Origin of the sequence: Halomonas sp. 141 (assembly GCF_002810305.1) — a bacterium.
Taxonomy (GTDB): domain Bacteria; phylum Pseudomonadota; class Gammaproteobacteria; order Pseudomonadales; family Halomonadaceae; genus Vreelandella; species Vreelandella stevensii.
Map to the genome: position 1 here is coordinate 1 of NZ_PINZ01000023.1, position 47,641 is coordinate 47,641.

At 59.9% G+C, this 47,641-nt stretch carries 47 protein-coding genes and 1 rRNA gene; 24 read left to right on the forward strand and 24 right to left on the reverse strand.

Annotated features, from left to right (window positions below; translation table 11 throughout):
• Both rrf and rlmM read left to right on the forward strand, forming a co-directional pair.
• Positions 1-71: ribosomal RNA gene (rrf, locus tag CWI66_RS18695) — 5S ribosomal RNA — on the forward strand; the annotation flags it as partial.
• A 199-nt stretch (positions 72-270) separates the two neighbouring features.
• A complete protein-coding gene (gene rlmM / locus CWI66_RS11165; protein ID WP_100731692.1) occupies positions 271-1,338 on the forward strand; it encodes a 23S rRNA (cytidine(2498)-2'-O)-methyltransferase RlmM in 1,068 nt (355 codons plus the stop codon).
• Positions 1,339-1,368: 30 nt separating this feature from the next.
• Here the strand turns inward: rlmM and CWI66_RS11170 are convergent, their stop codons facing one another.
• Positions 1,369-1,656 (reverse strand): antibiotic biosynthesis monooxygenase family protein, encoded by a 288-nt coding sequence (locus CWI66_RS11170; protein ID WP_016914310.1) that lies wholly within the window; start codon positions 1,654-1,656, stop codon positions 1,369-1,371.
• Positions 1,657-1,684: 28 nt separating this feature from the next.
• Here CWI66_RS11170 and tusA point away from each other — a divergent pair, with 28 nt between their 5' ends.
• Positions 1,685-1,936 carry a sulfurtransferase TusA gene (gene tusA, locus CWI66_RS11175; RefSeq protein ID WP_039179343.1) on the forward strand — a complete coding sequence of 84 codons (252 nt, stop codon included), beginning with the start codon at positions 1,685-1,687 and terminating at the stop codon, positions 1,934-1,936.
• Positions 1,937-1,996: 60 nt separating this feature from the next.
• Here tusA and CWI66_RS11180 read toward each other — a convergent pair whose 3' ends face one another.
• From CWI66_RS11180 to CWI66_RS11190, 3 genes are all read right to left on the reverse strand, one after another.
• Positions 1,997-2,704, reverse strand: coding sequence for a hypothetical protein (locus CWI66_RS11180; RefSeq protein WP_100731693.1), 708 nt, complete (start codon positions 2,702-2,704; stop codon positions 1,997-1,999).
• 112 nt (positions 2,705-2,816) lie between these two features.
• Complete coding sequence (locus tag CWI66_RS11185) at positions 2,817-3,830, reverse strand: DUF3080 family protein (RefSeq protein WP_100731694.1); 1,014 nt, start codon at positions 3,828-3,830, stop codon at positions 2,817-2,819.
• 4 nt (positions 3,831-3,834) lie between these two features.
• Entirely contained in the window at positions 3,835-5,253 is a 1,419-nt protein-coding gene (locus CWI66_RS11190; RefSeq protein ID WP_100731695.1) for an MATE family efflux transporter, read from the reverse strand.
• Positions 5,254-5,390: 137 nt separating this feature from the next.
• Here CWI66_RS11190 and CWI66_RS11195 point away from each other — a divergent pair, with 137 nt between their 5' ends.
• Positions 5,391-5,972 (forward strand): elongation factor P hydroxylase, encoded by a 582-nt coding sequence (locus CWI66_RS11195; protein WP_100731696.1) that lies wholly within the window; start codon positions 5,391-5,393, stop codon positions 5,970-5,972.
• Here the strand turns inward: CWI66_RS11195 and CWI66_RS11200 are convergent.
• Both CWI66_RS11200 and CWI66_RS11205 read right to left on the reverse strand, forming a co-directional pair.
• Entirely contained in the window at positions 5,969-6,448 is a 480-nt protein-coding gene (locus tag CWI66_RS11200) for a hypothetical protein (RefSeq protein WP_081136460.1), read from the reverse strand. The two genes, CWI66_RS11195 and CWI66_RS11200, sit on opposite strands and share 4 nt — an antisense overlap.
• 14 nt (positions 6,449-6,462) lie before the next feature.
• Positions 6,463-7,323, reverse strand: coding sequence for a TatD family hydrolase (locus tag CWI66_RS11205; protein WP_100731697.1), 861 nt, complete (start codon positions 7,321-7,323; stop codon positions 6,463-6,465).
• Positions 7,324-7,578: 255 nt separating this feature from the next.
• Here CWI66_RS11205 and CWI66_RS11210 point away from each other — a divergent pair, with 255 nt between their 5' ends.
• The 5 genes from CWI66_RS11210 to CWI66_RS11230 are packed head-to-tail and all read left to right on the forward strand — an operon-like array spanning position 7,579 to position 14,444.
• Positions 7,579-8,808 carry an ABC transporter substrate-binding protein gene (locus tag CWI66_RS11210; RefSeq protein ID WP_100731698.1) on the forward strand — a complete coding sequence of 410 codons (1,230 nt, stop codon included), beginning with the start codon at positions 7,579-7,581 and terminating at the stop codon, positions 8,806-8,808.
• A gap of 6 nt (positions 8,809-8,814) precedes the next feature.
• Complete coding sequence (locus CWI66_RS11215; protein ID WP_100731699.1) at positions 8,815-10,389, forward strand: fatty acyl-CoA synthetase; 1,575 nt, start codon at positions 8,815-8,817, stop codon at positions 10,387-10,389.
• The gene (locus CWI66_RS11220) at positions 10,389-11,531 is read left to right on the forward strand and encodes an acyl-CoA dehydrogenase family protein (protein WP_100731700.1); all 1,143 of its coding nucleotides are present in this window, start codon (positions 10,389-10,391) and stop codon (positions 11,529-11,531) included. Before CWI66_RS11215 ends, CWI66_RS11220 begins: the two co-directional genes overlap by 1 nt.
• Positions 11,532-11,567: 36 nt before the next feature.
• Positions 11,568-12,752, forward strand: a complete 1,185-nt coding sequence (bktB, locus tag CWI66_RS11225; RefSeq protein WP_100731701.1) for a beta-ketothiolase BktB — start codon at positions 11,568-11,570, stop codon at positions 12,750-12,752.
• Between the two features lie 39 nt (positions 12,753-12,791).
• Complete coding sequence (locus CWI66_RS11230) at positions 12,792-14,444, forward strand: fatty acid--CoA ligase (RefSeq protein ID WP_100731702.1); 1,653 nt, start codon at positions 12,792-12,794, stop codon at positions 14,442-14,444.
• 4 nt (positions 14,445-14,448) lie between these two features.
• Here the strand turns inward: CWI66_RS11230 and CWI66_RS11235 are convergent, their stop codons facing one another.
• Positions 14,449-15,462 carry an AraC family transcriptional regulator gene (locus CWI66_RS11235; RefSeq protein ID WP_100731703.1) on the reverse strand — a complete coding sequence of 338 codons (1,014 nt, stop codon included), beginning with the start codon at positions 15,460-15,462 and terminating at the stop codon, positions 14,449-14,451.
• Between the two features lie 153 nt (positions 15,463-15,615).
• Here CWI66_RS11235 and CWI66_RS11240 point away from each other — a divergent pair, with 153 nt between their 5' ends.
• Positions 15,616-17,535 (forward strand): ATP-binding cassette domain-containing protein, encoded by a 1,920-nt coding sequence (locus tag CWI66_RS11240; protein WP_081191921.1) that lies wholly within the window; start codon positions 15,616-15,618, stop codon positions 17,533-17,535.
• Between the two features lie 64 nt (positions 17,536-17,599).
• Here the strand turns inward: CWI66_RS11240 and CWI66_RS11245 are convergent, their stop codons facing one another.
• On the reverse strand, positions 17,600-18,052 hold the full coding sequence (locus CWI66_RS11245; RefSeq protein ID WP_016914281.1) for a universal stress protein: 453 nt from the start codon (positions 18,050-18,052) through the stop codon (positions 17,600-17,602).
• 141 nt (positions 18,053-18,193) lie between these two features.
• Between CWI66_RS11245 and CWI66_RS11250 the strand changes: the two genes are divergently transcribed.
• On the forward strand, positions 18,194-18,727 hold the full coding sequence (locus CWI66_RS11250) for a preprotein translocase subunit YajC (protein WP_081135137.1): 534 nt from the start codon (positions 18,194-18,196) through the stop codon (positions 18,725-18,727).
• A gap of 46 nt (positions 18,728-18,773) precedes the next feature.
• Here CWI66_RS11250 and slyA read toward each other — a convergent pair whose 3' ends face one another.
• Both slyA and CWI66_RS11260 read right to left on the reverse strand, forming a co-directional pair.
• On the reverse strand, positions 18,774-19,226 hold the full coding sequence (gene slyA / locus CWI66_RS11255) for a transcriptional regulator SlyA (protein WP_081191923.1): 453 nt from the start codon (positions 19,224-19,226) through the stop codon (positions 18,774-18,776).
• A gap of 71 nt (positions 19,227-19,297) precedes the next feature.
• Positions 19,298-20,455 (reverse strand): DUF5924 family protein, encoded by a 1,158-nt coding sequence (locus CWI66_RS11260; RefSeq protein ID WP_081191925.1) that lies wholly within the window; start codon positions 20,453-20,455, stop codon positions 19,298-19,300.
• A 292-nt stretch (positions 20,456-20,747) separates the two neighbouring features.
• Between CWI66_RS11260 and fadB the strand changes: the two genes are divergently transcribed.
• Both fadB and fadA read left to right on the forward strand, forming a co-directional pair.
• Positions 20,748-22,934, forward strand: coding sequence for a fatty acid oxidation complex subunit alpha FadB (fadB, locus tag CWI66_RS11265; protein ID WP_016914277.1), 2,187 nt, complete (start codon positions 20,748-20,750; stop codon positions 22,932-22,934).
• A 24-nt stretch (positions 22,935-22,958) separates the two neighbouring features.
• Positions 22,959-24,137 carry an acetyl-CoA C-acyltransferase FadA gene (gene fadA / locus CWI66_RS11270; protein ID WP_052196417.1) on the forward strand — a complete coding sequence of 393 codons (1,179 nt, stop codon included), beginning with the start codon at positions 22,959-22,961 and terminating at the stop codon, positions 24,135-24,137.
• Between the two features lie 78 nt (positions 24,138-24,215).
• Here the strand turns inward: fadA and CWI66_RS11275 are convergent, their stop codons facing one another.
• From CWI66_RS11275 to CWI66_RS11285, 3 genes are all read right to left on the reverse strand, one after another.
• Positions 24,216-24,677, reverse strand: coding sequence for a flavodoxin family protein (locus tag CWI66_RS11275; RefSeq protein WP_016914275.1), 462 nt, complete (start codon positions 24,675-24,677; stop codon positions 24,216-24,218).
• Positions 24,678-24,770: 93 nt separating this feature from the next.
• The gene (locus CWI66_RS11280; RefSeq protein WP_232710865.1) at positions 24,771-25,691 is read right to left on the reverse strand and encodes a nucleotidyl transferase AbiEii/AbiGii toxin family protein; all 921 of its coding nucleotides are present in this window, start codon (positions 25,689-25,691) and stop codon (positions 24,771-24,773) included.
• Positions 25,678-26,499, reverse strand: a complete 822-nt coding sequence (locus CWI66_RS11285; protein WP_016914273.1) for a type IV toxin-antitoxin system AbiEi family antitoxin — start codon at positions 26,497-26,499, stop codon at positions 25,678-25,680. Before CWI66_RS11285 ends, CWI66_RS11280 begins: the two co-directional genes overlap by 14 nt.
• A 463-nt stretch (positions 26,500-26,962) precedes the next feature.
• On the opposite strand from CWI66_RS11285, the gene CWI66_RS11290 reads away from it, so the two are divergent.
• From CWI66_RS11290 to CWI66_RS11335, 10 genes are all read left to right on the forward strand, one after another.
• The gene (locus CWI66_RS11290) at positions 26,963-27,559 is read left to right on the forward strand and encodes a hypothetical protein (RefSeq protein WP_229800786.1); all 597 of its coding nucleotides are present in this window, start codon (positions 26,963-26,965) and stop codon (positions 27,557-27,559) included.
• Between the two features lie 53 nt (positions 27,560-27,612).
• Positions 27,613-28,089, forward strand: a complete 477-nt coding sequence (locus CWI66_RS11295; protein WP_026001743.1) for a YbhB/YbcL family Raf kinase inhibitor-like protein — start codon at positions 27,613-27,615, stop codon at positions 28,087-28,089.
• A 94-nt stretch (positions 28,090-28,183) separates the two neighbouring features.
• Positions 28,184-28,525 (forward strand): zinc ribbon domain-containing protein YjdM, encoded by a 342-nt coding sequence (locus CWI66_RS11300; protein WP_100731704.1) that lies wholly within the window; start codon positions 28,184-28,186, stop codon positions 28,523-28,525.
• Between the two features lie 233 nt (positions 28,526-28,758).
• Complete coding sequence (locus CWI66_RS11305; protein WP_016914269.1) at positions 28,759-29,223, forward strand: SUF system Fe-S cluster assembly regulator; 465 nt, start codon at positions 28,759-28,761, stop codon at positions 29,221-29,223.
• Positions 29,224-29,292: 69 nt separating this feature from the next.
• Positions 29,293-30,735, forward strand: coding sequence for a Fe-S cluster assembly protein SufB (gene sufB / locus CWI66_RS11310; protein ID WP_016914268.1), 1,443 nt, complete (start codon positions 29,293-29,295; stop codon positions 30,733-30,735).
• A 39-nt stretch (positions 30,736-30,774) separates the two neighbouring features.
• Positions 30,775-31,524, forward strand: a complete 750-nt coding sequence (sufC, locus tag CWI66_RS11315) for a Fe-S cluster assembly ATPase SufC (protein ID WP_016914267.1) — start codon at positions 30,775-30,777, stop codon at positions 31,522-31,524.
• A complete protein-coding gene (gene sufD, locus CWI66_RS11320) occupies positions 31,521-32,861 on the forward strand; it encodes a Fe-S cluster assembly protein SufD (RefSeq protein WP_016914266.1) in 1,341 nt (446 codons plus the stop codon). The genes sufC and sufD overlap by 4 nt, the downstream gene beginning before the upstream one ends.
• A 14-nt stretch (positions 32,862-32,875) precedes the next feature.
• Positions 32,876-34,141 carry an aminotransferase class V-fold PLP-dependent enzyme gene (locus CWI66_RS11325; RefSeq protein WP_081191931.1) on the forward strand — a complete coding sequence of 422 codons (1,266 nt, stop codon included), beginning with the start codon at positions 32,876-32,878 and terminating at the stop codon, positions 34,139-34,141.
• 8 nt (positions 34,142-34,149) lie between these two features.
• Positions 34,150-34,719 carry a putative Fe-S cluster assembly protein SufT gene (sufT, locus tag CWI66_RS11330; protein ID WP_016914264.1) on the forward strand — a complete coding sequence of 190 codons (570 nt, stop codon included), beginning with the start codon at positions 34,150-34,152 and terminating at the stop codon, positions 34,717-34,719.
• An 18-nt stretch (positions 34,720-34,737) separates the two neighbouring features.
• Complete coding sequence (locus CWI66_RS11335) at positions 34,738-35,538, forward strand: SanA/YdcF family protein (protein WP_096922725.1); 801 nt, start codon at positions 34,738-34,740, stop codon at positions 35,536-35,538.
• A 19-nt stretch (positions 35,539-35,557) separates the two neighbouring features.
• On the opposite strand, the gene CWI66_RS11340 is transcribed toward CWI66_RS11335, so the two are convergent.
• From CWI66_RS11340 to CWI66_RS11355, 4 genes are all read right to left on the reverse strand, one after another.
• On the reverse strand, positions 35,558-36,004 hold the full coding sequence (locus CWI66_RS11340; RefSeq protein ID WP_039179432.1) for a hypothetical protein: 447 nt from the start codon (positions 36,002-36,004) through the stop codon (positions 35,558-35,560).
• A gap of 88 nt (positions 36,005-36,092) precedes the next feature.
• Positions 36,093-37,001, reverse strand: a complete 909-nt coding sequence (gene rimK / locus CWI66_RS11345) for a 30S ribosomal protein S6--L-glutamate ligase (protein WP_016914261.1) — start codon at positions 36,999-37,001, stop codon at positions 36,093-36,095.
• A gap of 42 nt (positions 37,002-37,043) precedes the next feature.
• The gene (locus CWI66_RS11350) at positions 37,044-37,484 is read right to left on the reverse strand and encodes an ATP-dependent zinc protease family protein (RefSeq protein ID WP_016914260.1); all 441 of its coding nucleotides are present in this window, start codon (positions 37,482-37,484) and stop codon (positions 37,044-37,046) included.
• 64 nt (positions 37,485-37,548) lie between these two features.
• On the reverse strand, positions 37,549-38,598 hold the full coding sequence (locus CWI66_RS11355) for a DUF3549 family protein (RefSeq protein ID WP_100731705.1): 1,050 nt from the start codon (positions 38,596-38,598) through the stop codon (positions 37,549-37,551).
• A 284-nt stretch (positions 38,599-38,882) separates the two neighbouring features.
• Between CWI66_RS11355 and CWI66_RS11360 the strand changes: the two genes are divergently transcribed.
• On the forward strand, positions 38,883-39,215 hold the full coding sequence (locus CWI66_RS11360; protein WP_100731706.1) for a YqcC family protein: 333 nt from the start codon (positions 38,883-38,885) through the stop codon (positions 39,213-39,215).
• A gap of 99 nt (positions 39,216-39,314) precedes the next feature.
• On the opposite strand, the gene CWI66_RS11365 is transcribed toward CWI66_RS11360, so the two are convergent.
• From CWI66_RS11365 to CWI66_RS11390, 7 genes are all read right to left on the reverse strand, one after another.
• Complete coding sequence (locus CWI66_RS11365; RefSeq protein WP_100731707.1) at positions 39,315-39,941, reverse strand: OmpW/AlkL family protein; 627 nt, start codon at positions 39,939-39,941, stop codon at positions 39,315-39,317.
• A gap of 267 nt (positions 39,942-40,208) precedes the next feature.
• Positions 40,209-41,699 carry a sodium/proline symporter PutP gene (putP, locus tag CWI66_RS11370; protein ID WP_100731708.1) on the reverse strand — a complete coding sequence of 497 codons (1,491 nt, stop codon included), beginning with the start codon at positions 41,697-41,699 and terminating at the stop codon, positions 40,209-40,211.
• A 37-nt stretch (positions 41,700-41,736) separates the two neighbouring features.
• Positions 41,737-41,913, reverse strand: coding sequence for a hypothetical protein (locus CWI66_RS18030; protein WP_156808474.1), 177 nt, complete (start codon positions 41,911-41,913; stop codon positions 41,737-41,739).
• A 140-nt stretch (positions 41,914-42,053) separates the two neighbouring features.
• Positions 42,054-45,245, reverse strand: coding sequence for a bifunctional proline dehydrogenase/L-glutamate gamma-semialdehyde dehydrogenase PutA (gene putA, locus CWI66_RS11375; RefSeq protein WP_100731709.1), 3,192 nt, complete (start codon positions 45,243-45,245; stop codon positions 42,054-42,056).
• 280 nt (positions 45,246-45,525) lie between these two features.
• Positions 45,526-46,356 carry an AraC family transcriptional regulator gene (locus CWI66_RS11380; RefSeq protein WP_100731710.1) on the reverse strand — a complete coding sequence of 277 codons (831 nt, stop codon included), beginning with the start codon at positions 46,354-46,356 and terminating at the stop codon, positions 45,526-45,528.
• Between the two features lie 24 nt (positions 46,357-46,380).
• Entirely contained in the window at positions 46,381-46,740 is a 360-nt protein-coding gene (locus tag CWI66_RS11385; protein WP_039179455.1) for a hypothetical protein, read from the reverse strand.
• A 229-nt stretch (positions 46,741-46,969) separates the two neighbouring features.
• Positions 46,970-47,377 carry a CBS domain-containing protein gene (locus tag CWI66_RS11390; protein WP_081191941.1) on the reverse strand — a complete coding sequence of 136 codons (408 nt, stop codon included), beginning with the start codon at positions 47,375-47,377 and terminating at the stop codon, positions 46,970-46,972.
• Positions 47,378-47,641: the final 264 nt, after the last annotated feature.

The following is a 47,641-nucleotide window of genomic DNA, read 5'->3' on the forward strand; positions in this document are numbered from 1 at the left end:
TCAGAAGTGAAACCGCTTAGCGCCGATGGTAGTGTGGGGTCTCCCCATGTGAGAGTAGGTCATCGTCAGGCACTTATCCCGTAGAAAGCCCCGAGCACATTGTGTTCGGGGCTTTTTGCGTTTGGCACTTGCGCAAAACCTTCATGGCTCAGGCTGTGGGGGGGGTATGCGTTGATAGGCTGCCTTGGGGAGCCGTTGTTGCTTCGCTGCGATGTTATCATGTGTTTTCGAGAGGGCAGTGACGGCTCCATGTTTACAGAGAGGTGAAAGGTGAGTGACACGATACCCACGGCGTGGCTGGTCTATTGTCGACCCGGTTTCGAGGGCGATACGTTGGCGGAAATGCAGCATCATGCCAAACAGCAGGGGGTGAACTGCGAACCAGCCCATGGGGCCGGATGGGTCAGCTTGACGCGACAGGATGGTGAGGCGATCAATGACCTGCACCGCCAGGCAGCTTTCCAGCATCTCATCTTTGCCAGGCAGAGTCTGGTAGCGCTGCCGCCCTTGGTGCTGTCCCGTGAGGATCGTCTGACCGCCATTCTCGATCAGGTCAAAGCCAGCCGTTGGAGCTTTGAAGAGATTTGGCACGAAACACCGGATACCAACGATGGCAAAGCGTTGTCGGGGTTGATCAAGGCGCTCACTCGCCCGCTGCAAAACACGCTGAAAAAGCGTGGGTCGCTGCGAGGCAAGGCTGGCGGAAGGCGGCTGCATATTTTCTGGACGGACGGAGACCGTGTGCAGCTCGGCATGAGCTTCCCTGACAATCGTAGCGAACTATTGAACGGAATCCGGCGGCTACGCTTTCCCTCCCGTGCGCCAAGCCGCTCGACGCTGAAGCTGGAAGAGGCCTGGCACGAATTCATTCCACGCGATCAGTGGGATACTCGCCTGGCGGAGCACATGCAGGCAGCCGACCTGGGGGCGGCGCCAGGAGGCTGGACATGGCAGCTGGTGCAGCGGGGCATGTACGTCTATGCCATCGATAACGGGCCCATGGACAAAGCCCTGATGGCGACTGGTCAGATCGACCACCTGCGTGAAGACGGCTTTACCTGGGAGCCACCTCAGCGTCTGGATTGGCTGGTGTGCGACATCGTGGACAAGCCTGTACGGGTATTGGCCATGGTAGAGCGTTGGTTGACGCGTAAATGGTGTCGTGAGGCTATCTTCAACTTGAAGCTGCCCATGAAGAAACGCTGGGATGAAGTGACGCGCTGCCTGACGACGCTGGAAGCCTCGTTGGCGTCAGCGGGGGTAAGCGCTAAAATAAGTTGCCGTCACCTCTACCATGATCGGGAAGAGGTGACGGTGCATGTCAGGTTGCTACACTGAGAAGGTGTGCTTGACTGGCTGAACGCTCGCCTAGTACCCCGGCTCATAGATACGAATGGCCTCATCTTCGGTGAGAAGGGGCAAAATGCGCTGCATGGCCATGGCGCGCGCTTCGCTGGCGTGCCACTCTTTCCAGGCGCGCAGGTCACGCCATTTGGTGATCATCAGCCGACGGTCGGTGTGGCCGCGCTCTACCAGCGTTTCACCACCAACGAAGCCACGAATGCCCAATGATACGCGCATGGCTTCGCGTGCGGCCTGCTCGTATTCATCTTCCAGGCCGGGCATGATGCGTCGTTCAATGATGACTTTTATCATAGTGTCTGTTTCCTAACCGAGAGAGTCGATGACTGATCCTACACAAGCCCCCAGTGCTTTCGATGCCGAATTGGACACCACCGGGCTGTACTGCCCAGAGCCCATCATGCTGATGCACAACAAGGTGCGTGACATGGCGTCGGGCCAGGTGCTGAAGGTGGTGGCGACGGACCCTGCGACGACGCGCGATGTCCCCAAGTTTTGTCAATTCCTGGGGCACGAGCTTATCGAGCAACAGGGCTCAGACGACCACTACGTCTACTTTATCCGTTTGGCGTGATACTGGGGAGCCCCGGCAAGGCATGCATAGACCATGGTGCAATGCCTTGCCGGGGTGGCTTCAAGAGCGATCGTCGCTGTCGGAGACCACCATCATGGCCAATGCTTCCAGTGTGGCGGGGTCCTCTTCGAGGATACGATTAGCGATGTGGCGCTGGAAGAAATAGACGGTGTGATGGCGCGAGTGGGCGTCATACAGGCAGTTATCACCCAGCAGGATCGGCATCAGAGTGGCTTTTTGCTCGTCAGCCAGCAGCGCGTCGACGCTGCCGTCGCTGTACAGGCGCCATCCGTAGACTGGCTTCATGTGCCAGGGAGCATTGGGCCGGTTCATGCACAAGGCATGGGTTCCCAGGGTATCGGGAAGCTGCTGGATCAGCGTCACTTCACCGGATGCCTCATACTCGAAATAGCCTGCAGCCGCGACCAGTTCGTCGTACTTGTGGTCGGGGGGAACATCGAAGATTTCATCGGTTTCGGGGTCACGGTAACCGACGAAGCAACCGCTTTCCTCGCTGTCCAGCTCATGGCAGGCCGCCAGAGACTCCATCCAGGGTACCAGCCCGGTAATGCTGCCATCTTCTCTCAAGCCCCAGGCCAGAATGGGGAGACCATAGTAGGTGTCGGGACTCGCAGCGAGCTGGTAAACCATTTCCAGTCCGTCCAGCTCTGGAGCCAGACGAACGAGACATTTTCGCGCCTGCTGACGCTGACGCACGGTATCCAGGTCGATGACCTGGGCAGAGCGAGTTGACAGGGGTGAGCCCATGGTGTCCCTCCTTGTACTGCGTGGTCACGACATTGGCAGACAGTGATTTTCATCTGCCGCTACCTTCACCAATAGCACACCTTGTCTGGAAGGTTAAGCATGGCGAGCATATTTAATGCTGTGTGCAGGGCGCCAGGGTAAGCGCCAACTGACGATGATGCGCCAGAGCCCGTTGAAACTGCTGCCAGGGGGCCTCCGGGTTCTGCATGTCGAGCCAGGCCTGCTGGTAGTCAGACACCGCTGGCGGTGGGCTGACGACATGGGTATCGAAAAGGCTATTCACCGACACCAGCCACTGCTCTGCGCGTTGCTCCAGTTGGCCTACCCAGTCAGGCAGAGCTTCTGACCAACAGCTGCTCCCTGCGTCTGGTTCGGCCTGCGCGATGGCCGCGTTGAGTTCGTTCAGGCGCTGCTCAGCCAGCAGCAAGGCGCGTAGCACTTCGGCAGTCAGCGGACGCTGCTGGAGCGTTTTGAGATGGTTTTCCAGGGTCGAGGAGTCGTGTTGCCAGGCCTGATTGAACTGCTGGGTAATCATCTGCTCAAGATAATCCAGTGCTGCCCGCTGTTCTGCCCAGTCTTGATCGGGGAGCGTGTGCAGAGGGTGACTGGCGCGGGCGAAACTCTTCTCCCACTCTTCCGAGGCAAAGATGGCGTTCCAGGTCGCAAAGGGCAATTGCTCGGTTTTGAGCTGAGTCAGCTGTGCCAGGCGATGGGCGTCATCGTCACCCAGCCGTTCAGGAATATCGCTGTTCCAGCAGTGATCCAGGCGTTGCCACAGCGTGCGCTCGTAGATCCATTGCTGGCTGGGCGGTGCGACACGGCCTAGCTGATTGTTTCTGGCAGCAATCAGGGAGGTGATCTGACACTCGCGTAACGCATAGATGTTGAGCATGCCTTCGCGTATCTCCGGCAGCTCGATCACGCGCTGGCGTCGGTCGGGAAAGGCGCCTATGTTACGGGGCTGCTGGCGTTCAGGAGCGGAAATGCCGAGCTCCTCGGCAGTCGAACGCTGGTAGGCCGCCCAGGCCTCGTCCGCGCTGTTGTCGCCGCAGCCAGCCAGCACCAGGCTGGCTGACACGACGACGGGCATCACGAGGCATGAGCGGTAGAAACTTGAAGGCCGCATGGGGTCACTCCCGTTGACTGATTCGATGTAATCGCCAAGCCAGCAAGATGGCCGCTGTCGTGAGCCCTGCAATCAGGCCGATCCAGTAGCCGTGTACCCCCAGCGGCTGTGACTCACCGCCCATGCCATAGGTTCCCAGCCAATGACCGCCCCCCAGCCCGACGATCCAGTAGGAAAGGACGGTGATCACCATGACGATGCGGGTATCCTTGTAGCCTCGCAGCGCGCCGGCCAGATTCACTTGCAGCGAGTCCGACAGCTGAAAGATGACCGCCAGAGCGATGATCGTGAGCGCCAGGGCCTGAATGTCGCTATTGGAGGTATACAGGCTGATGACCGGTGCGGCAGTGAACCAGAGCAGCGTGCTGTTGAACGCGGCGACGATCACGCTGATCACGACACCGTTCCAGGCAACCTTACGGGCCAGGGAAAGGCGCTGCTGCCCCAGCGTATTACCGACACGCACCGTCAGTGCCATGCTCAGTGACATGGGCAGCATGAACAGGATCGAGGTATAGCTCAGCGCGATCTGGTGAGCCCCCACGGTCACTTCACCAAGGCTGGCAATGAACAGGGCGATCAGCGTGAACAGCGTCACTTCGACAAAAATCGCGACGCCGATGGGCACCCCGACCACGAGCAGCTCACGCACGCCTGACCACTGTGGCCAGGTGGCACCATGCCACAAGGAAACGCTGCGGTATACCGTGCCACGACGCGTGTAGAGAGCCATGGCAATGGTCATGGTCCACATGGAGAAGGCCGTGGCAATGCCACAGCCAAAGGCGCCCAGCGCGGGTAGCTGCTGCAGCGTATCCGGCAGCGCGGCGCCGAATAGGCTGACCAGCCCATCACCCCCGTAGATCAGCACATAGTTGCTGGGAATATTGACGGCCAGGCCAACCAGGCTGATCCACAAGGCTGGCCGGGTATGGTTCATGCCATCCGAAAACGCTCTCAATGCCTGAAATAGCGCGATGCCTGGCATGCCGAAGGCCACCGCGCTCAGGTAAGCAGCCGACTCGGTGGCCACTGCCGGTGGCACGTTCATCAGCTCGAAGATCGGCATGACGGCCGTACGCAGCAGCAGGGCGGCCAACAAGCCCAGCGCCAGCGCCACCCAGAGCGCCTGATGCACGGCGGGGCGAATGGCGCCGTTGCGTTGGCCTCCCAGCAGTTGGGCCACGATGGGCGTCAGCCCCATCAGCGTGCCGGTCATGAACAGCATCAGAGGCATCCACAGGCTGGAGCCTACCGACACCGCCGCCAGCGACGTGGCGTCATGTCGTCCAGTCATCATCACATCGACGACGCTCATGCCTGCCTGAGCAAGCTGCGCACCACAGATGGGCAGCGCCAGGGCCATGAGTGTACGTGTTTCAGGCCAGTAAATTTTCTTGATATCGCTAGTGAAGCCGCCCAAGGTATGGTTCCTATTTAGCAAAGAGACCCAGTAAAAGGCGATAGAGTAGCAGGAGTCGCTATACCTCGCGCTCTCCTCTTTAGCCAAGGATGGGTCCCTCGTTATACTAGTGCAACGTTCATGAGTGAGATAACGGTGTGACTGACCCGCAAGAGCGCTGGACGCTCGACGATATTACCGCGCTGTTTGATGGGGTGTTTGCAGACCACTATCAGACTCGGCTGATTCGCGGTGGCGATGAGCCGCTTTACCGCCCGATGAGTGAGCAAACGCCTTACCATCAGGTGATCTTTGCACGGGGCTATTTTGCCAGTGCGTTACATGAGATCAGTCACTGGTGCATCGCAGGCGCAAAACGCCGCCAGTGGGAAGATTATGGCTATTGGTATTACCCGGACGGGCGCACGGTGGAACAGCAACGGGCATTTGAACAGGCCGAAGTGGCCCCCCAGGCGTTGGAGCAACTGTTTACCCAAGCGTGTGGCCGTACGTTCCATGTCAGTGTGGATAATTTGGGCGGCGCGGGCGAGGTGGACCGGGAGGCTTTCGCAAGACGCGTAGCAGCGCGGGCCGAGCACTACCGGCAAGAGGGACTGCCCCTGCGCGCCAATGCGTTTCGGACGGCATTGGCGCGCTACTATCAGCACCAGGACACGCTGGAGCAGGCGATTCGGCAGGGGCACCGCCTGCTGGACGATGCCCTGGTGAAGAAGGGTTAGTCAGCCTCGGACAACTGCTGATGCAGGGTCAGCATGACCTCGATTTCGTGCTCGGGGCGCATGGGTTCGAGGCCCAGGTCGTTGAAGGTATCGCTGCGCAGGCGATGCCATTCACTCGCGCTGAGGGTTTCATACAGCACTTGTGCGGGTGCCAGCTCCACAAAAGGGTCCAGCCCGTAGGTGTCGAACAAGCGGGCCAGGGCGGCCTCATCCTCGCCGTTGTCACTGGTGTACAGCGTGGCCGAGAAATGATCGTTCTCCAGCTCGCGGATCACATCCAGCGGGCTGACCCCCAGACTCTCCAGCTCTTCGATGCTGTAAGCCCCCATGACATTGCTGTCTTCGGTAATCCAGCTGTCATCCGGCTGGATCAAGGTCTGCTTGATGCGCCCATCGGGCAGTGACCATGCAATCGACAGCGGCAAGCCATTGTCTTCACCTATCTCTATGGCAATAAAACCGGGGTAGTCGGCCATGGTTGTCGTTCCTTCTAGGTATCCGTGTCGATACGGAAAAATTGCAGGGCGGTCCGGGTGGTCGCCGCCGCGAGTTCAGTGTCACTTACCTGATGCCAACGAGCAATCTCCTGCACGATCCAGGGCAGCAGGGCAGGCTCATGGCGTCTGCCTTTCAGCTTGGCGGGCAAATTACGGGGCAGCAAGTAAGGGCAGTCGGTTTCGACCATCAATCGATCCAGCGGGATCTCGCGCACCAGGTCACGCAGGTGATGCCCGCGCCGCTCGTCACAGATCCAGCCCGTCAAGCCGATGTGCAGGTCCAGCTCTAGATAGCCCCGCAGCGTTTCACGGTCTGCGGTAAAGCAGTGGATCACCGCGTGGCTGATATCGTCGCGCCAGTGGTGCAGGATCTCACGCATGCGCTGGCCTGCATCACGCTCATGAAGAAACAGCGGTAGCCCGGATGCCGCCGCCAAGGCCAACTGCGCTTCAAAGGCGCGCTCCTGCTCCTGCGGTGTGGAAAAGTTGCGGTTGAAGTCGAGCCCGCACTCACCGACCGCGACCACCTCGGGCAGTGTATAGAGATTGCCCAGCGCCTGCGCCACGTCTTCGCTCCAGCCACTGGCATCATGGGGATGTACCCCCGCAGTGGCGTACAGCCCCGCAAACTGCCGAGCCATCTCGACGGCCTGCCTGGCGTGGGCGACATCCGTTCCCGTGACGATCATTCTGGTCACGTTGGCGGCTCGGGCTCTGGCGATTACGTCGCTCAAGTCGCGCTGAAAGCTCTCATGGGTCAGGTTGGCGCCAATGTCGACCAGCGGTGTGCTGGGGCGAAACTGTAGCGCTTCAGGTAATGCGTCGTGTGCTTGCTGAGTCGCCAATGTGGTCATCTCTCCTGTGGGCCAGTGGCCCCATTGTAACGCTGGTGCCGCTTGGCTCGCCAACGCAAGCCGCCATGAACGTGGCAAGTAATCACACTGCAAATGGCATGAATTGCAAAAAAACTGGCTCAATAGGTAAACAGTGCAGGCCTGTTTGCTCTTACCATGAAAATGAGTCACCGCCATGCCCGTGATTCAATGAGTGAAGGCGCAACGCCAGCGTTGTGATTTTCACCTCAATAACAACAATAGCGAGGTACCCTCATGCCGTTATCACGTCGTTTCACCCTGTCTGCGTTAGCCTCTGCGGTGGTTGCTGCAGGCTTCGTTCCGTTCGTTGCCGCCCATGAAGGGATTTCTGATAACGAAATCCGCATTGGCTATCTGGCCGATATGTCAGGCGTTTACCGCGATCCTATCGGTCCTCTGGGGCTCGATGCCATTCAGATGGCGATCGAGGATATTGGCGGCAGTGTCAACGGTGCGAATATCGTGGTGTTCAGTGCCGATGATCGTAATAGCCCTGACGTGGGCTCCAGCGTGGTGCGTGAATGGATCGATGAGCGCAACGTCGATATGGTCACGGGCCTGGTGGCATCATCGGTCACGTTGGCGGCTGTCAGTCTGCTGCAGGAGGCCGACAAGCTGGGGCTGGTGAATGGTGCCGTCTCCTCTGGCGTGACCAACGAACACTGCTCTACGAATCATATTCACTGGGTGTATGACACCTGGGCAATGTCGAACGGCACCGCCAAAGCCATTACCGAAGAAGGCTACAAAAATTGGTACTTGTTGAGTGCCGATTACTCTTTTGGTCATGCGTTGGAAGCAGATGTCGAGCGTGTGGTCACTGAAAACGGTGGCACCATCGTAGGGCGTGCGCGTCATCCATTCCCCAATAACGACTTTTCATCGTTCATGTTACAGGCGCAGGCCTCTGGTGCTGACGTCATTGCGTTGAATAACGCGGGCGGGGACACCATCAACGCGGTTCAGACGGCGGGGGAGTTTGGTATTACCCAGGCCGGGCAAATCCTGGCGGGAATGGTGCTGTTCAGTACCGATGTGCGCAGTATCGGGCTGGAAAATGCCCAAGGGCTGCAGTTCACCAAAGCCTGGTATTACGACTTGAACGAGGAAACCCGCGCTTGGGCAGAACGCTTCCGGGAGCGTACGGGCAGCATGCCTACCATGGTGCACGCTGGCCTCTACTCCAGCACTCGCCACTACCTGGACGCCATTGCCGCCACCGGGACAGACGATACCCAGACGGTGCGTCAGCAGATGGCCGACACGCCTATCAACGATATCTTTGCCCAGAACGGCTATATCCGCGAAGACGGCCGTATGGTCCACGACATGTACCTGGTGGAAGTCAAAACCCCGGCAGAGTCAGCAGATGAAGACGACTTGTTCCGAGTGGTCCGCACCATTCCTGCCGAGGAAGCGTTCCGGCCACTGTCTGAAAGCGTCTGCCCACTCGTAAAGGGTTAAACAGCCATGACGTCTGTAGATAACATTCATCGCAATACGATTGGCGCTGCGCTTGACCGCAGCGCGCGCAAGCATGCCCAGAAGCGGGCCTTGACGTTCGGCGAGCGTACGTGGAGTTATCAAACGCTCAATAACGCGGCCAACCAGGTCGCAAATGCGCTGCTGGAAGCAGGGCTGGCGCCGGGCGACCGCCTGGCGGTATACGGTAAAAACTCGGATGCCTATGTGATCGCGTGGCTGGCCTGTAGCAAGGCGGGCCTGATTCACGTCCCTGTCAATTTTGCGCTGAGCAGTGACGAGCTTCGCTACATTCTGGAGCAGTCGGGCGCAAAAGGGGTACTGAGCGACGCGGTGCTAGGTGACAAGGTTCGCGCTGCCGTCGCGGGGCTGTCGCTGGTCGTCAACGGTACCCTGCAGGCGGAGGGGGCATCGCTTCAAGAAGACGCCTTCGACGTACTGGCGTGTACCCACGGGGTTCATGCTTCTCTGGCTCATGCTGCCCATGAGCCAGACGTCGCGCTGGAGGGGGTCAGCGTCGCCCAGTTGTTATATACCTCTGGTACCACGGCAGCGCCCAAGGCTGCCATCATGAGCCATCAAGCGCTCATAGCCGAGTATATGGCGTGCATGGTGGCGTTGGATATCCAGGCAGATGACGCCGTGCTGGCAGCGCTGCCCTTGTACCACTCGGCGCAAATGCACGTGTTTCTGATGCCTGCGCTACTGCTGGGAGCGTCCGTCATTCTGTTGGAGGCCCCCCTGCCGGAAAGCTGCCTGGCTGCCATTTCACAGCACCAGATCAGCTCTTTTTTTGCCCCACCTACCGTGTGGATCAGTCTGTTACGGCACCCTCACTTCGATCAGTACGATCTCTCGAGCCTCAGAAAAGCCTATTACGGTGCCTCCATCATGCCGGTGCCGGTACTCGAAGAGATGCAGCAGCGCTTTCATGGTGTCGGCCTGTACAACTGCTACGGACAGAGCGAAATAGCGCCCCTGGCGACTGTTTTGCGACCAGAAGAGCATGCCGAACGACCGGCCTCTGCTGGACGACCGATTCTCACGGTCGAAACGCGCATCGTCGATCTGGAGGGCAACGATGTTCCGCCTGGAGAGCATGGGGAAATCGTCCATCGTTCTCCGCAGCTCATGCTGGGCTACTGGGACAAACCCGAGATGACCGCGGAGGCATTTCAGGGAGGCTGGTTCCACTCTGGAGACGTGGGGTATGTCGATGAAGCGGGCTATTTGTACATCGTCGACCGTATCAAGGACGTGATCAATACCGGCGGTGTGCTGGTCGCCAGTCGAGAAGTGGAAGAGGTGCTGTTCAAGCACACGGCGGTTTCAGAGGTGGCGGTCGTGGGGCTACCCGATGACAAATGGATCGAGGCGATTACCGCGGTGGTGGTGCTCAAGGAGGGGCAAAGCGCCAGTGAAGCGGAGCTGATTCGACACGCCAAGGACCTGATCGCTCCTTACAAGGTACCCAAGCGGGTGATGTTTACCGACGCACTGCCCAAGAGCACGGCAGGTAAAATTCTCAAGCGCCATCTGCGCCAGGCGCTGGGAGAGTCATGATGGACGACCAGGAGCTGGGGCTCTTTCAGCCCATGATTACCCGCTGTTTAGCGCAGGAAGTAGCGCCTTTTTACCAGCAGTGGGAGGAGGCAGGAGAAATACCACGCTCCCTGTGGCTGGCGCTGGGGGCGGCAGGGCTGTTGGGTATTGACCTGGCAGAAGCGTACGGTGGCTCAGAGGCCGATATCGCCATCACGCAAAGGGTGCTCGAAGAGATGTCTCGTCAGGGCTTTGGTGGCCTCGCCAGTGCCTACAACATCCACGCCAATATCGTCATGCCGTATGTCCAGAAGCTGGGGACACCTGGGCAGAAGGAAAAGTGGCTGCCGCGCATGGCCTTGGGGGAGTGCCTGGGGGCCATTGCCATGAGCGAACCCCACGCCGGGAGTGATTTGGCTGCGATGAAAACCCGCGCCACGCGGGTAGAGGATGGCTGGTTGCTCAACGGTGGCAAGCTGTTCATCACCAATGGTCAGGTGGCCGATCTGGTGATCGTGTGCGCGAAAACCGATCCCAGTGCCGGCGCCAAAGGGGTCTCGCTATTTTTAGTGGAAACGTCGCTGCCCGGCTTTTCCCGAGGTAAACCGATCAAGAAAATAGGCCAGCATGCCAGCGACACTGCGGAGCTGGCCTTTGATCAGTTGAAGTTGCCCGCAGACGCGCTATTGGGCAACGAGGGCGAAGGGTTTCGTTACCTCATGCAAGAGCTGCCTCGTGAGCGTTTGGGGGTGGGCGCCCAGGCCCTGGGGGCAATAGAAGGGGCGCTAGCGCTAACCCTCGAATACGTCACCCAGCGGGAAGCCTTCGGCCAGCGGCTTGCCGATTTTCAAAACACCCGCTTTACGCTGGCGCAGCTCAAAGCCCAGCTTGACATGGCCCGGGCTTACTTCGAGCAGTGCATGGAGCGGTATCGGCAAGGCAGCATGAGCAGCACCGAGGCGGCGATTCTTAAATTACAGCTGAGCGAACTGCAGTGTCATGCGGTGGATCGCTGTCTGCAGCTGTTTGGTGGCTATGGCTACACTCATGAGTACCCCATTTCGCGCTTTTATCTCGATGCTCGGGTACAAACCATTTATGCCGGCAGCTCCGAGATCATGAAAGAAGTGATTGCGCGCTCGCTGCTGGGCAAAGCCTCTTGAGCAAGAGGTCCAAAAAACGGTCGACAAGGAGTCTATATGCAGTTGGATAGCGTGGTGATTGTAGGAGGCGCGCGCACCGCCATCGGAGGGTTTGGCGGTTCGCTATCCGCCTTCGCCCCCCATGAATTGGGCACCATCACCGCCGTGGAAGCCCTGCGCCGGGCCGGGGTGGAGGGCGCCGACATCGATCATTCGGTTTATGGGCATATCATCACCACTGGCCCGCAGGATGCCTATCTGGCCCGCCACATCGCACTCAGTGCAGGCGTTCCCAAAGAGGCCGGTGCCTTCAACGTTAATCGCCTGTGCGGCTCTGGCGTCCAGGCGGTGGTGTCTGCGGCTCAGCAGATTGTCCTGGGCGACAGTCGCCTCGCCTTGGCGGGCGGTGCCGAAAGCATGTCTCGCGGAGCCTACGTGTTGGCCCCGCAGGCGCGCCACGGTATTCGCATGGGGGACACCCGCATCGAGGATTTGACGCTTGGCGTGTTGAGTGACCCGTTCGGCAGTGGTCACATGGGGATCACCGCTGAAAATATCGCGCAGCAGTACGGTTTCAGCCGCGAGCAGTTGGATCAATTCGCCCTCGAGAGCCATCAAAAAGCAGCGCGGGCACTATCGGAAGGCCGCTTCGATGAGCAGATCGTGCCGGTAGAGGTGACCCGGGGCAAGCAGACGCTGACCTTTGCCCGTGATGAGCATGTCCGGGAAGACGTGGTGCTCAGTGATCTGGCCCGGCTGAAACCGGCTTTCAAGCGTGAAGGGGTCGTGACCGCAGGCAATGCCTCAGGGATCAACGATGGCGCCGCCACCCTCGTACTGGCCCATGCTGAAGAGGCCCGGAAACGAGGGCTCACCGTGCGTGCGCGGTTGCGGGTGGCCACCACGGCGGGCGTGGAACCATCACTGATGGGGTTGGGCCCCATTCCCGCCGTCAAGCGTTGCTTGCAGCAGGCTGGATTGACCATCCACGATATCGATGTGATCGAATCCAATGAAGCCTTTGCGGCCCAGGCCATGGCGGTGGCCAGCACGCTCGATTTTCCGCTGGAAAAGCTCAACCCCAATGGCGGTGCGGTCGCTCTTGGGCATCCGGTGGGGGCCACCGGCGCCATTTTGATCCTTAAAGCGCTGCATGAGCTGGAGCGCATTCAGGGGCGCTTTGGACTGATTACGCTCTGCATTGGTGGCGGGCAAGGTATCGCGCTACTGATCGAGCGTTAAGTTGCCCCAGACATCCAACAACAATCAAAGGTACGTTTTATGCCGACGATAACGCCAAAACTGCTCCCTTCGACATCCTCCGCCACCAACCCTCCCATGCTGATCAAGGATCTGTTGGAGTCTGGCGTTCGCATGGCGGGCAATAATCAGATCGTGTACCGCGATCAAGGCCGTCACGACTACCGCCGTTTTCAAGAGCGTGTCCATCAACTGGCCCATCTGTTGACGGCGCAGGGAGTGCAGGCAGGAGATGTGGTGGCGGTGATGGATTGGGATAGCCACCGCTATCTGGAATGCTTTTTCGCCATTCCCATGATAGGCGCGGTGCTGCACACTGTGAACGTCCGCCTGGCACCCGAACAGATTCTCTACACCATGCAGCATGCGGAAGACGTCTTCGTGCTGGTGCATGAGGACTTCGTGCCTCTGCTGGAGTCGCTGGCGCAGCAACTGCCCGATATTCGTGGCTACGTGCTTTGTCAGGAAGAGCGCCGTGACGTTTCGACGTCGCTGCCACTGGTGGGGGAGTTCGAGGCCCTGCTGGCTGACCAGCCCAGCCATTATGATTTCCCCACGTTCGATGAAAATGGCGTGGCCACGCTGTTCTACACGACCGGCACGACCGGCAACCCGAAAGGGGTGTTCTTTACTCACCGTCAGCTGGTGTTGCACACGCTGGGCGAGGCCAGCACGTTCCAGGCGCCTGGCTTCGAGCTGTTGAACCGAGACAAGGTGTATATGCCCATTACGCCGATGTTTCACGTACATGCCTGGGGCGTCCCTTACACCGCCACGCTGCTGGGCGCGACGCAAGTGTACCCGGGCAAATACGAGCCGGAGATGCTGGTGAAGCTGCTGGTCAGTGAAAAGGTCGATTTTTCTCACTGCGTACCGACACTGCTCAACATGGTGGTGAGCGCGGAGGCCATCGCGACGAAAAAAGTCGATTTGACTGGCTGGAAAGTGCTGGTCGGAGGCAGCGCCTTGACCCAGGCGTTGGCAAGCCGTGCCTGGGCGCTGGGGATCGACACCCGCAGCGCTTATGGCATGTCGGAAACGTGTCCTCTGCTCACTGCCGATATCTTGCCGAAGGAGGTTGCGGAGGCTGACTTCGAAAGCCAGCTTCCCTGGCGCTGCAAGGCCGGTCTTCCGGTGCCGTTCGTGCGGCTGCAGGTGGTCGATGTGGACGGTCAGCCGCTTCCTCATGATGGCCAGAGTGTGGGGGAAGTCCGCGTACAAGCGCCCTGGCTCACCCAGGCTTACTACAAGGAAGAGACGCGTAGCGAAGAGCTATGGCGAGAGGGTTGGCTGCACACCGGGGACGTGGGGTCGCTGGATGCGCATGGCTTTTTGGCCATTAGTGATCGTATCAAGGACGTCATCAAGACCGGCGGCGAGTGGCTGTCCTCCCTGGAGCTGGAAAGCTATATCAGTCAATGCCCCGGCGTCGCTGAGGTGGCGGTCATCGGCGTGGCGGATGACAAGTGGGGGGAGCGCCCCGCAGCGCTCGTCGTACCCAGCGACCTCAATCGGCCGCCTACCGTCGAGGCGATTCAGGGGTTCATGGAGCAGTTCGTGGCGCAGGGCAAGCTCAACCGTTGGGGAGTGCCTTCATTGATACGTTTCGTCGATGAAATACCCAAGACCAGCGTAGGCAAGCTGGATAAAAAACGTATTCGCACGGAGATCTAGCGGCTCAGAGCGCGGTGCCTGCTGTCTGCGCTTTGCGGTAGGCAGCAGGCGAATTGCCGGTCCATTGCTTGAAGGCTCGGCTGAAGCAGGCCTGGTCCTCGAAGCCGAGGGTTTCGGCCAGCGCGGAGAGCGGTTCCCTGCTGCGGGTCAATACCTGAATGGCCACGTCCCGCCGATACTCGTCCTTTACCGCCTGAAAGTGGGTGCCCTCTGCCTGCAAGTGGCGTGAAAGAGTACGGACGGACACGTGCAGCGCATTGGCCACGTCGTGAATGGTGCTGGAAGAAAGCCGGTGGCGGTGCAGATACTCCCGCACGCGATGGGTGGCGATACGGTCTTCGAAAGAGACATAAAACCAGTCTGCTGGCGCACGCTGCAAAAAAGCACCCAGGTGCTGTTTGCGTTGTCGGACGGGATGTTCCAGAAAAGCCGTATCGAAATAGACCGCCGTTTTCGGCTGGTTGAAGGTCACCTTGCCTGGATAAAAATAGAGATAGTCAGCTCGGTGGGCGGGTTGCGGATAGCTGCACTCCATCAATATGGGCGGGATTTTTCGCGCGATCAGCCAGGAAGCAATGCCGTGAAAGAGCTTCAACATCAGCTCATGCACCAGAATGTGGCTACCCTGAAGCGGTTTGTGCTCCTCGAGGGCCATACGAGCCAGGTCGCCCTCCACGGAAAAACAATAGCCAAAGTCATCCAGCACAATACGAAAAAACTGGGTGTAGCGATGTAGTGCGATACGCAGCGTGGGAGCATCCAGCATGCTGAGGCACAGCAGTTTGAGAGTGCCGCAGCGCAGTGGCCGAGAGAAAAAGCCGGGCGTCTCATCGTCGAACTCCACCGCCAGAAGCCGGTAAAGCTGGGCAAACTGTTCCACCGTTACACGGCCATTGGGAGCCTCGAGCAAGAACGGGGAAATGCCAGACAGCATCAAATAGCGCGTGGCCGCTTGCCCGGTGGGAGCCAAGCCACGAAACAGCTCGTTGACAAAGTGCATGGAGACGGTAACGGTCACGCTTTTCCACCCTGTAAGTGCCACAAGACAGCCGTAGGCGTTGCCCCTTTCACGCTGGACGTTAGCACGTTGTACCGTCGGGCTCTATATGAGTGCACCGTTACAGGGATCCATGCGTTACACTGTGCGCCTCACGACGAAGGAGGACACTGCGTGACCCTGTTACGACTCGAACAGCTGCAACTCGCTTACGGCACCCAGGTACTATTGAATCGCGCCGACCTCACGGTTGAAAAGGGCGAGCGGTTGGCGCTGGTCGGGCGCAACGGCACCGGTAAATCCACCCTGTTGAAACTCGTGGCAGGCGACATCCAGGCGGACGACGGCACCATCTGGCGCGCGCCGGGGCTGAAAATCGGCGTGCTGGCTCAGGAGCTGCCCGAATCATCGGGCATGACGATTTTTGACATGGTGGCCCAGGGGCTGCCCGAAGCGGGCGAGCTGCTGTCGGAATACCAGCATCTGATCAACGACCCCGACCCGGACATGAACCGCATGGCCACGCTGCAAACGCGGCTGGAAGCGATTGATGGCTGGTCGTTCCACCAGCGTATCGACGTGGTGCTGACGCGCCTGGGCCTGCCGCCCGAAGCAGAGATGAGCGCGCTCTCCGGTGGCTGGCGTCGTCGCGTGGCCCTGGCCAGGGCGCTGGTGTCGGAACCGGACTTGCTGCTGCTGGATGAGCCCACCAACCACCTGGATCTGGATACGATTGCGTGGCTGGAAGAGCAACTGCTGGCGTTCAATGGCGCCGTGCTGCTGATCACCCACGACCGTGCCTTTCTGTCGAAGTTGGCCACCCATATTCTGGAACTGGACCGTGGCAAGCTGGGCCGCTACCCCGGCGTGTACGCGGAGTATCAAGAGCGCAAGCAGCACGAGCTGGAAATCGAATCGCGTGAAAATGCGCTGTTCGACAAGAAGCTGGCCCAGGAGGAGACCTGGATCCGTCAAGGAATCAAGGCGCGCCGAACCCGTAACGAAGGGCGCGTGCGGGCTCTGGAAGCGATGCGCAATGAGCGCAGCCAGCGCCGTGAGCGCCAGGGCACGGCCAACCTGACCGTGGACAGCGGCGAGCGCACGGGCAAGCGGGTGGTCGAGCTCAAGGGCGTTAGCCAGTATTTTGGCGACGACACCATCTTGCGCAACGTCAATCTGGAAGTCATGCGCGGCGACCGTATCGGTTTCCTGGGTCGCAATGGCGCGGGCAAGACCACGCTGTTGAAAATCCTGCTGGGAGAGCTTGCTCCAAGCGAAGGCAGCGTGCAGCTGGGCACCAACCTGAAGGTGGCCTACTTTGACCAGCTTCGGGCGGGGCTGGAGCTGGAGAAAACCGTTTACGACAACGTGGCGCAGGGCAGTGATCGGGTCTCTGTCGGCGGCAAGGACCGCCATGTGATGAGCTACTTGCAGGATTTCCTGTTCACGCCGGATCGTGTGCGTCAGCCGGTCAAGGCGCTGTCGGGGGGCGAGTCCAACCGCCTGCTGCTGGCCAAGCTGTTCACCCAGCCTGCCAACGTGCTGGTGCTCGATGAGCCCACCAACGACCTGGACATGGAAACCCTGGAGCTGCTCGAAGAGCTGCTGCTCGACTTCGATGGCACGCTGCTGCTGGTCTCCCACGACCGTACCTTCATGGACAACGTGGTGACCAGCATGCTGGCCTTCGAAGGGGAAGGGCGCGTGCGCGAGTACGTGGGTGGCTACACCGACTGGATTCGACAAGGTGGCAAGCTGCCCCCGGCCCCTTGGGAGGGTGCTGCCCGCCAGCAGACGGAGCCGACATCGGCACCTGCACCAGAAGTGGTCGAAAAACCTGTCAACGAGCCTGCCAGGAAGTCCGTGAAGCTCTCCTACAAGCTGCAGCGAGAGCTGGATGCGCTGCCTGCCGAAATAGAGCGGTTGGAGCAGGCAGTCGAGACGCTTGAGCAGGAGGTGGGCGATCCGGGGTTTTACCAGCAGGAAGCCACCGCCGTGACTGCCAGGCTGCAAGCCCTGGAAAAAGTGCAGCAGTCGCTGGAAACGGCAATGGAGCGCTGGATGGAGCTGGAGGCGATGGCGAACGGCGAATAGCCTTCAAGGCGCTACAAAAAAGGCCCCGTAAGGGGCCTTTGGCGTTAGGGTCGGTCATGGCCGATCACTCGTCGCTTTTTTCGCCTTTCTTGCCGACGCGCACGGCCAGCACGTCGCACTGGGCGCCATGTAGCACGCCGGTGGACGTAGAGCCCAGTAGCAGGGCAAAGCCGTGGCGGCCGTGGGAACCCACCACGATGAGATCCACATTGTGCTCATCGGCAAAGCGATGGATCTCGGTATCGGGCATGCCCACCACCACGTGCTGGTCGGCGGGCTCGACGTGCGGAGCGGCAATGTCGGCCAGACGCTTTTTCGCGTGGTCGTCCAGCTGGTCCTGAATGCTGGTCAGATCCATGGGTATGTCGCCACCGTAGGCGAAGCCCAGCGGCTCCAGCGTGTGCATGATCGAGAGCTTGGCGCCGTTATTGCGTTCGGCAATCGCCACGGCGCGTTCAAGGATCTTGTGCGAGTCCTTGGTGAGGTCGACGGCGACCAGAATGTGGTGATAGCTCATGGCGTATCTCCTTGGTGGTATTTAACAAAGAGAAGCTTCGTTAGATAACCTTACTTTAGGCCGGGTAGTGGCGCTGCACAACGACCTGGATCATGGTTTTTTGCAATCGTTGCCCTGCACGGCAATGCAAGAGGTGGCTAAATGGAATGGTTGGTGATTGTTCTGATTCTGCTGTTCGTGATGGCGCCGGTGATGTGGCTCAAGCCCAGCCCCCGCCAGAAGCGCCAGATGGCGCTACGCGACAGTGCGCGGCAGCAGGGGGTGACCATCAAGATGGCCGTGCCGCCGCTGCATCATTTCAAAGGCACCATGCCAGCCTATCGGTGGCGGTTTGGCCAGGAGACGCCGGGGCCGGATTTCGTTCTGGTGCGCGATAGCCATGCCAGCGCGGCACTGGAAGCCTTTCATGCTGGCTGGCGGTGGCGTATTGCGCCGCTGCGACCGCTACCGGAGAGCGCCGACGCCACGCTGCGCACCTTGCTGGAGCGTTTGCCCCAGGATGCGCTGGTGCTGGAGTGCAACTCGTACGCCTTGACGCTATGGTGGTGGGAATCACAAACCGCCGAACGCTTTACCAGCTACCTGGGCGATATCATGACCTTGAAAGTGTCGCTGGGCGGCCTGTCAGACCGCCCCCCAGGCAAGGCGCTGTCGTCAGGCGGTCGACCCTCCTGACGAGATAGCTGTCCTGACGAGATAGCTGTTCGCGGCCGCCGGGGGATCATACCGACGGCTTGTCCTGGTCTCTGGCCTGCATGGCCAGGCCATTGGATTCGATTTGCGCCAGCCACTGGTCCAACTGGATCAGGTCGCTGTCGCTCAACCCGGCGAAGATCTCCTTGCGGGCGGCGAGCACTACGCTGTCGATCTGTTCCAGCAGCGGCATCGCCGCCGGGGTGAGATAAATGCGCTTGCTGCGACGGTCAGTGTCACAGGCGCGCCGCTCCACCAGCCCCTGCTCTTCCAGCTGCCCCAGCGTGCGCACCAGCGAAGGTGCCTCGACGCCAATGGCCCGCGCCAGATAGCACTGCGGGTTGCCTTCGCCGAGCTTCCACAAGTGATAAAGCGTGACCCAGCGCGTTTGGGTCAGCCCCAGCGGTGCTAGCCTGCGGTCGATGATGGAGCGCCATAAATGGGGCAATCGGGCAATACGAAAACCAATAGTTGAAGCCATAGTCGCTAGCTACCAGAAAATGTGAGTGGGCGAATTGTCATAAGCTGCGCCGCTGAATGCAAGGCGTTATGCTAATCGGCGGCGTCTGGGGCCTGCTGGTCAGAACGGCTGCCTGCCACGAATCGCCGTAAATTGAGCGCGCTTAATCCGCTGCGCTGAATGGTGCTGTCGGCCATGGAGGCCTGCTGCTCGTCATCCGAGACCGTGAAGCGGATCAGCCCCAATCGTTGTCCTCCTTCGGTCATGATGTCGACTCGCCAATCCCCTGCGGGGTTTTCAGGGAAGTTGCGTTTATGGCTCCAGGCGCGATACCCCTGTTCACGGCCGCCGTTGATGGTCAGGGCAATACGGTCCATGGGCGTACCATTATGATGCCAGACATGATAAATGGTTTCGCTCAAGCCGCGTGGTGCGCGAATGGCGGTATATACATAGAGCCCATGGGTGCGCAGGGCCTCAGGAGTCAGCGGAGTGGCACCCTGGGGCACGCGCTGCTGGGTATCGAAAGCAGGCGATAGCGCGCTGCCCGTCATCCACAGGCTGGCGGGGGGCACCCAGACGCGGCCAAGCCAGGCGCCGTAGGCCAGCACCATGGTCAAGGCAAGAAAACCACACCAGCGCGCCAGGCTGCGTTGCTTCAGCAGATGCCAGAAGCTGGGCAGGGCCACCAGGACGGTGAGCACCAGCGCCAGCAGCAGGCTTTGCCGGGTGGTCAGATGCAGCATGATCGGCAAGATCACCAGCAGCACCAGAAAGACGCATTGCGCATGAAACATGAAGTACAGGCTGCGCCATCGTCCGGCCAGCTTGTAATACAGTGGGTCGATGATCGATAGCACGGCCATGGCCATGACCAGCAGGGCAAACAGCGCCTGCCCGCTATTCCACACCGTGGTGATCAGGATGAACGGCAGGGTGAAAAACAGCGTCTCCTGGTGAATCATCTGGGCAATGAAAGAGGCAATGCCCTTGGGCAGGGTAGGGTGGCCGCGGCTGGCCAGCAGCCGCCCGATCAGGCTTTCCGACAGCAGCAGAAGCCAAGCCACCAGCAGCCCCACCGCCAAGGCCACTCCCAGCCACTGCTGACGATCCACCAGAAAAAAACTGCCCAGGCCTGCTGCAAATGCCATGGGCGGCCACAGCCAACTCCATGGTTTCAGGCGCTCTACAAGACGCTCGACCCAGGCCTGTACGGCCCGTGTCCGGGCGGGATTCAATAAAGTGCCCATCGTGTGATCGCTCGATTCAATCGTGAAGTGTGATGATTCCTTAGCATACGCACTCATTTCCGCATCCGTCGCAGTCTGCAGGACAAAAACGCAAAAATGATGGCAGCCACTCATGCGCTGCCGAGATTCATGTAAGGTCCCCACAAGGACTATGCTGAGGGCTGGATTAGCCAAAAGTCAGGGGTTGACGTACTCGAGCAACTCCACCAAGCTAAGGCAATCAAACGACCGTATGAATGCGCGGCGGGTTCGCCGAAGCTAACCTGCCCGACACTATGTGGAGAGAGCGCGAATGATCTATCAAGGCAATGCCATCACGGTGGAGCGTCGTGACACCCAGGGTGGCAATGATGTCGCAGTGCTCACTTTCGACCTGAAAGATGAGTCCGTCAACAAGCTTTCCAGTGCCGTGGTGGCGGAGCTGGGAGACGCGGTCAAGGCGCTGCAGGCCGAAAGTGGTGTGCAAGGTCTGATGATCCGCAGTGCCAAGGACGTGTTTATCGTCGGTGCCGACATTACTGAATTCCATAGCCTGTTCGACAAGGGCGAAGCGTACCTGGTGGAGATGAACCTCAAGGTCCACGATATCTTCAACGCCATCGAAGACCTGCCGTATCCCACCGTGACGGCGATCAATGGTCTGGCGCTGGGCGGCGGCTGTGAAGTGCTGTTGACCACCGACTATCGCGTGATGAGCGAGAAAGCCAGGATTGGCCTGCCGGAAACCAAGCTAGGCATTCTGCCAGGCTGGGGTGGCTGCGTGCGCCTGCCGCGTCTGATCGGGGCAGATAACGCCGTGGAGTGGATTGCCGGTGGCACCGAAAACCGTGCCGATGCCGCCTTGAAAGTAGGCGCCGTTGACGCCGCCGTTGCCCATGAGCTGCTGGAAGAGGCAGCGCTGGACATCCTCGATCGCGCCAATGCCGGTGAGCTGGATTACCAGGCCCGCCGCGAAGAGAAAACCTCCCCGCTGAAGCTCAATGCCATCGAGCAGATGATGGCCTTCGAAACCGCCAAAGGCTATGTGGCCGGTAAAGCAGGCCCGCACTACCCGGCACCCGTGGAAGCCATCAAGGTCATTCAGAAAGGGGCCGGAGAAACCCGTGCGCGTGCCCAGGCCATCGAAGCCAAGTCCTTCGCCAAGCTGGCGCTGAGCAGCGTTGCCTTCAACCTGGTGGGGCTGTTCCTCAACGATCAGGTGGTCAAGAAGAAAGGCAGTAAGTACGAGAAGCAGTCTCAGCCGGTCAAGCAGACTGCCGTGCTAGGTGCTGGCATCATGGGTGGCGGTATCGCCTACCAGAGTGCCAGCAAAGGCACTCCGATCCTGATGAAAGACATCAAGGACGATGCCATCGAGCTTGGCCTGAAAGAGGCTCGCAAACTGTTTTCCAAGCAGGTGGAGCGCAAGAAGCTCACCACTGAGCAAATGGCCGAGAAACTCTCCAACATCCGCCCGACGCTCTCTTACGGTGATTTCGGCAATGTCGATCTGGTGGTCGAGGCGGTGGTGGAAAACCCCAACGTCAAGGATGCGGTGTTGACCGAAGTAGAGGGCATGGTGGGTGAGAACACGATTCTTACCTCCAACACGTCCACCATTTCGATCAACCGTCTGGCGAAGAACCTCAAGCGCCCGGAAAACTTCTGCGGTATGCACTTCTTCAACCCCGTGCACCGCATGCCGCTGGTGGAAGTCATTCGTGGCGAGAAAACCTCCGACGCCGCCGTGGCCGCCACCGTGGCTTACGCCCGCGCCATGGGCAAGACGCCCATCGTGGTCAACGACTGCCCGGGCTTTCTGGTCAACCGCGTGCTGTTCCCTTACTTCGGCGGCTTCAGCTTCCTGGTAGAGCAAGGGGCCGACTTCCAGCGTGTCGATAAGGTCATGGAGAAGTTTGGCTGGCCCATGGGCCCGGCCTACCTGCTGGACGTGGTCGGCATGGATACCGCCGTGCACGCCAACGAGGTAATGGCCGAAGGCTTCCCTGACCGCATGGCGCGTGAAGGCAAAACCGCCATACAGGTGATGTATGACAACCAGCGCCTGGGCCAGAAGAACGACAAGGGCTTCTACGCCTACGAAGAGGACAAGAAGGGCAAGCCGAAGAAGGTCAGCGATGAGCAGGCCCATGCCCTTGTGAAAGACGTCGTGAAAGAGCAGAAAGAGTTTTCCGACGAAGACATCGTGGCGCGCATGATGGTGCCGCTGTGCCTGGAGACCGTACGTTGTCTGGAAGACGGCATCGTCGAGACGCCCGCAGAAGCCGATATGGCACTGATTTACGGCATTGGCTTCCCGCCCTTCCGCGGTGGCGCGCTGCGCTACATCGATGCGCTGGGCGTGGCCGAGTTCGTCGCCCTGGCCGACCGTTTGGCCGAAGAGTTGGGACCGCTCTACGCACCTACCGAGAAACTGCGCGCCATGGCTCAGAACAACGAGCAGTTCTACGCGGGCAACACGGCAAGCGCTCAGGCCTAAGTCACCACCCACAGGAGAAATATGATGAGTTTGAATCCGAGAGATATCGTGGTGGTGGACGGTGTTCGTACCGCCATGGCAAAAGCAAAGAACGGCGCTTTCCGTAACGTACGTGCCGAGAACCTGTCCGCTGCCGTGATGCAGGCGCTGTTCAGCCGGAACCCCAATCTGGACCCGTCGGAAGTGGACGATGTGATCTGGGGCTGCGTCAACCAGACCCTGGAACAGTCCATGAACATTGCCCGCAACGCGGCGATCATGACCGGCATTCCCCGTAGCGTGCCTGCGCAAACGGTGAACCGTCTGTGTGGCTCCTCGATGACCGCGCTGCATATTGCGGCGGCCAACATCAAGGCCGGCATGGGCGACTTCTATGTGATTGGTGGCGTGGAGCACATGGAGCACGTGCCCATGGCCCACGGCGTGGACGTGAACCCGGCAGCCAGCAAGTACGCTGCCAAGGCGGCCATGATGATGGGCCTGACCGCCGAACTGCTGGGCAAGATGCACGGCATCTCCCGCGAAGACCAGGACAAGTTCGGCGTACGCTCGCATCAGCGCGCCCAGGCAGCCATGGAGAAGGGCTACTTCGATAACGAGATCATCGGTGTCGAAGGCCACGACCAGCGCGGCTTCAAGGTATTGGTGAAAAACGACGAAGTGATCCGTGCCGATGCCAGCCTGGAGTCCATGGCGAACCTGAAGCCGGTGTTCGATCCCCGCAGTGGCACCGTCACGGCCGGTACTTCATCGGCGCTGTCGGTGGGGGCCTCCGCCATGGCGGTGATGAGCTACGAGCGTGCCCAGGCGCTGGGGCTGGAGCCGATTGCCCGCGTGCTGTCGACCGGTGTGGCAGGCTGTGATGCCTCCATCATGGGCTACGGCCCGGTACCCGCGTCCAAAAAGGCCTTGAAAGCCGCTGGCCTGTCGGCAGCGGATATTCAAACCGTCGAGCTCAACGAGGCGTTTGCTGCCCAAGGGCTGCCGGTGCTCAAGGACCTGGGCTTCCTCGATGCCATGGACGAAAAGGTCAACCTGAACGGCGGTGCCATTGCCTTGGGCCACCCGCTGGGCTGCTCCGGTTCGCGGATCTGTACCACGCTGCTCAACGTGATGCAGCAGCGCGATACCACCTTGGGTTTGGCGACCATGTGTATCGGTATGGGCCAGGGCGTTGCCACGGTGTTCGAGCGTTTGAAATAACCGCCCGGCAGCCATGTGATCGCAAAACGGCACCTTAGGGTGCCGTTTTGCCGTTTGGAAGGGGGCGCTAATACGGCATCAAAACATGCCGCTATCCAGCCCGGCCGCTAGCGTCATGGCCAGCTCCTCGACCTGTGTGGCAAATGTCTCCTGCCACTCGCCTCGTAAGACCACCGGTTGCTGAACCCAGCGCCAGCGCAGCCCGGTCACGATGCTTTCCACGGCTCGCTGGGTGCCCGTGCCATCGTGGCCAGCGCGAATGTAGAGCGCACAGGGCAAGCCCTGCTTCTCATCCAGTACTGGGTAGTAGCTACGGTCGAAAAAATCCTTCAGGGCACCGCTCATGTAGCCGAGGTTTTCGGTGGTGCCGAGCAGAACGGCATCGCAGGCCAGTAGGTCGGCGGGGCCTGCTTCGAAGGGAGTTTTCACCGTACAGACGACATGCTCGAGATCGGGGTGCTCTGCCCCTCGCCTGGCAGCTTCCCTCAAGGCCTGGGTATTGACGGAAGGGGCGTGAGCGACGATTAATAGCTGTTTCATGGCAAGGACCTGCGCAGTGGCGATTGGCGATGTACAGGGATGACAGAATGGCAGGCCGGGAAGCCAGAGCTTCAAGATTCCGCCCTGCACTCCTTATCCCAGCAGCACTTTCAGCTCATGACGCTGTTCGGCATGTTTGGCCGCGTTTTCGTTTTTCAGCTTTTCCAGATTAACGAGCTTCCAGCGCACAGCTGGCAGGCCCGCCGCCTGAGGGCGATCAATGGCATCAAAATCGGGCGCACCGTCATGTAGGCTTAGCAAGAATCGCTTGGTGCTCTCATCGAAACGTGACTGAATGTCTGTAATCAAACGTTTACGCGTGTGCAAGAGTTCATCGAGGCTGAGGTGAGCCCTGGTCATGCCCTCAAATTCTTGGGCATAAGGCTTGTCAATATCGAGCAAGTTAGGGTTCAGCAGTTCGTGAGCGGGGCGTGACGAACTCGCAATGTAGATCAGAAAGGTCCGAAATAGGTCGTCCGTCAGGCCTTCGTTATCGTAGAGCAGCTTCACATCAAAAAGATCGCGCGGATGCTGGCGATCCAAGGCGGCGTGTAGCTTGCCGCCGAATAGATCTTCGAAAGAGACGATTTGCATATCGGCATAACCGAACTCATCTTCAACGGCGCTGGCGATGGAGAGCGTTTCAGGATCATGTACGACGCCGCGTGTGACTGGCGAGGTTTCGATCTTGATTTCAACGCCGCCCGTGCGAGCAAGAACACGAGTGGCGCCACTGCCTCCGCCCTTTATACGCTGTGTTTTGGCTCCGGCGATACGGCCTTCAATGGCAGCCGCGATGCGATCCATCGCGTCATTGATTTCGGAAAGGCTGTCGTTTCTATCTTTCACCGGAAGGTAGGTCAGGTCAATATCGACTGACAAGCGTGGAAGGTCTCGATAGAACAGATTGATCGCGGTGCCTCCCTTCAGCGCGAATACATCCTCCTGCGCCACATGCGGGAGAATGCGCACGAGGAGCGCGACCTGCGCTTCATAGGTTTCACGCGCCATCATTTACCTCCGCCTTTACAAACGCTTCCGGCACCATGATGCGATAGCGCGGATGTATCTTGCCCCCTTTTAACAGTGCGCGGTCGCCACTGCCAAGGTTGAACTCTGCAGGATCGAGACGCTTGCGCCAAGGGTGGTCATGGCGATCCGCAAAGACAAAGAACAACCGCTTGACCTTGATCTTCTTGCAACTGTGCAGCAACGCTGCCACTGTTTTTGGCCGCAGTGTCGTCAAGCTCTCGAATAGCATATCAAGGTTATGAAAACTCTCATGGTCGGGCAATTCGTCCATGGCTTCCATAATCGCCCGTTCGGGTGCCGACATGTTGAGCATCCAGTCCCATGGCAGCGTGTCTTCGGCGTTGATGTTGTTTCTGGCAAGCCCGACGGACGGGTCAGCGAATAGTGAAGTGTTGCGAGTCACGATGGGGGCGTTCAGTGGCAGTTTGCTTAGCCAGTTGGGTGTGGCGTTGCCATATACCCAGACAGGCGCACTGCTACCTAGACGCAGGTAGTGATCGTAGCCCTGTTGGGCAAGTGCCGTTGTGCCACCCACATGGATGTTATGGCGCATAATATGCTGCATGGAAAGCAGGCAAGTTTTCCAATCGATTGCGCCAGAGGTTGTTGCGTTCGGCGCAGGGCGCCGGAAAACGCCGCGGTTAACGCGCTCAAGCCAGCCGTTAACAACGTACTTCCGCGCAAGGAAACGGCTGATACCGTGGCGTTCGAGCCATGCGGTATCGACCATGAACCCTGACGGGATGGCTTCAAGCACTTTCTTTAGCTTTTTTTCTTTAGGTGTACTCATGGTTTACAAATTAGCATTTTGCTAAATTTTTTGCGATATGTCGATTTTGAATTTTTAAAAACAATTGTACTATAAGGTCACAAAAAACATGTTTTTTAAATAGTTGCGGCGGCAAGGTGAATTGCCAGCTGGACCGCCGTTAAAGTCAGCGCCCGTCTGTACCCTGGATCCCACCGAGCGCTGGGAACGCAGGGCACCCCGCCTTTTGGCATTGCTTCATCGCCGTGATCGGCGATTGATGATGCAGCGCTTCTACCGTGTGATTTAAAGTGCTACGTTTATTTTATGAATCCAGGCTTCTCGCATGCCGTGAGCGGCCGTGGCGTATGGGTAAACTATCTGAGCTATGGATTCTCCTCGGGCAAGAGCTCATGCCAGGATTTACTTCACTCCGGGTCCAGGCATGGGACGAGTATCAAGATAAAGGGACAATCTGTTGAAAGCTCAACAAGGGAAGCGAGTCATGTATCTGCAGGCCAGGAGCGTGGGGAAGAGAGTAGGGAAGGTGGCGGGGAAGCGCGTGGGGAAAGCGGCAGCATGGGCAGCCGTGCTGCTGTTGGTGGGGTGTGCAGGCCAGTCCTCGCCCTCCAGTAGCGCAGGGGAGTCTCCTTCGACGATGGAGCCTGCGGTATCGCCCGTGACACCCTCGGCCACGCGTGCGTCCACCTCGCCGGTCACGGATTGGGTGCCGCCGCTGCTGGCCAGCCCTGAAGAAGAAGCGGCTTACTATGTCAGCCGCTTGGCAGACCGCAGTTTCGTTTCGCAATATGGTGGTCCGGATAACCCTCGCCCCTGGTACATCGCCGCTGAGCGGCTGGGTGAGATCGGGGCGCCCGCAGTGCCACTTCTGCTGGCCAGGCTCAATACTCAGGATGCCTACGAGCTGATGCTGGTGCTATATGCCCTGCACCTGGCCACGCAAGATCCGCTGATCACTTTCAAGACCCGCGGCGAGTCCGTGCAGCTGCCGGGGGTGCTGGACGAGCGCATGAATGCCGACAATCGGCGCCTCGTCGAAGAGTGGCAGCAGCGTCATGCGGCGGCGTTGGATTTAGGTTAAGGGCCTGGCTACATTGATGAGTTGAACCTACGAACGACGACTTGGAGATGACAATGGGATTTGCACTATCTTCCATGCAGGTCAGCAGCACCGCCTTTGGCCAGCATCAGGCCATTCCCGCCAAACACACCGGTGAAGGCGAGGACATCTCACCCGACCTGGCCTGGCAGGGTGCACCTGAAGGAACCCAGGGCTATGCGGTGATCTGTCACGATCCCGATGCCCCGTTGGTGAAAGAGGGCAGCTACGGTTTCGTACATTGGGTGCTGTATAACTTGCCGGGCGATATGACGTCGCTGGAAGAGAATACCACCCAAGGAACCGTGGGCATGTCCGATTTCGGCAAGCCCGGCTATGGCGGCCCAATGCCCCCGGAAGGCCATGGTAGCCACCTCTACTATTTCTGGGTACTGGCGCTGGACCAGGCAACCACGCTTCCCGAAGGGCTGACGCTGCCCGAGCTGCTGCGTGCCGTCGAGCCGCACCTGCTGGGCATGAATCGGCTGGTCGGTACCTACCAGCGCGACTGACCTCTCTCTTCAGGCTGGAGCATTGTGCTCAAGCCGTGTAGGCTCCACCGCTTTCTACGCCCTGTAGATATCCTGATAGCGATGGAGCCTTTTCATGAGTGACTTTCCCAACTGTCCCGCCTGCGCCTCTGAATTCACTTATGACGACGGCCTGCAATTCGTGTGCCCGGAGTGTGGCCATGAGTGGTCGAAAAATGGTGAAGAGGAAACCGAATCAGCCAGCTCCGGTATCCGGGATGCCAACGGTAACCCGCTAGCCGATGGCGACACGGTGACCGTGATCAAGGATCTCAAGGTGAAGGGCAGCTCGCTGGTGGTCAAGGTGGGCACTCGGGTCAAGAACATCCGCTTGGTGTCCGGTGATCACGACATCGACTGCAAGATAGATGGTATTGGCCCGATGAAATTGAAGTCCATGTTCGTCAAGAAAGCCTGACCCCCAACGCCTGCGATCAGTTCGCGGGCGTTTTCTTGACAGGCTGTCATAGCTTTTCTGAATGAGAATGATTGGCTTTTTTGATGTTATCAGCGGCGAACGTGTCAGGAAGTGGTGACTTTTGCGAAGGATTTTGCAGAAGGGCTTCACATCATTTTTATACAGGACTAAAATGGTCCCCAATTGACGGGTAAGCCTTTAAATCACACGGGTCATCACACACGGGAGTCACCATGCTCAAGCTTTCTCGGCTGACCGACTATGCGGCGGTGGTGATGGCGCAAATTGCGCGCCATCCGAACACTTCCCATGCCGCCGCCGATCTGGCCGAAGCCGTTCAGCTGCCGCACCCGACTGTGAGCAAGACGCTTAAAATGCTGGTTAAAGCCGGGTTGCTGGAGTCCCAGCGCGGTGCTCAGGGCGGGTATCGGCTGGCACGCCCCGCCTCGCGGATTACCGCCGCCGATATCATCAGCGCCATCGAAGGCCCCGTGGCCATGACCGAGTGCAGCCAGGCGGAAGGCGAGTGCGACCTGGTGGCTACCTGCGGTGTGGCCGACAACTGGCAGCGCGTATCCCTGGCCATTCGTACGCTGCTGGAGAGCGTCACCCTGGCGCACCTCGCCGACACTGCTCCCATCAAGCTGCCCGTTCAGCTACCCATTCAAAGCATTACGCTATCGGCGGCTTCCGCGTAAGTCGCAACCACATTCACTCATATTGACGGCGAGCTCAACTCGCCACCCAACTGCCCGGAGGGTATCACCATGGCAAGCGAAGAAATGGAACAGTTGGTTCGTCGCGAGTACAAAGATGGCTTTGTCACCGATATCGAAAGCGACACACTGCCACCTGGCCTGGATGAAAACACCATCGCCTTCATTTCCAAAAAGAAGGGCGAGCCGGAATGGATGCTGGAGTGGCGTCTGGATGCCTATCGTCAGTGGCTGAAAATGGAAGAGCCCTCCTGGGCACACCTCAACTATCCGCCCATCGATTATCAGGCGATCTCCTACTTCAGCGCGCCAAAGCGCCCGGAAGACCGCCCTCAAAGCCTCGATGAGGTAGACCCCAAGCTGCTGGAAACCTATGAGAAGCTGGGTATCCCGCTGCACGAGCGTGCTGCCCTGGCAGGCGTGGCGGTCGATGCGGTATTCGATTCGGTGTCGGTAGCTACCACGTTCAAGAAAGAGCTGGCGGAAGCCGGGGTCATTTTCTGCTCCATCTCGGAAGCCATCCGCGACTACCCGGAGCTGATCAAGCAGTATCTGGGCACCGTCGTACCGGTCGCCGACAACTACTTCGCTGCGCTGAACTCTGCGGTGTTCACCGACGGCTCGTTCGTCTTCGTGCCTGAAGGCGTCACTTGCCCGATGGAGCTGTCCACCTACTTCCGTATCAACGCGGCCAATACCGGGCAGTTCGAGCGCACTTTGGTCATTTGTGAAAGCCGTGCCCAGGTCTCCTATCTGGAAGGCTGCACGGCGCCCATGCGCGACGAAAACCAGCTGCACGCGGCGGTGGTCGAGCTGGTGGCGCTGGATGATGCCTACATCAAGTACTCTACCGTTCAGAACTGGTACCCCGGTGATGAAGAGGGCAAGGGGGGTATCTACAACTTCGTGACCAAGCGCGGCGACTGCCGTGGTGAGCGCTCGCGTATCAGTTGGACGCAGGTGGAAACCGGCTCGGCGATTACCTGGAAATACCCCTCTTGCGTGCTGCGCGGCAAGGACAGCATCGGTGAGTTCTACTCGGTGGCCGTGACCAACGGGCGCCAGCAGGCGGATACCGGCACCAAGATGATCCATATCGGTGAGGGCACACGCTCCTACATCGTGGCCAAGGGCATCTCGGCGGGCAAGAGTGATCAGTCCTATCGCGGTATGGTCAAGATCGGCCCGCGCGCCAAAGGCGCACGTAACTTTACCCAGTGCGATTCGCTGCTGATTGGCGACAAGTGCGGTGCCCACACTTTCCCGTACCAGGAAATCGGCAACAGCACGGCGACCATCGAGCACGAAGCCACCACGTCGAAAATCGGTGAAGACCAGCTGTTCTACTGCCAGAGCCGCGGCATCTCGGAAGAAGATGCGGTGAGCATGATCGTGAACGGCTTCTGCAAGGATGTCTTCCAGGAGCTGCCGATGGAGTTTGCGGTAGAAGCGGAAGCACTGTTGAACGTCACTCTTGAAGGTGCGGTGGGCTAACCGCGCAGGCATCCCCCTATTTTTTAAAAGGCGATTACTATGTTGCAAGTGAATGATTTACACGTCACCGTCGACGGCAAAGAGATTCTGAAAGGCCTGACGCTCACCATCAATGCCGGTGAAGTGCACGCCATCATGGGCCCCAACGGCGCGGGTAAATCCACCTTGTCAGCGGTCATTGCGGGCAAGGATGGCTACGAAGTCACCCAAGGCACCATTACCTTCGAAGGCCAGGACGTGCTGGAAATGGAAATCGAAGAGCGCGCCCAGGCAGGCCTGCTGTTGGGTTTCCAGTACCCCGTTGAGATTCCGGGGGTGAAGAACATTTACCTGCTGAAGTCGGCGCTGAACGCGCAGCGCGCTGCCCGTGGTGAAGGCGAGATGCCCGCCCCAGAGTTCATGAAGCTGGTCAAAGAGAAGCTGAACTTCATGAAAATGGATGCCAGCTTCCTGCAGCGCGCGGTCAACGAAGGTTTCTCCGGCGGTGAAAAGAAGCGTAACGAAATCCTTCAGATGCTGGTGCTGCAGCCCAAGCTGGCCATGCTGGACGAAATCGACTCCGGCCTGGACATCGACGCCATGAAGGTGGTGGCCGATGGGGTCAACAGCCTGCGCGCCGAAGAGCGTGCCATTCTGCTGGTCACGCACTACCAGCGCCTGCTGGACTACATCGTGCCCGACAAGGTCCACGTCCTGATGGATGGTCGTATCGTCAAGACCGGTGATGCGGCGTTGGCCAAAGAGCTGGAGGCCAATGGTTACGAAGGCATCGAGGAGTCCGTGGCATGAGCGAGACACAAACCTTTCTGGATACGCTGGCGGCGCGCAGCCAACAGCGTGGCGCAGAGCCCAGCTGGATGGCCGCACGCCGTCAGGCGGGGGCTGCACGCTTCGAGGCGATGGGCTTTCCTACCCGTCGCGATGAAGAGTGGAAATACACCGACGTACGCGCCATTGCTCAGGGAAATTTCGCCCTGGCCGATAACGCCGAGTTCTCCCAGGCGCAGGCGGCTGCGCTGACGCTGCCACTGGAAGCCTATCGCCTGACCTTCGTCGATGGCGTATTTTCGGCGGCGCTGTCTGACCTGGAAGGCCTGCCTTCCAGCGTGCAGGTCATGCCGCTCTCCAAAGCGCTCAGCGACAACCATGAAGCGGTGGGTGGCCCGTTGGGTCGTTTGACCGGCGTGGAATTCTCGCCCTTCTCGGCGCTCAACACCGCGTTCGTGGAAGAAGGTGCCGTGGTGCGTATTGCGCCCGGCACGGTAGTGGAAAAGCCGATTCTGCTGCAGTTTCTCTCACGGGCCGGAGCGCCGGTCATGAGCCACCCGCGGGTGCTGGTCGAAGCGGCTGGGCGCAGTGAGGCCACGCTGATCGAGCACTACGTGGGGGAAGCCGATGCTGCCAACTTCACCAACGTGGTCGGTGAGCTGATGCTGGACCGTGGTGCGATCCTCAACCACTACAAGCTTCAGGAAGCTCCGCTGGGCGATCTGCACATTGCCAGTATCCACGTGGAGCAGAGTCGCGACAGCCGCTACACCTCCTACAACCTGAATCTGGGCGGTGCGCTGGTGCGCAACGACCTGATTTGCGAGCTGGACGGCCAGGGCGCCGAAAGCAACCTGTACGGGCTGTTCTTCGGTCAGGGTCGCCAGCACGTGGATAACCACACCAAGGTCAACCACAACGCGCCGCTGACGTTCTCCAACGAGAACTACAAGGGCATTCTGGATGACCGCGCGCAGGGCGTCTTCAACGGCCGGGTATACGTCAAGCGCGACAGCCAGAAAATCGAAGGCTTCCAGAGCAACCAGAACCTGCTGCTCTCCGACCGCGCGCAAATCAACGCCAAGCCGGAGTTGGAAATCTACGCCGATGACGTCAAGTGCTCCCACGGCACCACCACGGGCCAGCTGGATGAAGAAGCCGTCTATGCGCTGCGTACACGGGGTATCGACGAAGCCACGGCGCGCGGCCTGCTGACGCTGGCCTTTGCCGGTGAAGTGCTGGAACAGGTCACGCTGGATGCCATTGCCGAGCGAGTCGAGCTGGCGGTGGCAGGCAAGCTGCCCGAGCGCTTCAACCTGGCAGGGCTGGTGGAAGCAGCGGCTGCGCTGAACGATTAATCAAGGAGTCCCCCATGCCCCAGAGCGTGATTGAGAAAGCGACCACGGCCAGCACAGCCGCCTACGATATCGAGGCCCTGCGCCGCGAATTCCCCGTGCTCCAGCGGGAAGTGCACGGCAAGCCGCTGGTCTATCTGGACAATGCTGCTACCAGCCAGACTCCCCAGGCGGTCATCGACGTGTTTGGCGACTACTACGCTCGCTACAACGCCAACATCCACCGTGGGCTGCACACCCTGGCGGATGAGGCCACGGCCGCGTTCGAAGCGACACGTCATCGCGCCAGGGACTTTCTCAATGCCGAAGATGCTCGCCAGATCATCTTCACCCGGGGCACCACAGAGGCGATCAATCTGGTCGCCCAGAGCTGGGGCAGAAGCCAGCTGCAGGCGGGCGACGAAGTGCTCATCTCTATGCTGGAGCACCACTCCAACATCGTGCCCTGGCAATTGTTGGCCGCAGAGCGTGGTTTCACCATCAAGGTGATCCCGGTAGACGCTCATGGTGCGCTGGACATGGACGCCTATCGAGCCCTGCTCAACGAGCGGACCCGGCTGGTGGCGGTGAATCATGTGTCCAATGCGCTGGGGACCATCAACCCAGTCAAGGAAATGGCCGCGTTGGCCCATCAGCAGGGCGCACTGATTCTGGTCGACGGTGCCCAGGCGACGCCGCATCAAAAAGTGGATGTTCAGGACATCGACGCCGACTTCTACGCTTTCTCTGGCCACAAGGTGTATGGCCCCACGGGCGTGGGCGTGCTGTATGGCAAGGCGGCGTTGCTGGAGGCCATGCCGCCCTGGCAGGGTGGCGGTGAGATGATCAAGACCGTCTCGTTCGACGTGGGCACGACCTTCGCGGACATTCCCCACAAGTTCGAGGCCGGTACGCCTGCCATTGCGGAAGTGATTGCGTTGGGGCGTGCGCTGCAGTGGATGGAGGACGTAGGGGTCGAGGCCATTGGCGACTGGGAAGCCGTGCTGTTGACCCATGCCACTCAGGCCGTCAGCCATATCGACGGACTGCGCATTCTAGGCACGGCGCCGCACAAGGCGGGGGTGCTGTCGTTCGTGGTGGACGGTGCCCACTCCCAGGATATCGGGCTATTGATCGACCAGCTGGGTGTGGCGATTCGTACGGGGCATCACTGTGCGCAGCCGCTGCTCCACCATTTTGGCGTCGAGGCTACCTGTCGCGCCTCGTTTGCAGCGTATAATACCCTGCAAGAGGTCGATGCGTTCGTTGCGGCGCTGAACCGTGTGATCCAAATGGTACGCTAAGGACATCTATGGATATCGAGCAAGTGGCCAGCCTCGAACGAGGCCAGAAACTGCCGCTACAGCGTGATGTAGAAGCCATTGCCATTCCGTTCGGCAAGACGGATACGCTGGCAGAAGATAGCGTTGTCAGTGTCATGCAGGCGAAAGGCAGCACGGTCAGCGTAGGGTTCGAGGGGCGGCTGTATCTCATCGAGGGTCGCAATCTCGATGCGCTGGGGCTGGAACCATTGCCGCGGCCCACGCTGCCCGAGTCAGCCAGCGATGACGAGATCGAGCAGTTCGTCTGGGATCAGCTGCGTACCTGTTTCGATCCGGAAATTCCGGTCAATATCGTCGATCTGGGGCTGGTATACGGATGCCGTATCGAACGCTTGATCAGCGGTGAGCGCATCGTCACCATCCGCATGACGCTGACCGCGCCTGGCTGCGGTATGGGCGACGTGATTGCCGCTGATGCGCGCAACAAGATTCTGGGGGCGCCGCAGATCAGCAAGGTGCATACCGAGATCGTCTTCAGCCCCGCCTGGAGTCGTGACATGATGAGCGATGAAGCCAAGCTTGAGCTCGGCATGTTCTAACCCCTGCTGGGGAGCTGGATGCACAGCCTGTTATTTCGTTGGGTAAAACGTTGTCTGCTGTCGCTGGTAGCCATGGTGCTGCTGGCGGCTTTGCTATTGGCGGCAGGCAACGCCTGGGTACTGCTGAGCACCTCACGCTATATCCATACGCAGCTGCAAGAGTGCCGTCCAACGGATGTCGCTATCGTTTTTGGCACCTCTCACTGGACACGTAGCGGGCTGCGTAACCCTCATTTTCATGCGCGTATGCGCACCTCGGCGCGCCTGATAGCCGATGAGCGCGTGCAGCATCTGCTGCTCTCCGGGGATAACCGCACCCAGGCCTACAACGAGCCCCGAGCCATGTGGCGCGACCTTTATCGACGAGGCGTGCCGGCCGACAGGTTGACCATGGATTTCGCGGGCTTCAGTACCTACGACACCATGGTGCGAGCGCGGCATGTGTTTCAGTTGGAGCAGGCGCTGTTGGTGACCCAGAGCTGGCACTTGCCACGAGCGATTTTTATCGGCCGTTCGCTGGGCATGGACGTGACGGGTTGTGTGGCCGAAGAGCAGCCCTCGGCGGGCGAGTGGCGGCTCAAGGTGCGTGAGTGGCTGGCGCGTATGGCGACGCTAGGGGATCTGTACCTGTGGGGCAGGGAGCCTCACTTTCTGGGGCCAGCCGAGCCTATCGTGCTGAGCCGTGATCGATTGCCTCTGGAGCCGCCACCCGTGACCACTGATGTGCTGATCGACCTGGAAGGCGTGCGCCTGCTCTATCCGGAACTCCCTCTGCTCGGAGAGCCAGCGCGGCAGCTAGAGCCGTCGGCGGCTCCTTGAAGGTGCGCGAAAGGAGCGCTTAGCGGCGAGCTTTGCGCTTTTGCAGGCTATACAGCTCGCGGATCAATTTACGGCAGCCCTGCATGCACTCTTCCACAACGGGTTCGATGGGGTCGGGCAGCGGGTGGGTAAACAGGGTCGAGAGGGCTTGCATCAAGACACGCTCTTGTTCCAACAGTTCATTGATCAGAACCTGACTATCGTTGCCCACGAAGCTTTTCAGGCGGCTCCACAGCCACAGAAAGTCATCGCGCTCCACGTCGGCATCCCTGGGAAGCATTTTCAGATGGGCACGGGCCAACTCCTGCAGCTTGCGCATCTGTTTCAGTCGAGCCGTGTAGTGAGGCTTCAGCGCGTCGCGCAGCGAGGGGCGCAGGCGTTCGATATTGTCCTGGAAATAATCAATGCTATCGGCCAGCGCTTCCAGCACGCTGTCCATCGCCACTTGGCGATTGTCGAGAAACATGAGCGTCTACCTCCTTCGGTGACGCAGATTGTGGGGGTGGCAGCGTTGATTTGCCACCCCTAATGCGGATTATTTTTACCTTTGGACGTTAGCCTTTAGGCTTGGGGGGCGCTTTTCGGGCAGGTGTTGCGTTTTTTTCGATATGTTCGATGATCATGCCCGCGATGTCCTTGCCCGTGGCGCTCTCGATTCCCTGCAGCCCAGGAGAAGAGTTGACCTCCATGATCACCGGCCCATGGTTGGAGCGCAGCAGATCGACACCGGCAACGCGCAGGCCCATGGCCTTGGCTGCCCGGATGGCGGTGGAGCGCTCTTCAGGGGTAATGCGGATTACGCTGGCCGTGCCGCCACGGTGGAGGTTGGAGCGAAATTCGCCTTCGGCCGCTTGGCGCTTCATGGACGCCACGACTTTGTCGCCAATCACGAAGCAGCGAATGTCGGCGCCTTTGGCTTCCTTGATGTACTCCTGCACCATGATGTTGGCCTTCATGCCCATGAACGCCTGCACCACCGACTCGGCAGCCTGGTTGGTCTCGGCCAGTACCACGCCAATGCCCTGAGTGCCTTCCAGCAGCTTGATGACCAGCGGCGCCCCCTTGACCATGGTGATCAGGTCGGGAATGTCGTCTGGCGAGTGGGCGAAGCCGGTGATGGGCAGCCCCAGCCCCTTGCGGGAAAGTAGCTGCAGCGAGCGCAGCTTGTCGCGGGAGCGGGTGATGGCGACCGAGTCGTTGATCACGTAGGTGCCCATCATTTCGAACTGGCGCAGCACGGCGCAGCCGTAGAAAGTCACCGAGGCGCCGATGCGGGGGATGACCGCATCGAAGGGCTCGATCTCAGCCCCCTTGTAATGAATCGAGGGGTGGTGGGAGGCGATGCTCATGTAGCAGCGCAGGGTGTCCACCACCCGGGCCGTATGGCCGCGCTGCTCAGCGGCTTCCACCAGGCGGCGGGTCGAGTATAAATTGCGGTTACGCGAAAGTAGGGCAATATGCATGCAGGGCTCCGGGCCAAAACAGAAAAGGCGTATTAAGTGTATTCAAGGCTCGCCGTGCAAAAAGGCAGCGCCGGGTGCGACTAACAAACGACGCATGGCGCGCCTGCCCAATAGCATGGGGTGGCGCATATTGCTGCGGTCGGTCAAGGTAAGTTCGACGGGAAAGCTGAGCTGGCCCAGTTCCATCTGTGTGCGAATGACGTAGCGCCATTCGCTGTGCCCATTCGAGCTGGTCACCCGTCTTCTATCATGTAAATGTAGACGATAACGATGCCCCGGCGTCTCGGGGCCGCCACTGTGGGTGACGAAACTGACCCACAGCTGCCCATGGGCATCTTCTTCCGTTTCGATCTCTTCGGCATGCAGGGCAGAGGTGCGCGCGCCGGTATCGGCCTTGCAGCACAGATGAAGCCCCAGGTCGGTCAGCGTGACCATTTCACGGCGGCCAATCACGGCCTTGGCCTGATAGGGTAATTCCTTCACGGGTGACTCCTGAGATAATAAGAGCAGAAGAACAGCATGATGATGACCGTCACCTGTTACGAATTTATGCGCGGCGTGGCATCAGGCCTGCCAGACGTGCCTGCATGGGTGAGTCGACAGGTGCGTCACGCAGGGTCAGCATGACCGGTAAGCGCAGCCTGGGAACGAGGGCAATATCACGCACGACGGCCGCAAAATCGGCACGCTCGTCTGCGGCCAGCCTGTTCAGGAACAGCGGCAGGCGTCTCTCGTCTTCCAGCAGTTGCCAACCGCGCCCGGCCATGGCGGCCATCAGATCAGGGCCGCAGGCAGCGCTATCCTGAAGTAAACTCGTGTACCAATCGCCTGCCGTGGGTTCTGGTGAGCTGCCCACCGCTCGCACGCAGGCGCACAAGGTTTCCACGTCTCCTTCACTGGCGGCCTGTTCGCCGCGGGCCTGCAGGGCCACCAGCAAGCACGTTTGTAAAGGCCGATGTTCAAGGCAGTAGCATAGCGCATGGATAACGTTGACAGGCAACTCGGAAAACCGCTTGGCCAGCGCTTCGGCGGCATCGTCATCCATGCGAACCGTGAAATCGGCCAGACCCTGCACGCCCAGCGCTTGCCAATCGATCGACTGCTGGCCGCTCAAATACGCTTCTACCGGCTCCAGATGCTGACTGGCAGGTAATCCCAGCTGCTGCGTTGCACGGGCATTGAGCATGGCCTGAAAGGTAACGTCGGGCGTGAAAGCCAGTGGGTTGTCCTTCATCAGGTCATCCACGTTAGCACTGGCGTCAGGTGTCAATGCCTGCTGCTCTGACGCCAGGGCATTACGCCCCAGGGTTTCCAGCAGGCGATTGATGAAGCCATCCCGCTGTGCAGGCGAGAGCATGCCCTGCTCGTCCAGCGGCAGGGCGAGGAACCAAATAGCCGGTTCAGGCATCGCACCCAGCCGAAACACGATGCCCAGACGCGCCTGACCCAGCCAGGGCTCGGGCCAGGCGTGCTCGGCCTGCTCGAAGCCGCGCAGGGTATCCCGCGAGCAGGGCACCACACGACGCCCCATATGGTAGAGCGTCACGTCGGCACCGTTGCGGGTAAAGAACTCATCGAGGGTAGTAATTGGTTGCATGACATCCTTCCGCATTTCAAGCGTGCACTCTACCTTGATGCTCGGTCACTGTCAGCCGTAACCGTTGATAAAACCATACCTTATCGTCGCGGTGGTCAAAAAGTGAGCAACATTCCCCAAGCCCCGTGGGAGTAGCCGTTGCGACACCTTTCCATAGTTTATCCACAGTCTCTTGCAGGTTTTCTGTGAATCTGTGCATAAACGCGTTGGCCATGCCTCTCGGTGGCAAGTTACCCACAGAGTTGGGATAATCACGCCGACCATTCCTTATGAGTAGACTGTTTATGAGCGTCCATCAACAGCTTCAAACCGCGCTTCTTGAGCTTGAAGCCGCGATGAAAGCCGCCAACCTATGGCGCACCCCTCTTCCAGAGGCGAGCGCGTTTGCCAGTCAGGAGCCCTTTTGTGTGGATACCATGTCGCTGCCCCAGTGGGTGCGCTATGTGTTCGTGGCCCGATTGACCGCACTGGTCGAGGCCCAGGCGACCCTGCCCGCCAGGTGTGAGGTAGCGCCCGCCATGGCCGCTTATCTGATGCAGGAGAAAGTGCGCGCCAGCGACCAGGTGCTGGTCATTCGCGCCATGGAAAGAGTCGACCAGCTGGTGACGGACAACTGAACAGGTAGCCGCCAGCGCGGCGCTGCCGTGCTTCTCAACCAAACAGGCCCGGAGCAAATGCCCCGGGCCTGTTTGGTTGGATGGGTAGCCCCGCATCTTCTAGAAGCGGTAGCTGAGACCCGCCATGACCACAATGGGGTCGATTTCGACGGTGCCCGCTGCGGCGCCATTCACCGTGGCGTCCGTATCGATGTCCAGATACCAGGCGGCGGCATTGAGCGCCCAGTTACCGTCGATCAGCAGGTCGATACCCAGTTGGCCTGCCAGTCCCCAGGAGTCGTCCAGGTCCAACTCACCAATCGCCAGCTGTTCGTCCGAGAAGCGCGTGTAGTTGATACCGGCGCCAATGTAGGGCTGAACCCGTGCCTGGGTGCCGCCCAGCGGGTAATACTGCAGCGTCAGGGTGGGTGGCAGGTGCTTGGTCGAGGCAAGGTTCTCGCCGTTCAGGGCAATGTCGTGCTTGAAGGGCAGTGCGGCCAGCAGTTCGACGCCCATCTTGTCATGAAAGCGATAGCCCAGCGTAAAGGCGAAGTCGGTCTTGTCCTGAACGTCCACCGACAGGGCGCCATCGGCCAGCGCGCCGTTGTCGCTTTTGGGTGACACTTGTGCCACGCCCACGCGGGTAAAGAAATCACCTGCGCCGTAGGCAAAGGCCTGGCTGCTAGCGGCCAGCGTTGCAGCGGCCAGACTGGCAGCGATGAGAGTAGAGGGTTTGAACGGGCGCATAATGTTGCTCCTGACCATGATTAAGGTAAGTGGTTCGCGATCCATGGCGCCACTATAACCAGCCAGAAGCGGTGGGTTATTGACCTGAGGCAAAGAGCGGTGCGCAAGCGGCCAACAATGCAAGAGACCTCCTGCAAGGCGGGGCCTTGACGAGGAGGTCTCGGATGACTGCTTGCCGATGCTCACCGCCTGCCGAAGCAGGCGATGAGGTTGGCATGCTGGCCAAGAGCCGTGGCTAAAAATCGTCGCCAGGCGTAATGGTCAGGATCAGCGTTCGATGTGCTGGTACTCACCGGCATCGGCGGTCATGTTGCTGACGACCAGGATGGCGATGAAGGAGGCGATGAATCCGGGAATGATTTCGTAGACACCCGGGCCACCCAGGAAGGAGCCGCTCCAGCCCAGCGAAATCCAGATCATCACGGTGGCGGCACCGACGATCATGCCCGCCAGCGCGCCGGCACCGTTGGTGCGCGGCCACATCAGCGCGAGGATGATCAGCGGACCAAAGGCGGCGCCAAAGCCTGCCCAGGCGTTACTGACCAGCCCCAGCACCTGCGAGTCTTCATTGGAAGCAATGATGGCGGCCACGATACCCACCAGCACGACGCACACACGGCCCACCGCCACGCACTGCTGCTCGGTGGCATTCTTGTGCAGGAACAGGCGGTAGAAGTCCTCCGTCAGCGAAGAGGAGGAGACCAGCAGCTGGCTTGAGATGGTGCTCATGATCGCTGCCAGCAGCGCCGCGTACAGGAAGCCGGTGATCAACGGGTGGAAGAGCAGGTTGGCCAGCACGATGAAGATGGTTTCAGGATCCTGGATGTCCAGGCCGTTACGTACCGCAAAGGCGCGGCCCGCCAGGCCCAGCGACACGGCACCGATCAGCGAGACCAGCATCCAGCCCATGCCGATGTTACGCGCCACAGGCACGTCTTCTTGTGAGCGAATGGCCATGAAGCGAACGATGATATGCGGCTGACCAAAATAGCCCAGGCCCCAGGTCACCGCCGACAGCCAGCCCACGAACGTCAGCCCCGTGGTCCAGGAGAGCAGCGTGGGATCGACGCTATTGAGTGTCTCCGAGGCCTGTGAGAAACCACCGCCGCCGTCACCGAACAGCACCACCGCAGGCATGATGATCAAGGCCAACATCATGATGCAGCCCTGCACGAAGTCGGTCATGCTCACGGCCAGGAAGCCACCTACCACGGTATAGATCAGGACCACGCCGAGGGTAATGATGACGCCCATGGCGTAGTTGCTCATGTCGCCAAAGTTGTACACCCCGGTAAAGGCCGTTTCGAACAGCTTGCCACCGGCCACCAGGCCCGAGGCGGTATACACGGCAAAGAAGATCACGATCACGATGGCCGACACGGTGCGCAGTGCCAGCGCACGGGTCGGGAATCGGTTGGCCAGAAACGCCGGGATGGTAATCGCGTTGCCGTAATGAATGGTCTGCTCGCGCAGGCGAGGCGCGACCAGTATCCAGTTGAGCAGTGCGCCCACCAGCAGGCCAATGCCGATCCAGGCAGAGCCCAGCCCAGACACGAACATGGCCCCGGGCAAGCCCAGCAGCAGCCAGCCGCTCATGTCGGAGGCCCCTGCCGAGAGTGCCGCGACCTGTGGGCTGAGGGTACGCCCCCCCAGCATGTAATCTTCCGAGGAAGAAGTCGCTTTGCGCATGGCATAAATGCCAATGGCGATCATGAGCGCAAAATATCCAAACAAGCTAATCCAAACACCAGTAGCCATAACACTTCTCCAGTTCGTCAGAACGGAGTCAGGTCACCTACGAAAGCCCGCGCATGCTGGCCGCTCTTTCGTACATCCCTGGCTCCGACAGCGTCAGCGCCTTGGCGGTGCGTGGCCAAGGCACGTTGATCTTGTTGTTAATTCCCCTGCCGGTTCGGCGTGGCCAGTGGCTGGCCACGGCTCGAACCGTCAAGCAGGGCGCCGGAAAGGTCATGGCGGTGTATCGATGTCGAGTTCCCTGTGCCTGGTGCACGGCCTGGGGGGGCCGTGGCAGCGCAGGCAGTCACGCTATTATTGTCAACCATGAGACGGATCCTTTTCAGGAGTTCAGGTTAGTTTATGTCGATGAGCGTTCTACTCATCCCCTAGCGCCAATAGCGACGCGTTGCCACCCAGGGCGGCGGTGTTGTTGGTGATCGTCTTCTCAGTCACGAAGCGCTGCAGGTAGTGCGGGCCACCCGCTTTGGGGCCGGTGCCCGAAAGGCCCTGACCGCCGAATGGCTGCACGCCGACCACTGCGCCGATGATATTACGGTTGATGTACACATTGCCTACTCGAATTTTCTGCGCTATTTCAGCGGCAAAGGATTCGTTACGGCTATGCACGCCAAACGTCAGGCCATACCCCCGGCCGTTGATGTCGTTGATCACCTTGTCGATCTCGCGGGCCTTGTAGCGCACGATGTGCAGCACGGGGCCAAACTGCTCGCGGGTCAGCGCATCGATGCTGTCGATGGTAAAGGCGACCGGGGCCACGAAAGTGCCGTGCTGTGTGTGCTCGGCGGTCATCGGGGTTTCGGCGACCAGCCGGTTTTCGCCCTTGAGCTTGTCGATATGTGCCAGCAGCCCTTTGCGCGCGTCTTCATCGATGACCGGGCCCACGTCGGTGCCCAAATCGCGCGGATCACCGATCCGCAGTTCGCTCATGGCGCCCTTGAGGATCTCGATGACGCGGTCGGCCACGTCATCCTGCAGGTAAAGCACACGCAGGGCAGAACAGCGCTGCCCGGCGCTCTGGAACGCTGACTGGATCGTGTCCATGACCACCTGCTCGGGCAGGGCGGTGGAATCCACGATCATGGCGTTCATGCCGCCGGTTTCCGCGATCAGGGTTGGCAGCGGCGCGTTTTCGCGGGCGGCCAGGGCGCGGTTGATGATCTGAGCCGTATCGGTGCCGCCGGTGAACACCACGCCGGTGATGCGCGGGTCGGAGGTCAGCACGCTACCCACGGTGGGGCCGTCGCCCGGCAGCAGCTGCACTACATCGCGGGGCATGCCCGCTTCGTAAAGCAGCTCGATGACGCGATGCGCGACGATGGAGGTCTGCTCGGCGGGCTTGGCCAGCACGGTGTTGCCTGCCACGGCGGCTGCGACGATCTGACCGCAGAAAATGGCTACCGGGAAGTTCCAGGGGCTGATGGCGGCAAACACGCCCTTGCCGCCCATGGATAGCCGGTTCGATTCACCGGTGGGGCCAGGCAGCTCGATGGGCTCGCCGAGCGACTCTTCGGCGCGCATGGCGTAATAGCGGCAGAAATCCACGGCTTCCTTGATCTCGTCCACGCCGTCGGTGAGCAGCTTGCCACCCTCTCGGGAGCAGAGCGTCATCAGCTCGGCCATGTGCTCTTCCATCAGGTCGCCCAGGCGGCGAATGATGGCCGCGCGCTCGGCAACCGGCGTGGCATCCCAGCGCGGGAACGCTTCCCAGGCAGCGTCCAGTGCCTTGGCCGCCTGCTCCTTGCTGGTCCACTGCACGCTGCCCACGGTCTGGCGACGATCAAAGGGCGATGTCACGCGATGGGTATTGCCCGCATCTTCGGCCACGTCGAACGCCAGCAGTGGCCGGGTGGGGTACTGCTTGTCCATGAACGTGGCCATTTTCTCCATCAGCGGATAGTACTGGCTGCGGATATTGAGGTTGACGCCACGAGAGTTGCGGCGTTTCGCACCGTAGATGTCCTTGGGCAGCGGAATTCGCTTGTTGTAGAAGCTCTTCTGCTGGCGCAGGGTTTCGATGGGGTGCTTGCAGAGCGACTCCACCGGCACTTCGGGATCGACGATCTGGTGCACGAACGAGGAGTTGGCGCCGTTTTCCAGCAGGCGACGCACCAGGTAGGGCAGCAAGTCCTTGTGGGCGCCCACCGGGGCGTAAATGCGGCAGTAGGTGCCTTTGGGGGCACGGGCCAGGGCGGCGTCATACAGTGCTTCGCCCATGCCGTGCAGGCGCTGGAACTCGAACGGGCGGCTGTCCTGGTTGGCCAGCTCCAGAATCGTGGTCACGGTATGCGCGTTGTGGGTGGCGAACTGCGGGAAGATGCGCCCGCGGGTGTCGTCGGAGAGCAGGAACTGGGCGCAAGCCAGGTAGGCCACATCGGTACATGCTTTGCGCGTGTAGACCGGGTAGCCATCGACCCCCAGCTGCTGCGACTCCTTGATCTCGCTGTCCCAGTAGGCGCCCTTCACCAGGCGCAGCGGAATTTCGTCGCCTTGCTGGTCGGCCAGTCGGTTCAGGTAGTGCAGCACGGGCAGCGCACGCTTCGAATAGGCTTGCACCACCAGGCCGAAGTGGCCCCATCCCTTGGCAGCACTGCTTTGGTAAATGGCGCGGAAGACCTCCAGCGAGAGCTCCAGGCGGTCTACTTCTTCGGCGTCGATGGTAACGGCCACGTCCAGCTCGCGCGCCTTGGTGACCAGCTTGATCACGGTGTCCACCAGCTCGGCCAGCACCTGCTCGCGACGGCCAAACTCATAGCGCGGATGCAGGGCCGACAGCTTGATGGACACCGAAGGTGCAGGGGTCTTGTCGCCCAGGGTCTTGCAGGCTTTGCCCACCTGCTCGATGGCACGGGCGTAGTCGTCGAAGTAGCGCTTGGCATCGGCGCGGGTGCGGGCGGCTTCCCCCAGCATGTCATAGGAGTAGGTGTAGCCCTTGTTGAACAGCGGCTTCGAGCGCTTGAGCGCTTCGTTGATATCGCGGCCCAGCACGAACTGCTTGCCCATGATTTTCATGGCTTCCATCATCGCCCGGCGAATCACCGGCTCACCCATACGGTTGACCATGCGATTGATGAAGTGAGCAGGCTGGCCCTCTTTGGGGTGGTCCAGCTTCAGTACCTTGCCGGTCATCAGCAGGCCCCAGGTCGAGGCGTTGACCATCCAGGACTCGCTCTTGCCCACGTGGGACTGCCAGTCGGCCGGGCCCAGCTTGTCTTCGATCAAGGCGTCGGCGGTGGCGGTGTCCGGGATGCGCAGCATGGCTTCGGCTAGGCACATCAGCATCAGGCCTTCATGGGTGTCCAGGCTGTACTGCTGAAGCAGCTCGTCGATGGTATCGACGGCGGTATCCATGTTGCGTACTTCTCGCACCAGCGCGGCCGTGTTGGCTTCGATGCGGGAGAAGTCGTCCGAGTCGGCGTTCAGTACCTTGATCAGCTCGCTGACGTAGGCATCCTCATCCACGATGTAGTGGTCGCTAATACGCGCCATCAGCGTATCAAGGTCGGTTTGCCAGATGGCTGGGTCACGCATTTTCTTGGCATTAAGCATTGAGGCCCCCGTAAGACAGGTCTGAAACAGGCTGCTGAAGCGAATGGCTGGATTCACCAGCGTTTAAAAACAGTGATAGCAGGGCAGGTGCCCAGTATGTTGTCGAATGTAGAGCGCGCGCCCGTCAGTTGTATGTCGTTTTCATGGCAAAACGTGTCAAATTCTCGGCAAGAAGCGCCTGGTTACGACTTTAGTAGAGCGGTTGACGACTTGCCAGCACCGCTCTCAACGCTGCCGGGCCGTCATAGGGGAATGCCGGCCTGTGCCAGCCGAACCGAGCCTAGCGTGAGGGAGCAGCAGCAGAGGCAGTGCTCGGCGTTCCATTGGTCGTGGGGAGGGTGGCGCTGGCAGTGCCCTGGCGCAACTGGCGAGGCGACGCGCCGTAACTGCTCCGAAAGGCATGAGAGAGCGCGCTCTGGTTGGCAAAGCCGGTCTGAATGGCAATATCGGTCAAAGGCAGACGGCTTTGCAGAATCAGCTGCCGAGCGGCGTGCAGGCGCTGTCGACGCACGTATTGCCAGGGCGACAAGCCTGTCTGGGCACGGAAGCGTTCCGAGAAGTGGGCCTCGCTCAGGCAGGCCAGCCTGGCCAGGTCGGCAACGCGCAGCTCGTCGGCCAGATGGCGGCGAATGAAACGGTCGATCTGGTGCAGGTTGATGCGCCGTTGGGCAGCGGATGGCTCGGCCCCCAGGCGGGCTTTCAACGACCCCAGCAGCGTCGCGGCCAGACGGTCCTGTTGAAAGGAGGTGGCCGAATTGTCGAATCCTCGGGCCAGCTCGCTTTCGACGAAGGTCAGGTAGTGGCGTAATGCGCTGTCCAGTGCAAAAAAACGCGGCGCATCGAATAGCGCCACCAGCTCACGATGCTCTCCCGTCAGTGCGGGGGCGTCTTCCGGCAGGTCCAGAATTAGCTGGCGGTTATGGCCGCTGCCGGAGTAGTAATGCTCGTGGTTGGCGGGCACGATACAGCCGGAAAATGCATTGACGCGTCCGCCCAGTCCCTCGATCTCGAACTCGGAAGAGCCGCACAGGGTAATGACGATCTGGTGAAAGTCATGGGCGTGGTGGCGGGTAGCGCTCTCCAGCGGGATTTGGCGAATGGTGCTGGGCATGAAGATCTCCTCGACGACGCAAGGCTAGCGCTGGCGCAGCGCGGTATGGGCCGCCAGGTGGTCGCGCAGGGCCTGCAGCTCCTCCTGACCGGTGGCGTTGAGCAGCGGTTTGCCCTGGGCTATCTGCCAGCGCCTGCCGTGGCTATCCATCAAGTGGGATGCGCGACGGCGTATGTTATCCAGGTATTCGTCATGCCGAATGGGGTAGCCAATGATGGTGTTCCACTCGGTTTCGCTCACCTGACTGGCCAGGGCCTTGTCGAACAGAGCGATCAGATCCTGAGGCTCGGTGCGATAGCGCGGTGTGCTGGCGGTCATCAGCGCCAGCAGCACGCCGCCAATCACCACGACGCAAACGCCAAAGACCAGTAGATAGAGTGCCATGTCACGCTCCCTGTGTCGCGGTGAGTAGGGGAGTGCCCAGTATACGCGTACCCCGGGGAAGACGAAAATTTTGACCTTTGTGCGAACTTTTCCTCTGGGAAGTGTCTGAGTGTACAGGCAACATCGCGATGGCAGTCGCTAATAGTGTTGTTCTGGCTATTGTTTTCGATCCCTTGCTTCCGCTGCTTTTTCAAGCAGCGGTTTTTTTTGCGATCAAGAAAATATCGGCTCAATGACGGCGAATGGTCAACAGGGCGATCAGGATGTCGCGGCGGGTGACGATGCCAACCAACCGCTGTTGTTCGACCACCGGATAGATCTTGGGCTTCTTGCCCAGCATCTCCTGAGCCAGGTCGGTGATGCTCTGGTTGGGCGACGCGGTCAGCACATCCTGGCGCATCAGCTCTTTGACCAGTGGGGCTTCGTCGTCATGGTATATGCTGTCCAGTACGCGGCCAAGCACGTCCTGTTCGGAAATGAAGCCGATCAGCCGGTCGGCTGCATCGACGACCGGTGCGCCGGGCAGGCGATGCAGCGCCAGGCCTTGCGCCAGGTTGGTGATGGACGTCTCCCCCGAGACGCGGTAGCAATCGCGGGACATGATGTCGCGTACGGTATCCGGAATCTTGTTGTTCATGGGCAGTCTCCTCGAGCGTGACGCAGTGGCCGCCAGGCACGGCCAACTCTTTTACTGTAGGAGATTTAACTTGCCCTGCCTTGCCCTCATACTTCAGACATTCAACGGTTGACCATGGTCGAATCGTCAGCGACGTAGTCAGGAGCTTTTATCAATCAGCGCGAAAAACCGCTTACTTTTAGTGAGCGGATGGATAGCGCGGCATCCGCAGGATGCCCTTGCTGATGATTTGCACAGTGCTATACTACTCACGTCGACACGACC

Excerpts from the sequence above, each read along its gene's own strand:
- tusA (WP_039179343.1), top strand. The coding sequence starts at position 1,685 with ATGACTGATCCTACACAAGCCCCCAGTGCTTTCGATGCCGAATTGGAC.
- CWI66_RS11170 (WP_016914310.1), bottom strand. The coding sequence starts at position 1,656 with ATGATAAAAGTCATCATTGAACGACGCATCATGCCCGGCCTGGAAGAT.
- sufT (WP_016914264.1), top strand. The coding sequence starts at position 34,150 with ATGGATATCGAGCAAGTGGCCAGCCTCGAACGAGGCCAGAAACTGCCG.
- bktB (WP_100731701.1), top strand. The coding sequence starts at position 11,568 with ATGCAGTTGGATAGCGTGGTGATTGTAGGAGGCGCGCGCACCGCCATC.
- CWI66_RS11215 (WP_100731699.1), top strand. The coding sequence starts at position 8,815 with ATGACGTCTGTAGATAACATTCATCGCAATACGATTGGCGCTGCGCTT.
- CWI66_RS11295 (WP_026001743.1), top strand. The coding sequence starts at position 27,613 with ATGGGATTTGCACTATCTTCCATGCAGGTCAGCAGCACCGCCTTTGGC.
- CWI66_RS11180 (WP_100731693.1), bottom strand. The coding sequence starts at position 2,704 with ATGGGCTCACCCCTGTCAACTCGCTCTGCCCAGGTCATCGACCTGGAT.
- rimK (WP_016914261.1), bottom strand. The coding sequence starts at position 37,001 with ATGCATATTGCCCTACTTTCGCGTAACCGCAATTTATACTCGACCCGC.
- CWI66_RS11390 (WP_081191941.1), bottom strand. The coding sequence starts at position 47,377 with ATGAACAACAAGATTCCGGATACCGTACGCGACATCATGTCCCGCGAT.
- CWI66_RS11305 (WP_016914269.1), top strand. The coding sequence starts at position 28,759 with ATGCTCAAGCTTTCTCGGCTGACCGACTATGCGGCGGTGGTGATGGCG.
- fadB (WP_016914277.1), top strand. The coding sequence starts at position 20,748 with ATGATCTATCAAGGCAATGCCATCACGGTGGAGCGTCGTGACACCCAG.
- sufC (WP_016914267.1), top strand. The coding sequence starts at position 30,775 with ATGTTGCAAGTGAATGATTTACACGTCACCGTCGACGGCAAAGAGATT.
- CWI66_RS11355 (WP_100731705.1), bottom strand. The coding sequence starts at position 38,598 with ATGCAACCAATTACTACCCTCGATGAGTTCTTTACCCGCAACGGTGCC.
- CWI66_RS11185 (WP_100731694.1), bottom strand. The coding sequence starts at position 3,830 with ATGCGGCCTTCAAGTTTCTACCGCTCATGCCTCGTGATGCCCGTCGTC.
- CWI66_RS11220 (WP_100731700.1), top strand. The coding sequence starts at position 10,389 with ATGGACGACCAGGAGCTGGGGCTCTTTCAGCCCATGATTACCCGCTGT.
- slyA (WP_081191923.1), bottom strand. The coding sequence starts at position 19,226 with ATGGCTTCAACTATTGGTTTTCGTATTGCCCGATTGCCCCATTTATGG.
- CWI66_RS11300 (WP_100731704.1), top strand. The coding sequence starts at position 28,184 with ATGAGTGACTTTCCCAACTGTCCCGCCTGCGCCTCTGAATTCACTTAT.
- CWI66_RS18030 (WP_156808474.1), bottom strand. The coding sequence starts at position 41,913 with ATGACCTTTCCGGCGCCCTGCTTGACGGTTCGAGCCGTGGCCAGCCAC.
- CWI66_RS11280 (WP_232710865.1), bottom strand. The coding sequence starts at position 25,691 with ATGATGGCGCGTGAAACCTATGAAGCGCAGGTCGCGCTCCTCGTGCGC.
- CWI66_RS11385 (WP_039179455.1), bottom strand. The coding sequence starts at position 46,740 with ATGGCACTCTATCTACTGGTCTTTGGCGTTTGCGTCGTGGTGATTGGC.
- CWI66_RS11380 (WP_100731710.1), bottom strand. The coding sequence starts at position 46,356 with ATGCCCAGCACCATTCGCCAAATCCCGCTGGAGAGCGCTACCCGCCAC.
- CWI66_RS11275 (WP_016914275.1), bottom strand. The coding sequence starts at position 24,677 with ATGAAACAGCTATTAATCGTCGCTCACGCCCCTTCCGTCAATACCCAG.
- CWI66_RS11360 (WP_100731706.1), top strand. The coding sequence starts at position 38,883 with ATGAGCGTCCATCAACAGCTTCAAACCGCGCTTCTTGAGCTTGAAGCC.
- CWI66_RS11290 (WP_229800786.1), top strand. The coding sequence starts at position 26,963 with ATGTATCTGCAGGCCAGGAGCGTGGGGAAGAGAGTAGGGAAGGTGGCG.
- CWI66_RS11285 (WP_016914273.1), bottom strand. The coding sequence starts at position 26,499 with ATGAGTACACCTAAAGAAAAAAAGCTAAAGAAAGTGCTTGAAGCCATC.
- CWI66_RS11340 (WP_039179432.1), bottom strand. The coding sequence starts at position 36,004 with ATGTTTCTCGACAATCGCCAAGTGGCGATGGACAGCGTGCTGGAAGCG.
- CWI66_RS11325 (WP_081191931.1), top strand. The coding sequence starts at position 32,876 with ATGCCCCAGAGCGTGATTGAGAAAGCGACCACGGCCAGCACAGCCGCC.
- CWI66_RS11335 (WP_096922725.1), top strand. The coding sequence starts at position 34,738 with ATGCACAGCCTGTTATTTCGTTGGGTAAAACGTTGTCTGCTGTCGCTG.
- putP (WP_100731708.1), bottom strand. The coding sequence starts at position 41,699 with ATGGCTACTGGTGTTTGGATTAGCTTGTTTGGATATTTTGCGCTCATG.
- CWI66_RS11210 (WP_100731698.1), top strand. The coding sequence starts at position 7,579 with ATGCCGTTATCACGTCGTTTCACCCTGTCTGCGTTAGCCTCTGCGGTG.
- fadA (WP_052196417.1), top strand. The coding sequence starts at position 22,959 with ATGAGTTTGAATCCGAGAGATATCGTGGTGGTGGACGGTGTTCGTACC.
- putA (WP_100731709.1), bottom strand. The coding sequence starts at position 45,245 with ATGCTTAATGCCAAGAAAATGCGTGACCCAGCCATCTGGCAAACCGAC.
- CWI66_RS11245 (WP_016914281.1), bottom strand. The coding sequence starts at position 18,052 with ATGAGCTATCACCACATTCTGGTCGCCGTCGACCTCACCAAGGACTCG.
- sufB (WP_016914268.1), top strand. The coding sequence starts at position 29,293 with ATGGCAAGCGAAGAAATGGAACAGTTGGTTCGTCGCGAGTACAAAGAT.
- CWI66_RS11200 (WP_081136460.1), bottom strand. The coding sequence starts at position 6,448 with ATGGCCGACTACCCCGGTTTTATTGCCATAGAGATAGGTGAAGACAAT.
- CWI66_RS11365 (WP_100731707.1), bottom strand. The coding sequence starts at position 39,941 with ATGCGCCCGTTCAAACCCTCTACTCTCATCGCTGCCAGTCTGGCCGCT.
- CWI66_RS11250 (WP_081135137.1), top strand. The coding sequence starts at position 18,194 with ATGGAATGGTTGGTGATTGTTCTGATTCTGCTGTTCGTGATGGCGCCG.
- CWI66_RS11260 (WP_081191925.1), bottom strand. The coding sequence starts at position 20,455 with ATGGGCACTTTATTGAATCCCGCCCGGACACGGGCCGTACAGGCCTGG.
- CWI66_RS11230 (WP_100731702.1), top strand. The coding sequence starts at position 12,792 with ATGCCGACGATAACGCCAAAACTGCTCCCTTCGACATCCTCCGCCACC.
- sufD (WP_016914266.1), top strand. The coding sequence starts at position 31,521 with ATGAGCGAGACACAAACCTTTCTGGATACGCTGGCGGCGCGCAGCCAA.
- CWI66_RS11205 (WP_100731697.1), bottom strand. The coding sequence starts at position 7,323 with ATGACCACATTGGCGACTCAGCAAGCACACGACGCATTACCTGAAGCG.